Raw genomic sequence first — 55653 nt, 5'->3', positions numbered from 1 at the left:
GACCGCGACCAGGGCATGGACTCCATCGTCGCCGCCGGTTTCGACGCCGAGCTGGTCGCCCGGACGCTGCGGATGGTGGACACGGCGGAGTACAAGCGCCGCCAGTACCCGCCGGGCACCAAGATCTCCGCGAAGGGCTTCGGCAAGGACCGTCGGCTGCCGATCACCAACGGCTGGCGGGAGCGGACGTAGGGCCGGGTGCGACAGGGGGCCGGGGCCGCGTCGTGAAGCGGCCCCGGCCCCCTGTCGTGCGTCGGGGTCCTGTCGTGCGTCGGGCGTCCTGCGCGTCAGTCCTTGACGGTCATCCGTGCCGCGACCGGGAGGTGGTCGCTGCCGGTGCGCGACAGGGTCCAGGAGGCGTCGGGGATGATGCCGCGCACCATGATCTGGTCGATGCGTGCCATCGGGAACTGCGCGGGCCAGCTGAAGCCGAAGCCGTCGCCGGCCGCGCCCTGGGTGGAGCGCATCTGGGACGTGACCTCGGACAGGGCCCGGTCGTTCATGGTGCCGTTGAGGTCGCCGAGCAGGACGACCTTCTTCAGCGGTTCGGAGGCCAGGGCGGCGCCGAGCGCGTCGGCGCTGTTGTCCCGCTGGTTGGCCGTGAATCCGGCGTTGAGCTTGACCCGGACCGAGGGGAGGTGGGCGACGAAGACCGCGACCTGGCCGTGGGCGGTGTCCACGGTGGTGCGCATGGCCCGGGTCCAGCCCATCTTGATGTCGACGGGGGCGCTGGAGGACAGCGGGTACTTGCTCCACACGCCGACCGTGCCCTCGACGGCGTGGTACTTGTACACGCCGGCCAGGGCCTTCTCGTAGACGGGGACGACGCCGGCCTTGAGTTCCGTCAGCGCCAGCACGTCGGCGCCGGAGCCGGCGACCGATTCGGCGGTGCCGCGCGGGTCGGCGTTGTCGGCGTCCACGTTGTGGGTGACGACCATCAGGTTGCCGCCGCCGCCGGACTTGTCGGTGACCAGGCCGCCGAACAGGTTCGCCCAGACTGCGGCGGTCACCAGTATCGAGAGCAGGGCGGTCGCGGACTTGCGGATCACGGCGGTGACGAGCAGGACCGGCACGGCCAGGCCCAGCCAGGGCAGGAAGGTCTCGGTGAGGCTGCCGAGGTTGCCCACGTCGTTCGGCAGGTCGGCGTGGAAGATCATCACGAGCGAGAGCAGTGCGGCGAGGCCCGCGGTGACGCGCCCCCGGCGCCAGATTCCCCGGTCTCGGCGCAGGTCGGCCAGTCGGCGTCGGAGACCGGATCGGGAGGGCTCGGGCTCCGAGCCGCCGTTTCCCGTCTCCGTCATGTACGCCTGTGCCATTCCACTGCCCTCGCTGCCGTGCTCGCGCTCCGTCCCCGCCCCTTGACCCTAGGCGATGTTCGAAGCAGATCCGTGCCGTCGTTGCCGGCCGTACCTCCGTGAGGACGAACGGCCGTGCGGTCAGGGTTCCGCTTGTCACGAAACGCGCACATTGGGCGTGGCGCGTCCCGGGAGGGGCCGTGAGTGTGACGGACCGGTCATCGCGCCACTTCCGTGGAGGGGCCGACGAGTGCCACCATGGTGGGTGAGTCCGGGGACGCCGTGAGGGCGCCTCGAGATGACACAAGGAGCAGTAGCCATGACGCATGTCGTTTCGCCTGCCCGCGAGACCTCCGGCCCCACCCTGTACGGGGGCACGGGAACGCGCCGCATCACCATCCGCGACCTGGCCCTGGCCAAGGAGCGCGGCGAGAAGTGGCCGATGCTCACCGCCTACGACGCGATGACCGCGTCCGTGTTCGACGAGGCCGGGATTCCGGTCATGCTCGTCGGCGACTCGATGGGCAACTGTCACCTCGGCTACGAGACCACCGTCCCCGTGACGATGGACGAGATGACCCTGCTGTCGGCGGCCGTCGTGCGCGGCACGAGCCGCGCGCTGATCGTCGGCGACCTGCCGTTCGGTTCCTACCAGGAAGGCGCCGTGCAGGCGCTGCGCAGTGCGACGCGGCTGGTCAAGGAGGCCGGTGTCGGTGCGGTGAAGTTGGAGGGCGGCGAGCGTTCGCTGGCCCAGACCGAGCTGATCGTGCAGTCCGGCATCCCGGTCATGTCCCACCTGGGTCTGACCCCGCAGTCCGTGAACGCCATGGGCTACCGGGTGCAGGGCCGCACGGACGAGGCCGCGCACCAGCTGCTGCGGGACGCGAAGGCGGCGCAGGACGCGGGCGCCTTCGCGGTGGTGCTGGAGCTGGTGCCGGCCGAGCTGGCCGCCGAGGTCACCCGGTCGCTCCACATTCCGACAGTCGGCATCGGTGCCGGGTCGGAGTGCGACGCCCAGGTGCTGGTGTGGACGGACATGATGGGCCTGACGGGCGGGAAGATGCCGAAGTTCGTGAAGCAGTACGCGAACCTGCGGCAAACCATGGGCGACGCGGCGAAGGCGTTCGCGCAGGACGTGGTCGGCGGGACGTTCCCGCAGGCCGAGCACGCCTTCCACTAGGCCCGCCGCCCCCGGCCCGTCGACGTCCCCGTCGGCGGGCCGGGGGCCCTGTGTGGGTCGGCTGTCGGTCGGCTGTCGGTGCTTTGTCAGTGGCGGCTGGTCCCATGGTGTCCATGACGCGAAACGACAAGACTTCCCCGAGCGGCTCGCACGCCGTACAGGTTCGGGGGTTGGTCAAGCACTACGGCGAGACCAAGGCCCTCGACGGTGTGGACCTCGATGTCCGTGAGGGCACCGTGCTCGGGGTTCTCGGGCCCAACGGCGCGGGAAAGACCACCCTGGTCCGCGTCCTCTCCACCCTGATCACCCCGGACGCCGGGACGGCGACGGTGGCGGGCTTCGACGTGGTCCGCCAGCCCCGGCAGCTGCGCCGCACCATCGGTCTCACCGGTCAGTACGCCTCGGTCGACGAGAAGCTGTCCGGCTGGGAGAACCTCTACATGATCGGCCGGCTGCTGGACCTGCCCCGCAAGGAGGCCCGGTCCCGCGCCGACGAGCTGCTGGAGCGGTTCTCGCTGACGGAGGCCGCCAAGAAGGCGGTCATGCACTACTCCGGCGGCATGCGCCGCAGGCTGGACCTGGCCGCCTCCATGATCGGCCGGCCGGCCGTGCTGTACCTGGACGAGCCGACCACCGGTCTGGACCCCCGCACCCGCAACGAGGTGTGGGACGAGGTGCAGCGGATGGTCGCCGAGGGCGCCACCGTGCTGCTGACCACCCAGTACATGGAGGAGGCCGAGCAGCTCGCGAGCGAGCTGACGGTCATCGACAAGGGCAAGGTCATCGCCAACGGCAAGGTGGACGAGCTGAAGGCCCGGGTCGGCGGCCGCACCCTGAAGATCCGTCCCGTCTCCGCCTCCGATCTGCCGGGCATGGCCCGCGCGCTGGCGGAGGCCGGTCTCGACGGCGTGGCCGGTTCCCAGGCCATCCCGGACGAGGGCGTCCTGCTGGTCCCGATCCTGAGCGACGAGCAGTTGACCGCGGCGATCGGGCTGCTGGCCGGCCGCGGTTACGCGATCGCCGATCTCGGCACCCACCTGCCCAGCCTCGACGAGGTCTTCCTGTCCATCACCGGTCAGAAGCCCTCCGTCGAGGAGTCCGTTCCCGCCCAGCAGACCGAGGAGGTCGCGGCATGAGCACCGTCACCACGTCCAAGCCCGGCAGTACCGCGACCGTCCCGGACGCCGCGCCGCGCGACCTGCCCGACGAGGGCCGGATCGGCCTGCGGGGCAACCTGCGGCACATCAGCGCCCTGGTGCGCCGCAACGCCCTGCAGATCAAGCAGGACCCCGAGTCGATGTTCGACGTCCTGTTCATGCCGATCATCTTCACGCTGCTGTTCGTGTTCGTCTTCGGCGGCGCGATCTCCGGCAAGGGGAACCAGGGCGAGTACGTCAACTACCTGGTGCCCGGCCTGATGGCGATGATGGGCATGAACATCGCCATGGCGGTCGGCACCGGGGTCAACGACGACTTCAAGAAGGGCGTGATGGACCGGTTCCGGTCCATGCCGATCGCCCGCTCGTCGGTGCTCATCGCGAAGATCGTGGTGGAGCTCGGCCGGATGCTGGTCGCCATCACGATCCTGCTCGTCATGGGCTTCATCCTGGGCCTGTCGATCAAGACCTCGGTGCTGGACCTGTTCCTCGCCATCGGCCTGTCGGCCATCTTCGGCGCGTCGCTGATGTGGATCTTCATCCTGCTGGGTCTCACCATGAAGACGGCCCAGGCCGTGCAGGGCATGGCGATGCTGGTGCTGATGCCGCTGCAGTTCGGCAGCTCGATCTTCGCCTCCCCGACGACCATGCCGGGTTGGTTGCAGGCCTTCACGGACTACAACCCGTTGTCGAACCTGGCCGACGCGGCGCGCGGCCTGATGAACGGCGGCCCGGTCGGCCACTCGGTGACGATGACGCTGATCTGGTCGGTCGCCATCACCGCGATCACCATGCCGCTCGCGGTCCGCAAGTTCCGTCACAAGACCTGACGCGCGGAGTCCGTCGGGCGCATGCCGGAACGGTTCTCCCGATGTCGGGGCCCGGCGGAAGCGGTGGTTCAGACGAGGGCGGTGGCCTCCTCCAGGGTGAGGCCGCCGCCTTCGGCGTAGGCCGCCTCGTACGCGCGGTCCCCCAGCGCCGCCCTCGCCGACTTTTCGACGAGGGCGGCGTCCTCGCGTTCGGTGGTGACGGGGAAGTGTCCGGTCGGCACCAGGGCCCGGTAGGCGCCGAGGAGTCGGGCGGCGTCGCGCTCGCGGCGCGGACCGCCGAGTCCCAGGAGGGCCACGGCCGCGATCAGCAGGTGCACGGCCGGCAGTTGGGGGGCCACCATCAGCGCCATCGGGTCCCGGGCGGTGGTCGCGGCCTCCCGGACGAGGGCCAGCGCCTCCTCGTGCCGGCCTTCCTTGTTGTCGAGCCAGGCCAGCACGCCGAGCAGGAAGCCGTCGAAGATCGCGTACGCGCCGAAGGCGAACTCCTCGCGCAGGGAGGTGAGTTCGGCGCGGGCCTCGACGAGGCGGCCGGTGCGGCCGTAGAGCCCGGCGAGGAACATGCGGGCGGCCGGCAGGGCCTCGTTGCGGTACTGGCGGATGACGGCGAGGAGCCCGGTCAGGATCTCCTCCGCCTCCTCCAGCCGGCCCTCCTCGGCGAGGGTGCCGGCCATCCGCACCCGCAGGATCGTGACCTGGGCGGGGGCGCCGAGCCGTTGGGCGTGCTCGATCGCGGCCTGGAAGTCGGCGGCGGCCAGGGCGTACTCGCCGCGTTTCTCCAGGGCTTCGGCGCGGGCGGACAGTGCCTCGGCGCAGCCCCAGTCGTCGCCGAGCTCGCGGAAGAGCGCGAGGCTCTCCTCGGCGTCGCGGGCGGCGTCGCCGAACGACGCGGCACGGTTCGCCCGGATGTTGGCGCGCAGTTGGAGCGCGGAGCCCAGTTCCCAGCGGTAGCCGAGGGCGCGGGTGGTCTCGACGGTCTCGTCGATGATGCGCCGGAGCAGTTCCGGATCGCCGGCGATCATCACGGCGTAGATCCACAGGGCGGTGGGGAACCGGCAGGTCTGGGGCAGGCCGGGCCGGTAGGCCGCGATCATGCCCTCGACCTGGAGGCGGACGTCCGGGGAGTTCCAGCTGCCGCTGTTCTGGTCGCGGGCGGTGAGTTGGATCATCCGGGCGCCGCGCCAGGCCTCGGCGAGCAGTTCGCCGGTGTAGGGCGGGGGCGAGTCGACGAGCCGCTCGTAGACCGGTTCGGCGGGGGCGATCGGCGGGGCGAAGGGGTCCGGACCGAGGGCGACGGCTGCGTCGGCCCAGTGGCGGGACTCGGCGCGCAGGTCGTGCATGTGCCAGTACCAGACGAGGGAGTGCACCAGGCAGAGCACCTCGCCGATGTCCTTGGCGGCGACGGCGCGGCGCAGCGCGGTACGGAGGTTCTCGTATTCGGTGGCGAGCCGCTCGGCGGCCGTGCGCTGGCCGTGTCCGCGCAGCAGGGGCTCGGTGGTGCGGGCGAGTTCGCGGTAGTGGGTGAGGTGGCGTCGTTCGGTGTCGGCGCGGTCCTCGGCTGCCTCGTCCAGGCGCTCGGAGGCGTACTCGGCGACGGTCTCCAGCAGCCGGTAGCGCATGTCGCCGTCGGGTCCGGGGGCGGCGACGACGAGGGACTTGTCCACGAGGGAGCCGAGCGCGTCGACGACCGCGTCCGCGTCGGGGCCGGCGCAGACGGCCTCGGCGGCGGCGAGGTCGCAGCCGCCGGCGAAGACGGAGAGCCGTCGCAGGACGGCCCGTTCGGGTGCGTCGAGCAGGTCCCAGGACCAGTCGACGACGGCCCGCAGGGTCTGTTGGCGGGGCAGGACGGTGCGGGAGCCGCTGGTGAGGAGGCGGAACCGGTCGTCGAGCCGGTCGGCGATCTGGCGGGGGGTGAGCAGGCGCAGCCGGGCGGCGGCCAGTTCGATGGCCAGGGGCATGCCGTCGAGGCGGCGGCAGATCTCCGCGGCGGCGGCCGGGTCGTCCTCGACGCGGAAGCCGGGCCGGGCGGCGGCGCCGCGGTCGGCGAGCAGCCGCAGTGCGACGGGGTCGGGCAGCGGTTCCACGGGGCGCAGCGCCTCCCCCGGCACGCCGAGGGGTTCCCGGCTGGTGGCGAGGATCTGGACGCCGGGGCAGTGCGTGAGGAGCCGTTCGGCGAGGACGGCGGCGGCGTCGATGACGTGCTCGCAGTTGTCGAGGAGCAGCAGGAGGTCGCGCCGGCCGCAGTGTTCGACGAGTCGGGCGAGCGGGTCGTCCCCGCCCCGCTCGGTGAGCGCGCGCAGTTCCTCGGCGGCGGCGCCGCGCAGCTTGGTCTGGCGGGCCCCGAGGGCGGCCAGGGCCGCTTCGGCGACGTCCTCGGGGTCGTCCACGGGGGCCAGTTCGACGAGCCACACCCCGTCGGGCCACATCCCGTCGGGGTGGCCGGCGGCGGCGTGGGCCTCGGCGGCCTCCTGGGACAGGCGGGTCTTGCCGGCGCCGCCGGGCCCGAGCAGGGTGACGAGGCGGGATCGGGTTAGGTCGGCGCCGATGACGCGGATGTCGTCCTCGCGGCCGACGAAGGTGGTGAGGCGGGCCCGCAGGTTGCCGCCGGCGGCGGGGTCGGCGCCCGGGGCGGGCGCGGTGTCGGGCCGTGCCGCGGGGGTCGGGGCGGCGGCCGCCGGGTGCGGGGGCCGTGCCGCGTGGGGTTCCGGCGGGGCGAGCAGGGCGGCGTGGAGGGCGCGCAGTTCCGGGCCGGGGTCGGCGCCCAGGCGGTCGGCGAGGTCCCGGCGGACGTCCTCGTAGGCGGCCAGTGCCTCCGCCGGACGGCCCGCGGCGTCGAGGGCGCGGATCCGCAGGGCCCGCAGCGGCTCGTCCAGCGGGTGTTCCGCGCACAGCGCGGTCAGCTCGGGCAGGATCCGCTCCGCCTCGCCGAGGGCGAGGGCCGCGGCGAGCCGGCCCCGGCGCGCGTCGGCCCGTACGGCCTCCCAGCGGGCGGACTCCCCGGCCGGATCCGGCAGTGAGGCCAGCGCGGGGCCGCGCCACAGGGCGAGGGCCTCGTCGTACAGCGCCGCGGCGGCGGCCGGGTCCCGCTCGGCGGCGGCGGCCCGCGCCAGCCGTTCGAAGCGGTACAGGTCCACGTCCTCGCGGCCGGCGGCGAGACGGTAGCCGCCCTCCCCGGAGCGCACGGCGGCGTGCCCGATCGCCCGGCGCAGGCGCGCCACCAGGGCCTGGAGCGCGGCCGGGGCGTCGGCGGGCCGGTCCCCGTCCCACACCTCGGCGACCAGCAGCTCGGCCGGCACGGTGCGGCCCGGGCGCAGGGCGAGGGCGGTCAGGAGGGCGCGCAGCCGCGCCCCGCCGACGGCGACGGGGTCGCCGTCGTCGGAGAGGGCCTGGGCGGTGCCGAGAATCACGTAACGCACCGGCCCATTGTCGCCGTACCCGGGGGACACCCGTCGCCGTGCCCGGGATAGGTTTCGCCGCATGGGTCACCAGGGCAGCCGCGGCGAGCGGCAGATCAGTTCCGTCTTCCTCGGGATCGTCGCCGTCATGGCGGTGACCGGGTGGGCCGTGTGGACGGGGTACTCGACGAGCACCGGCCTCGCGGTGTTCCTGTTCGTCACGGCGGCGTGGGTGGTCTCGCTGTGCCTGCACGAGTACGCGCACGCCCGGACCGCCCTGCACGGCGGTGACATCACGGTCGGCGCCAAGGGCTACCTGACGCTGAACCCGCTGAAGTACACGCACGCGATGCTCAGCATCGTCCTGCCGGTGATCTTCGTGATCCTGGGTGGTCTCGGTCTGCCCGGTGGCGCCGTGTACATCGAACGCGACCGGATCAGCGGCCGCTGGAAGCACAGTCTGATCTCGGCCGCCGGGCCGCTGACGAACGTGGCCTTCGCGATCGTGTGCACCGCGCCGTTCTGGCTGAACGCCCTCGACGGGGTGCCGATGCCGTTCCGCTTCGCGCTGGCGTTCCTGGCGCTGCTCCAGGTGTCGGCGGCGATCCTGAACTTCCTGCCGGTGCCGGGCCTGGACGGGTACGGGGTCATCGAGCCGTGGCTGTCGCACGGGGTGCGCCGCCAGGTGGCGCCGCTGGCGCCGTTCGCCCTGCTCGGCGTGTTCGCGCTGCTGTGGATCCCGGAGGTCAACGCGTTCTTCTTCGGCGCGGTCAGCGGCATCCTCGACGCGCTCGGCGTGTCCGAGTTCGAGACGTACTGCGGCCGCGACCTCTACCGCTTCTGGCAGGACGCGGACGGCTACTGCGCCGCGGCCTGAGCCGTGGCCCGAGCCGTGGCTCGGGGTACGCCCCCGGATCCGGCCGTCGTCAGCTGTTCGCGCGGGCGGCCTTGTCGGCCTTGGCCTTGCGTACGTAGTACCAGGCCATGTTGGACGTCAGCCCGGCCAGCAGCACCCAGATGATCCCGAGGAAGCTGCCCTCGACGAAGGCGACCACGGCCGCGGCCACGGACAGGGCACAGACGACTACGGCGAACACGGCAAGGCGGGGCATGCGGCACGGCTCCTCGGCGACACGGAACGGGGGTCGGGTTCCTCCAGTGTCCCCCATCGCGCCCCGCCGCCGACCGCCGCCACCCCCTCGGGACATCCCGCCCATTTCCCCCTTCGCCTGAGCGCCGGTCCGCCGGCTGGATACGGTGCGCGAAGCTCCGTCCGAGCGGACGAAGCCGGACGACCGGGGGGAAGCCATGCGGGAGATGACAAAGGGTGCGAACGTCAGTCTGACCGCTCTCGGCGAGGACCCCGGGGCCGTGGTCGTGAGTCTGGGCTGGACCAGCGCGTCGGGCGCCGGCGACGCCGACGTGTCCGTGTTGCTGCTCGACGCGCACGGCAAGGTCCGCTCGGACGACGACTTCTACTTCTACAACCATCCCGCGGCCGAGGACGGCAGCGTCCAGTTGCTCGGGAAGACGCCGACCGACAGGAAGTCGCTGGCCGAGAACGACTCCTGGCAGCCGGCTCGGCTCTTCCCGGTTCCCTCCCTCAAGAGCGACCGGGAGCGGGAGGTGCGCGCGACCTCGGTGCTGCTCGCCGTCATGACGCAGGTGCCCGAGCTGGGCCGCCGGCTCACGGCCGCCTTCGGCGCCCCCGCCGGACGGACGCAGACCTTCACGGAGGTGTCGTTGCCCCACGGCGACGCCCCACGGCGGCCGGACGGTGTCATCCGGATCGAGCGCGCCGGCAAGCTCTGGACGGCGCTCGTGGAGACGAAGACCAACGGGAACCCGCTGCGGGCCGAGCAGGTCCAGGCGTACATGGACATCGCCACGCGGCGTGGCTACGAGGCCGTCATCACGCTCTCCAACGACGTGGCCCTCGACGGCGCCCCCGTGGTCGACGTCAAGATCGACGGGCGCCGCAAGCACAAGGTCGACCTCTGACACCTGTCGTGGGCGGAGGTGGCCCACCAGGCCCAGCTCCTGATCCGCCACGAGGGCGTGGGCAACCCCGCGCACGCCTGGCTGCTCCAGGAACTGCTGGAGTACCTCCAGCACGAGAACTCCGGCTGCCACGGGTTCCAGAACATGGGACCGTCCTGGGTGCCCGTCCGCAAGGGCATCGAGGACGAGACCCTCAACCCGGGCGACGAGCGGGCCGTCGACGTGGTGGAGAGCTGGGAACGGCTGATCCGCCAGGTCTGTCTGCGCCTGGGCGGGGAGCTGGGCCAAAAGGCCCTCCCGGTGCAGCGGGCCCGGCGGGGCAGCGATCCCCGGGAGCGCCGGCTCGCCGCGGCCGAGACCCTGTGCGCGGACGGCCGGCTCTCGGCGGAGCTGCGGGTCGACGGCACGAGCGGGGTCATCGCGGTGACCGCCGATCTGCGGACGGGAGAGGTGCGGACCTCGATGGAGGTTCCCGCCCCGGAGGGCTCCTCCGCGCTGATCTCGGTGAAGAGGCTGGTCCGGATGCTGGCCGAGGCGCCGGCGGACCTCCATGTGGAGAGCCTGGTCGAGGGCGGGATCGGGGCGCGCGGGACCCTGGAGCGGTTGCGGCCGGAGCCGGGGAACCTGCTGCCCCGGGACGGGGCGCCGCCGGCCGGGTTCCGGCTGACGCTCATCAAGGGGATGGGCAATACCCGGGGCAACACGGAATCGGGGTTCATCCGCAGTGTCGACGACGCCGTGGCGCGGTTCCACCAGGGCGTCGTGGGGCGGCTGGGCCCGCTCGATGTGCGGGCCGGCCGGCGCGGCTGACCCTGCGAGCGGTGCCGCTCGGGGTCGGCCGTGCGGGCCGGCGCCGGCCCGCGCCCGGACGGGGCGCGGTCGTCTCAGACGTCCGTGACGCGCAGGCCCGCGTGGGCCTTGTAGCGGCGGTTGGTGGAGATGAGGTTCGCGACCAGGGCTTCGACCTGGTGGGCGTTGCGCAGGCGGCCGGAGAAGACGCCGCGCATGCCCGGGATGCGGGCGGCGAGGGCCTGGACGAGGTCGGTGTCGGCGCGGGACTCGCCGAGGACCATCACGTCGGTGTCGATCTCCTCGACCGTCTCGTCCTGGAGCAGTACCGCCGAGAGGTGGTGGAAGGCGGCGGTGACCCGGGAGTCGGGGAGCAGGGCCGCGGCCTGCTGGGCCGCGCTGCCCTCCTCGACGGGGAGGGCGTAGGCGCCCTGCTTGTCGAAGCCGAGCGGGTTGACGCAGTCGACCACGAGCTTGCCGGCGAGGTCCTCGCGCAGTGCTTCGAGGGTCTTGGCATGGCCCTCCCACGGCACCGCGATGATCACGATGTCGCTGCGTCGGGCGCAGTCGGCGTTGTCGGCGCCCTCGACGCCCAGGCCGAGCTCCTCGGCCGCCGCCTGTGCGCGGTCCGCGGCGCGGGAGCCGATGATCACCTTCTGGCCGGCCCGGGCGAACCGGTAGGCGAGGCCGCGGCCCTGGTCGCCGGTGCCGCCGAGGACGCCGACCACGAGGCCGGAGACGTCGGGCAGGTCCCGGGGGTCCTTGGCCGGCGGCTTCTGCGTGCTGTCTGAGGAAGTCATGGGGGCGAGAGTACTGCCGAGTACGCGTCAGTCGAATGGACGGGAGCCGCCGGTATCGCACCCGCGCGCCCTTTCGCTGGTGCAGGATGCCCGCCATGGATGCGGTGAGGGTGGCGTTGCTGCGCGAGGTTCTCGCCGGGACGCGGTGGCCGGGTGCCGCCCGGGGTTTCGCCGGCGCGTTGCGGCGCGCGGTGGTTCCGTCCGGCGGGGGCCTGCTGCTGGTGGGGACGGAGCGGTACGAGCCGTGGCACATGGCCGCGCACCTGGTGGACGAGGCGGCGTGGTCGGGGCTGCCGGAGCTGGCGCCGACGCTCGTGCGGCACCGTGTGCTGCCGGGCGAGCCGCCGCACCTGTCGGTGGGGCTGAGCCGGCTGGGGGCGGCCCGGCGCGGGCACACGCTGCTGGTGGTGGCCCCGCAGGAGCCGGACGCGGGGCTGCTGGAGCGGGTGCACGACGCGCGGCGGGCGGGGGCGACCGTGCTGTCCCTGGACGGCGGGGATCCCGCGCTGGGGACGTTGGCGCACGAGGCGCTGTCGGTGCCGGGTGCCACGGCCGAGCTGGACCTGGACACGGTGCAGCACCTGGTCAGCGCGGCGGCCGGGGAGAACGGTCCGCCGGGCCGGCGCGGCTCGCGGCGGTTCCGGGACCGGCTGGCGCGGCTGGCCGATCAGCTGACCGCGCCGCCGCCCGGCCGCTGGTGAGGGGCGCCGCCCGGGAGGGGTGCCATCCCACCGCCCCCGCCGGCCCGCCTCACCCTCTGTTTCAGGGGGTTTCCTCGCCCACCTCGGGGGTCTTGTCGTTCCATTTCGGGTCGTTCTGCCATTCGAGGTTGCGTTCCTGCGCCGTCTCCATGGCGTGGGTCGCCTCCTCGGGCGTGGCGTAGGGGCCGAAACGGTCCTTCGCCGGGCAGTCGGGGCCCTCTTCGACCTTCTTGTGGACCAGGCAGTAGTACCACTCGCCGGGCTTGCCGACCTGGCGCTTCTTGAACAGGGCCATCGTCCTCGGGCTCCTCTCGTGCCGCTCTCTGTCGCCAGCTTGCCCCATCACCGCTGGATACACTCGCCTGCATGTCTGGCCAGTCGCTGCTCGTACCAGGCGAGCTCTCTCCCGTCCGTTCCGTTCCCGGCAACATCCGCCGGCCCGAGTACGTGGGCAAGCCCGCGCCCACTCCGTACACCGGACCGGAGGTGCAGACCGCCGAGACCATCGAGGCCATGCGCATCGCCGGCCGGATCGCCGCCCAGGCGATGGAGGAGGCCGCCAAGCACATCGCGCCGGGGGTGACCACCGACGCGCTCGACAAGGTCGCCCACGAGTACATGTGCGACCACGGGGCCTATCCCTCGACGCTCGGCTACCGGGGCTTCCCCAAGTCCCTGTGCTCCTCCGTCAACGAGGTCATCTGTCACGGCATCCCCGACTCGACCGTCCTGCGCGACGGCGACATCGTGAACCTCGACGTGACCGCGTACATCGGCGGGGTCCACGGCGACAACAACGCCACCTACCTGTGCGGGGAGGTGGACGAGGAGTCGCGCCTGCTGGTGGAGCGCACCCGCGAGTCCTTGAACCGTGCCATCAAGTCGGTCAAGCCCGGCCGGCAGATCAACATCATCGGTCGGGTCATCGAGTCGTACGCGAAGCGCTTCGGCTACGGGGTGGTCCGGGACTTCACCGGGCACGGCATCAGCACGTCCTTCCACTCCGGCCTGATCGTCCCGCACTACGACAGCCCGCACGCCACCACGATCATCGAGCCCGGCATGACCTTCACGATCGAGCCGATGCTCACGCTCGGCACCCACGAGTACGACATGTGGGACGACGGCTGGACGGTCGTCACGAAGGACCGCAAGCGGACGGCGCAGTTCGAGCACACACTGGTCGTGACCGACACGGGAGCGGAGATCCTCACGCTGCCCTAGGCCCTGTCGGAGGGCCTCCGGGCCGGGCGAATTTTTACCGACAGGACGTCGGGAACACATTGACTTAGGCAAGCCTAAGTACGAGGATCGAGGTGGGGCGGCGATGCCGCCACGCCATTCTCATCCCCCGATTTCTCGGAGGTCCGCCTTGGACGCCTTCTCCACGGTCATCCGTGTCGCCTCGCACGAGCAGCACACAGAGGCCGAGACCTCGACGTTCATGAGCGATCTGCTCGGCGGCCGACTGGGCGTCGACGCCTACACCCGCTACACCGAGCAGCTGTGGTTCGTGTACCGGGCCCTGGAGGACGCGGCCGAGCCCCTCAAGGACGACGCGGTCGCCGGGCCGTTCATCCGGCCCGAGCTGATGCGCCTGGCGGAGATCGAGCGGGACCTCGCGCACCTGCGCGGCCCCGAGTGGCGCGAGTCGCTGGTGGCGCTGCCGGCGACCGAGGCGTACGCGGCCCGGGTGGCCGAGTGCGCGGCCGGCTGGCCGGGCGGTTACGTGGCCCACCACTACACCCGCTACCTGGGCGACCTGTCCGGCGGCCAGATCATCCGGGACAAGGCCGAGCGCACCTGGGGCTTCGAGCGCAAGGGCGACGGCGTGCGCTTCTACGTGTTCGCGGACATCTCCAACCCGGCCGCCTTCAAGCGCACCTACCGCGAGCTGCTGGACGCCATCTCCGCGGACGACCTGGAGAAGCAGCGGATCATCGACGAGTGCAAGCGCGCCTTCGACTTCAACGGCGCCGTCTTCCGCGAACTGGGCCGGGAGTTCCCGCTCAGCGCGTGAGCGACGTCCGGGACCGACCGGTGCACGAGAGGCAAGGGGCGGCCCCGCCGGGGGCCGCCCCTTGCCCGTGTCCGGCGCCGCGGCACTCGACCGGGTCGGTCGGGGTGCTCAGTTCCCGGGGGCGAAGCGCACGCGTCCGCCGATCTCGACCGTGCCGTCCGGGCCGGGCGCGGTGAGGAGTTGGGAGCCGGCGCCCTGGGTGATGTTCAGGGCGCGGTTCAGCTCGGCCGTGAGCAGGATCGCGGCCGAGCCGGTGGCCTCGTCCTCGACGACGGCGCCGTCGGGGCGGCGCGGAAACCCGCGGGCCCGGATCCGGCCCGCGGTCTCGTCCTCCCACGCCCAGGCGTACAACCAGCCCTCGCCCGGCGGCGGGGCGGGCAGCTCCTCGACCTCGGCGGCGGACGCGTACTGCTCGGTGCGCTTGCCCTCGACCCATTCGGGGCGGGCGGTGATCCAGGTGAACTCGCCGTCGTCGCGGGCCCAGACGGAGCCGACCGGCGGCTGGAGTTCCTCGATGTCGAGCAGCCAGGCGAGGCCGACCAGCGGGTGCCCGGCGAAGGCGAGCCGTGTGCCGGGGGTACGGATGTCGACGACCCCGCGTTCGGGGTCGTCGACGAACACCGTCTCGCTGTAGCCGAGTTCGGCGGCCAGCGCCTGCCGGGACGCGTCGTCGGGGCAGATGCGGCCGTCGCGGACGACTCCGAGCAGGTTGCCGTACCGGCCGTCGCCCGCGCAGAAGACCCTGAGCACGTCGAGATCGTTCACGCGGGCATTCAAGCACGGCTCAGCCCTGGGTCATGCGCCGCCTGCGGGCGATGAGGACCGCGCCGGCGCCGGCCGCGATGACCGCGCCGGAGGCTCCGAGCAGGGCTCCGGCCGGGATCTCGGCGCCGGTGGAGGCGAGGTTGCCGCCCGCGCTCCCGCCGACGGTGCCGCCGCCGCCCGTGCCCGTACCGCCGGTGGTGCCGGTACCGCCCGAGGTCGAACCGCCGGTGGCGTCGGGGGCGGTGACGTCCTTGTCCACGGACACGGTGAGGTTGACGTCGTCGATCCGGTCACCGGGCGCGTAGCCGTCCTGGTGGACGGGGGTGGAACCCCTCACCCCGTCACCGACGCCCGCCCTCCCGGTGACCGTGCCCTCGGCGGACGGCACCTCGGTGACCATCACCTCGGCGGACCGCGTGGTCCCGCTCACCGGCAGCCTCAACGAGATCGTCCACACCCTGGGGCTCGGCGACCGGGTCGTCGCCCGGGACATCACCGCCACCTTCGAACAGGCCGCCAAGCTGCCGGTGGTGACACGAGCACACGACGTGTCCGCCGAGGGCGTGTTGTCGCTGCGCCCCACGCTGGTGATCGCCGAGACCACCACCGGCCCCGCCGAGGCGATCGGGCAGATCCGCGACGCGGGCATCCCGCTGCTGGTCGTCGCCCCCGCCAAGACGCTGGACGACGTACGGAAGCGGATCGACACCATCGCCGGCGCGCTGGGCGTCAAGGACGCCGGTACCCGACTCGGCCGGCGCGCCGCCGACCGGATCGCCGCGTGGTCTCCGTCGACGACGGGGTGCTCCTCAACTACGGCCCCCGCACCGACCAGGTCCTCGCCTCCCTGACCTCCCAGCTCTACGGCAAGGCCTGATGTGACCGTCTCCCACGAGCCCCCGCGCGCCGGCGGCTCCACGGCGCCGCCCGCGACGCCCCCGACCCCCGCAGTGCCCTCGGCGCCCACCGCGCCCGCCGCGCCCTTGAAGGGTCCTGCCCGCACCCGGCCCAGCGCCCTGATCCTGACCCTCGCCCTGGTCGTGACGCTGGTCGTGCTGGCGCTGGTCTCCGCGGGCGTGGGCGCCTACCGGATTCCCGTCGGGGACGTACTCGCCTCCGTGCAGCACCGCGTGGGCCTCGGCGGGGCCGCCCTCGACCGGGTCGGCGAGAGCGTGCTGTGGAACGTACGGCTGCCCCGCGTCGTGCTCGCCCTGCTGGTCGGATCCAGCCTCGGCTGCGCCGGCGCCCTGATGCAGGGCGTGTTCGGCAACCCGCTCGCCGAACCGGGCGTCATCGGCATCTCGGCGGGCGCCGCCGTCGGCGCGGTCGCCGCGATCGGACTGGGTCTGACCTTCCTCGGGAACTGGACCGTCACCGCCTGCGCCTTCGTGGCGGGTCTGATCACGGTCGCCGCCGTCTACCTGCTGTCCCGCAACGGCGGCAGGACCGAGGTCGTCACGCTGATCCTGACCGGCATCGCCGTCAACGCCTTCGCGGGCGCCCTGATCGGCCTGTTCGTCTTCTTCGCGGACAGCGGCCAGGTCAACCAGATCACCTTCTGGCAGCTCGGCTCCCTCGCCCAGGCCACCTGGCCCGAGGTGCTCGCCGTCCTGCCCTGCGCGCTCGCCGGCCTGCTCGTCGCCCCGTTCCACGCCCGCAAGCTCGACCTGCCGGCCCTGGGCGAGCGACCGGCCCGGCACCTCGGCGTGGACGTGGAACGGCTGCGTCTGGCCCTGATCCTGGTCGTCGCGCTGCTGACGGCGGCGGCCGTCGTGGTGGCGGGCATCATCACCTTCGTCGGCCTGCTCGTCCCGCACCTGCTGCGGATGGCGAACGGCCCCGGTCACCGCTTCCTCGTCCCGGGCAGCGCCCTCGCCGGCGCCGTGGTCCTGGTCGCAGGCGACCTGGCCGCGCGGACGCTCGCGCAGCCCGCCGAACTCCCGTTGGGCGTGCTGACCGCGCTCATCGGCAGCCCGTTCTTCTTCTGGCTGTTGCGCCGGACCCGCCGCAAGCAGGGAGGCTGGGCGTGATCACCCTCTTCCGCCGGACCCGACGGAGCATCCCCGTCCGGCCCGCACCCGGCACGCCGTGCGCCGAGGCCGTGGACCTGCACGCGCGCCTCGGGCAGCGCGAGGTGCTCGCCGGCATCGACCTGAGCGCCCGGGCCGGCGAGGTGCTGGCCCTGGTCGGACCGAACGGCGCGGGCAAGTCCACACTGCTGGCCGCGCTCTGCGCCGACCTGCCGGCCGCCTCGGGGACCGTACGGATCGACGGGCGCCCGGTGGGCGACTGGTCGGCGCCCGATCTGGCGCTGCGCCGCTCGGTGCTCCCCCAGTCGGCCGCGCTGTCCTTCCCCTTCCCGGTGGAGGACGTCGTACGGATGGGCCGCGCGCCCTGGGCCGGCACCCCGCTGGAGGAGGACGACGAGGAGGCGGTGGCCCGGGCCATGGCCGCGACCGAGGTGTTCGAGGGCGGCCTGCTGAGCCGGGTCTACCGGCAGCCGGTGGAGGTGCTCCCGCACCCGCGCGGCGGGGCGCCGCTCGTGGTCCCGATCCGCGGCTGAGCCGCCCGCCCCGGCCGGCCGGCGATGATCACGGGCCGTGCGGGCGGCCGGGCCGACGCGTTCCGTCGGGCGGAACGAGGAGCCGGGTTTGACCTCGGCTTGACCCGACCATGGGGTCGTCATGGAAAGGCCGTGACGGCCTCGTGTCCGGCAGGGAAAGGTGAGATCTGTATCACTGGACTGTCGGGTATGAGTGAGGTAAGCCTCGGTTAAGTTAGGTCCGCCTCACCAGCCCTTACCTCGCCAGGAGCCTCCATGCGACCCGCTCGCCTCACCGTTCTCGCCGCGGCCGCCGTCGTGGCCGCGCTCACCGCCGTCACGGGTTGCGCGGAGAAGGGCGACACCGGCGGCGACGGCGCGATCAAGGTCGCCGCCTCGGACAGCGCCTGCGAGGTCTCCAAGAAGGAGTTCCCCGCCGGCAAGATCACCGTCGACGTCGAGAACAAGGGCTCCAAGGTCACCGAGGTCTACGTCCTCTTCCCCGACGACCGGATCGTCGCCGAGCGCGAGAACATCGGCCCCGGCACCAAGGCCTCCATCACCGCCGAGATCAAGGCGGGCGACTACGAGATCGCCTGCAAGCCCGGCATGAAGGGCGACGGCATCCGCCAGGCGGTCAAGGCCACCGGCGGCGGCGCCGCCGCCAAGCGCAGCCCGGAGATGGACGCCGCGGTCGCCGGGTACCGCAAGTACGTGCAGGCGCAGGCCGACGAGACCCTCCCCAAGGCGCAGGCCTTCGCGGACGCGGTCAAGGCCGGCGACGTCGAGGCCGCGAAGAAGGCGTACGCCGTCTCGCGCATCGGCTGGGAGCGCACCGAGCCCGTCGCCGAGTCCTTCGGCGACCTGGACCCGAAGGTTGACCTCCGCGAGGCCGACCTGGAGGCCAACCAGGAGTGGACCGGCTGGCACACGCTGGAGAAGGCCGTGTTCAAGGACGGCAAGCTCGGCGAGCCGGAGAAGAAGCTCGCGGACACCCTGATGGCCGACCTCACCGTGTGGCAGAAGAAGGTCGGCACGGCCGAGATCACCCCGACCTCGATGGCGAACGGCGCCAAGGAGCTCCTGGACGAGGTCGCCACCGGCAAGGTGACGGGCGAGGAGGAGTTCTTCAGCCACACCGACCTGGTCGACTTCAAGGCGAACGTCGAGGGCGCGGAGAAGGCCTACCAGCTGCTGAAGCCGGTCGCCTCGAAGAACGACCCGGAGCTCGCGAAGACCCTGGACACCCGGTTCGCCGCGCTGAACACGCTGCTGGACAAGTACCGCGCCGACAAGACGGGCTACGACTTCGTCTCGTACGACAAGGTCGGCGAGGCGGAGCGCAAGGAGCTCTCGGACGCGGTCAACGCGCTGGCCGAGCCGCTCTCGAAGCTGGCCGCCGCGGTCGCGAAGTAACCCGGGAGAAGAACGGAGAGGACGGGAGTACGAGGATGACGAAGTCGACGTCGCAGCCGGCGGGAACGCCGGAGCCGCAGCCCATCGACGGCCCGAGCGCCGACGGCCCGGAGGTCGGCGCGCCGGCCGGGGGCCGGCGGGCCGCGCCGTCGCGGCGCGCCGTGCTCGGCTGGGGCGGCGCCGGGCTGGCGCTCGGCGCCGCGGCGACCGGCGGTGCGGTCGCGGTGTTCGGCGGTGACCCGGACGTGGTGCCGGCCGGCTCGACGGGGGCGGCCGTGCCGTTCCACGGCGAGCACCAGGCCGGGATCGCGACCGCGGTCCAGGACCGTCTGCACTTCGCCGCCTTCGACGTGACGACGAAGGACCGGGCCGAACTCGTCGCGCTCCTCAAGGAGTGGACGCTGGCGGCCCGGTTGATGACGGCCGGACTCCCGGTCGGCGAGGGCGGTTTCGGCGGTCTGCCGGAGGCTCCGCCGGACGACACGGGCGAGGCGCTGGGTCTGAAGGCCTCGCGGCTCACCCTGACCGTCGGCTTCGGGCCGGGGCTCTTCGCGAAGGACCGGTTCGGGCTGGAGGGCAGGCGTCCGGCCGCCCTGGTGGACCTGGAGCTGTTCCCGGGCGACAACCTGGACGCGGCCCGCTCCGGCGGCGACCTGTGCGTGCAGGCCTGCGCCGACGATCCGCAGGTCGCGGTGCACGCCATTCGCCAGCTCGCCCGGATCGGCTTCGGCAGGATCGCGATGCGCTGGTCGCAGCTCGGCTTCGGCAAGACCTCCTCGACGACCCCGGACGCGCAGACCCCGCGCAACATGATGGGCTTCAAGGACGGCACCCGGAACGTCTCGGGCACGGACCGGGAGGCGTTGGAGAAGTTCGTCTGGGCGAGCGCCTCCGACGGTTCCGACTGGATGGCCGGCGGTTCGTACCTGGTCGCCCGGCGCATCCGGATGCACATCGAGACCTGGGACCGCACCTCCCTGCGGGAGCAGGAGGACATCATCGGCCGTGACAAGGGCGAGGGCGCGCCCGTCGGCAAGTCCAAGGAGCGCGACGAGCCGTTCCTGAAGGCGATGAAGCCGGACGCGCACGTCCGCCTCGCGCACCCGGACACCAACGGCGGCGCGACGATCCTGCGCCGCGGCTACTCCTTCACCGACGGCACGGACGGGCTGGGCCGGCTCGACGCCGGACTGTTCTTCCTGGCGTACCAGCGGGACGTCCGCAAGGGGTTCGTGCCGATCCAGCGGGAGCTGGCCCGGAAAGACTCGCTCAACGAATACATCCAGCACGTGGGTTCGGCCGTCTTCGCCGTCCCGCCGGGCGTCCGTGACAAGGACGACTGGTGGGGTCGGACGCTGTTCGCGTAGTTCCCGTAGGCGCGTAGGAGGATCCACGTGTTCAGCAATTATCTGATCGGTCTGCGCGAGGGGCTGGAAGCCAGCCTGGTCGTCTGCATTCTCATCGCCTACCTGGTGAAGACCGGGAACAGGGACAGGCTCGGGCCGCTGTGGCTCGGTGTGGGGCTGGCCGCCGGGCTGAGCCTGGCCTTCGGCGCGGGCCTGGAGTTCGGCACCCGCCAGTTGACGTTCGAGGCGCAGGAGGCGATCGGCGGCTCCCTGTCGATCGTCGCCGTGGGCCTGGTGACGTGGATGGTCTTCTGGATGAAGCGCACCGCGCGGCACCTGAAGGCCGAACTGCACGGGAAGTTGGACGCCGCCCTCGCGATGGGCACGGGCGCGCTGGTGGCCACCGCGTTCCTGGCCGTCGGCCGGGAGGGGTTGGAGACCTCGCTGTTCGTGTGGCGTTCGGTGAAGGCCGCCGGTGACGGCGCGGGCCCGCTGACCGGGGTGCTGCTCGGCATCGCGACGTCGATCGTGCTCGGCTGGCTGTTCTACCGGGGCGCGCTGCGCATCGATCTCGCCAAGTTCTTCAAGTGGACCGGTGGTCTGCTGGTCGTGGTCGCGGCGGGCGTGCTCGCGTACGGGGTCCACGACCTCCAGGAGGCGGACTTCCTGCCCGGACTGTCGAACAAGGCCTTCGACATCAGCGAGACGATCCCGCCGGACAGCTGGTACGGCACCCTGTTGAAGGGGACGTTCAACTTCCAGCCGGACCCGACGGTGCTCCAGCTCGTCGTGTGGGCGCTGTACCTGCTGGTCGTCCTGACCCTGTTCCTGGTCCCGGTGCGCTCCGGTCGGCCGTCGGCGCCGGCCACGGCCGCGGCGGGCGCGGCGACCTCGTCGAAGGGTCAGGGCGGCGACGACGCGGGCCGGGCCCGGGACTGACGCCGGGCCGGCTCACCAGAGGCGGTCGATCGTCCCCGGGTACAGCGGGACCCGGATCCCGGTGAACGCCGTACGGGCCGGCTCCGGGTCGGGGCCGAGGAAGGCCGCCAGGACCGTCTTGTCGAAGCCGGGGGCGTCGGTGGCCAGGGGGTCGGCGGGGGTTCCGCCGACCAGGACCGTGCCCGGGAGCCGTTCGAAGCCGGCCGCCTCGTAGAACGGGCCGAGCGGTCGGTCGCAGCTGAACAGGACGAGGTCCAGCGTCGGGTCGGCGGCCAGTTCGGCCCGGGCGGCCGCGACCAGGCGCCCGCCGATGCCCCGCCCGCGCAGCTCCGGCCGGGTCACCACCCCGCTGAGCCCGGCGGCCCGCCAGGTCCGGCCGGGCAGGTGGATCTCCTTGCGCAGCAGGGCCAGTGAGGCGGCCACCGTGCCGGTCCCGTCGACCAGCAGCACCGTTCGGGGCGCGAGGGCCGGGTCGTGGTCCGCGCCGGCGCCCGGCCAGGCCCGCGCCTCCAGGGCCCGGACCTGCTCGGCGAGCGGGGCGGGCGCCGTCTCGTACGTCTCGACGCTCAGCACGGGGCCCTACGCGATCCGCACCCCGGTGCCGCCCACCCGCACCCGGGGGTCGCCGGGGCGCAGTTCGACGGTGAGGATCCCGGGGCGGCCCATGTCCTCGCCTTGGTGGAGGGTGAGGAGCGCCTGCTCCGGGACGAGGCCGGCCTCGCGGGCGTACGCGCCGAAGGCGGCCGCGGCGGCTCCCGTGGCGGGGTCCTCGACGACGCCGCCGACCGGGAAGGGGTCTCGTACGTGGAAGACGGTCGGGCTCTCCCGGTAGACGAGCTGGACCGTGGTGAGGTCCAGGCGCCGCATCAGGGCTTCCAGGCGGGCGAAGTCGTAGGAGAGGTCGGCGAGTCGGGCGCGGGTGCCGGCGCCGATCACCAGGTGGCGGGCGCCGGCGTAGGCGATCCTGGGCAGGAGTGCGGGGTCCAGGTCGGTCGCCGGCCAGTCCAGTGCGGCCAGCGCCTCGGCGAGGTCGGCGTCGGCGATCTCCTCGACGTGCGGTGCGACGCTGGTCAGGGTGGCGCGCAGGCCCTCGTCCGGCTCGGCGGTGACCGAGACGGGGACGGTGCCGGCCGGGGTGGCGAACAGCAGCTCGCCGGGTCCGATCCGCTCGGCCAGGGCGACGGCGGTGGCCACGGTGGCGTGCCCGCAGAACGGTACTTCCGCCTTGGGGCTGAAGTACCGCACGGTGAAGGCGCGGCCGGGTTCGCCGCCGAGGTCTTGGGGCGGGTCGGTGAGGAAGGCCGTCTCGCTGTAGCCGAGCCCGGCGGCGATCGCGAGCATCGCGGGCCCGTCCAGGCCGGTCGCGTCGAGGACGACCCCGGCGGGGTTGCCGCCCGCCGGGTCGCCGGAGAAAGCCGTGTAGCGCAGCACTTCGGTCGTCATGATCGGCTCAACTTCCGGGGGCGGGTGCGCATTCCCGGATGCGCCCCCGGCGTGGTCGTGGCGGTGGGTCAGCCGCGTCCGATGTAGGGCATGGCGGTCGCCATGACGGTCGCGAACTGCACGTTCGCCTCCAGGGGCAGTTCGGCCATGTGCAGGACCGTGCGGGCCACGTCGGCGGCGTCCATCACGGGTTCCACTTCGAGTCGCCCGTTGGCCTGGAGGATGCCGGTCCGCATCCGCTCGGTCATCTCGGTGGCCGCATTGCCGATGTCGATCTGGCCGCACGCGATGCGGTACGGCCGGCCGTCCAGCGACAGCGACTTCGTCAGGCCGGTCATCGCGTGCTTGGTCGCGGTGTAGGCGATCGAGTGCGGGCGCGGGACGTGCGCGGAGATGGAGCCGTTGTTGATGATCCGGCCGCCCTGCGGGTCCTGGGCCTTCATCACCCGGAAGGCGGCCTGGGCGCAGAGGAAGGATCCGGTGAGGTTGACGTCGACGACGGACCGCCAGGCCTCGGGGGTGATGTCCTCCAGCGCGACGCCTGCCGGGCCGAAGGTGCCGGCGTTGTTGAAGAGCAGGTCGAGCCGTCCGTGGCGCTCCCGTACCGTCGCGAAGAGGGCGCCGACCTCGTCCGGGTCACTGACGTCCGTCGGTACGCACAGCACGTCCGCGGCGGCGCCGGCCGCCTTCGCGGTGTCCTCCAGGGGCTCCGGGCGGCGGCCGGCCACGGCCACCGACCAGCCGGCGCCCGCCAGGGCGAGGGCGACGGAGCGGCCGATGCCGGAGCCCGCCCCGGTCACCACGGCGATCTTCTTTCCACGTGCGTTCATGGGGCCGCAGGGTACGTCACACGGGACACGGGTCCACGGGCGTTCCGACAGCTGAGAGCATGGATCGCTCAGGGGTGCGAAAAGAAGACAAAAAGACTGGAGTTCCGCATGTCGGAGAGAGGCCCCTCGACGGCCCCCTCGGAGGAGTCGCCGCACGGCTCGGTACCCGTCGCCGGCGCGGTCGTCCCGCCCGGCGACGCCGCACCGCTGAAGGCCGCGCGCCGCACCGGCCTGCTCGTCACCTTCATCCTGGGCGGGCTGACGGCCCTGCCCCCGCTGTCCATGGACATGTACCTGCCCGCGCTGCCGCAGGTCACCGACGCCCTGCACAGTCCGGCCGCCACCGTCCAGCTCACCCTGACCGCCTGCCTGGCCGGCATGGCGCTGGGCCAACTCGTCATCGGCCCGATGAGCGACAAGTGGGGCCGCCGCCGCCCGCTGCTCATCGGCATGATCGTCTACGTCCTCGCCACCGCGATCTGCGCCCTCGCCCCGACCACCGAGCTGCTGATCGGCTTCCGGCTCCTCCAGGGCCTGGCCGGCGCGGCCGCCATCGTCATCGCGCGCGCCGTCGTCCGCGACCTGTACGACGGCGTCGAGATGGCCCGGTTCTTCTCCACCCTGATGCTGATATCCGGGGTCGCCCCGATCATCGCCCCGCTCATCGGCGGGCAGATCCTGCGCGTCGCCGACTGGCGCGGCGTCTTCGTCGTCCTGACCGCCGTCGGCGCCGCGCTCACCCTCGTGGTCTGGCGGGGACTCGGCGAGACCCTGCCGCCCGAGCGCCGCCACACCGGCGGCGTCGGCGCGGCGCTGCACACCATGCGCGGGCTGCTCGGCGACCGGGTCTTCGCCGGGTACACCCTCGCCGGCGGGTTCTCCTTCGCGGTGCTCTTCTCCTACATCTCCGCCTCGCCCTTCGTGGTGCAGGAGATCTACGGCGCCTCGCCGCAGGCGTTCAGCCTGCTGTTCGGCCTCAACTCGGTCGGCCTGATCGTCGTCGGGCAGATCAACGGGAAGCTGCTGGTGGGCCGGGTCAGCCTCGACAAGGCCCTCGCCGTCGGCCTCGCGATCATCACCACCGCCTCGGTGGCCCTGCTGCTGATGGCCTCCGGGGTCTTCGGGAAGGTCGGGCTGCTCCCGATGGCCGTCGCGCTGTTCGTGCTGATGTCCGCGATGGGCCTGCTGCTGCCGAACACCAACGCGCAGGCCCTGATGCGCACCCCGCACGCCGCCGGGTCGGCCTCCGCGCTGCTGGGCACCTCCTCGTTCCTGGTCGGGGCGATCGCCTCCCCGCTGGTCGGGATCGCGGGCGAGGACACGGCGGTGCCGATGGCGGTGGTGCAGTTGTCCTGTTCCCTGCTCGCGGTGGCCTGCTTCCTGGGCCTGTGCCGGCCGTGGCGCGGCCGGGAGCCGATGGCGGGCGCCCGGACCCGCGCGTAGGTCCTGCCGTGACGGACGCGCCGCCCCGGGGCCCGGGGCGGCGCGTCCGTCGCGTCACCGGGTCCCGCGCGGCGCCGTAAACTTCGCGGGTGAACGCCTCCGCCCCCGCACCCACCACCGCCGAAACCCTCCGGTCCGCGTTGGGCGGCCTGCTCGACGGGCTCCCCCCGAAGCAGGCCGGAGCCGCCGTGGAGCGGCTCATCGCCAACTACCGGGGCACCACCCCGACCGACGCGCCCGTGCTGCGCGACCGCTCCGACGTGGCCGCGTACGCGGCGTACCGGATGCCGGCCACCTTCGAGGCGGTGCGGTCCGCGCTGGACGGGCTGGCCGAGGCGGCCCCGGAGTGGGTCCCGGCCTCGCACGTCGACGTGGGCGGCGGCACCGGGGCCGCGACCTGGGCCGTGGACGCCACCTGGGGCGGGCCGCGCGAGACCACCGTGCTGGACTGGGCGGAACCCGCGCTGGTCCTGGGCCGGGAACTCGCGGCGGCCTCCACCTCCCCGACGCTCCGCGCGGCCGAGTGGCGGCGGGCCGTGATCGGGGCCGGGATCGCCCTGCCCGACGCCGACCTGGTGACCGTGTCGTACGTCCTGGGCGAGTTGACGGCGCCGGCCCGTCTGGCCGTCGTCGCGGAGGCCGCGCGCGCCGGTCGGGCGGTGGTGCTGATCGAGCCGGGCACCCCGGACGGGTACCTGCGCCTGCGCGAGGCCCGCGAGCAGCTGATCGAGGCCGGTATGACGGTGGCCGCGCCCTGCCCGCACGACGGCACCTGCCCGATCGAGGTCGGCAAGGACTGGTGTCACTTCTCGACCCGGGTCAGCCGGTCCTCCCTGCACCGTCAGGTCAAGGGCGGCTCCCTGCCGTACGAGGACGAGAAGTTCGCGTACGTGGCCGCGACCCGCTTCCCGGTCGCGCCGGCCACCTCCCGGATCACGCGGAGGCCGCAGATCCGGAAGGGGCTCGTGTTGCTGGAGCTGTGCGGTCCGCAGGGGACGGGCGAGGGCGGGGGCCTGACCCGGGCCACCGTGACCAAGCGCCACGGTGACCTCTACAAGGCGGCGCGTGACGCCGACTGGGGACAGGAGTGGCCGCCGCCCGCCCGGTGACGTCCGCCTCCGCCGCGTCCCCGTCGTCGGCCACGTCGGCGGCCGCTACATCCGCAGCTCCTGGGTGCAGCACTTCACGCTGCCGCCGCCCTTGAGCAGCTCGCCCAGGTCCATCGGGACCGGCTCGAAGCCCCGGTCCCGCAGGGGCGCCGGCAGGCCCGTCGCGGCCTGCGGGAGCAGCACGTGCAGTCCGTCCGAGACGGAGTTCAGCCCGAAGGCCGCCGCGTCCTGGTCCTCCACGAGCAGGGCGTCCGGGAAGAGCCGCCGGAGCACGGCCCGGCTGCCCGGCGAGAAGGCCTGCGGGTAGTACATGACCTCGTCCCCGTCCAGGACGGACAGGGCCGTGTCGAGGTGGTAGTAGCGGGGGTCCACCAGGTCGAGGCCGATGACCGGGCGGCCGAAGAACTCCTGGGCCTCGTCGTGCGAGAGGGGGCTGGAGCGGAAGCCCCGGCCGGCCAGGATGTAGGTGGCGGTGACGGCGAAGTCGCCCTCGCCCTCGTTGACGTGGGACGGCTCGCGGATGTCCGTGAAGCCGTGGGCGCGGAACCAGTCGAGGTGGAGTTCGGCCTCGGCGGTGCGTTCCGGGTAGGCGAACCGGGCTCCGAGGACCCGGCCGTCGACGACCAGGGCGCCGTTCGCGGCGAACACCATGTCGGGCAGGTCGGGGTCGGGCACGAGGGTCTCGACGGTGTGGCCGAGGGCGCGGTAGCGGTCCCTCAGGTCCTCCCACTGGGCCAGTGCGAGGGGCAGGTCCACCGGTTTCGTGGGGTCCATCCACGGGTTGATGGAGTACGTGACCTTGAAGTGCGCGGGCGGGCACATCAGGTATCGCCGGGGTGTGGCGTCTCTGCGCAATGAAGGCTCCTCATGGTGATGAGGAGTGAATCGTCTCTCCTCCGGGGCGACCGCGCAGTGAACTGACCGGGTGGTTCAGCTCAATGACCGAAACACAAGACGAAACGTCTCGCATTGATACGTTGGCCGTATGAACGAGACCCCTGCCGCGGAGCCGCGGGACGCCAAGGCCCGCACCCCCAAGGCCCCGGACGCCGCCCGCCGCAGCGACCGGTCCCGGCGGGCCATCCTGGACGCCGCCCTCGACCTGGTCGGGGAGGTCGGCTACAACCGGCTCACCATCGAGGCCATCGCCGCCCGCGCGGGGGTCGGCAAGCAGACCATCTACCGCTGGTGGCCGTCCAAGGCGGCGGTGCTGCTGGACGCCTCGCTCGCGCTGGCCGGCGAGGCGGAGGAGGACGTCGAGTGGACCGGCTTCCCGGACACCGGGGACCTGGCCGCCGACCTGAAGTACGTCCTGCGGGCGACGGTGGACGAGTTCAACGACGAGAAGTACGGGGCGGCCGCGCGCGCCCTGACCGCCGCCGGCGCCACCGACGCGGAGCTGGGCGCACGGATGACCGAGCAGCTGCTGGAGCCCCAGCTCGCCCTGTACGAGGCGCGGTTGCGCACGGCCCGGGAGGTGGGGCAGCTCGCGCCGGACGCCGATCTGCGGCTGACCGTGGAACTGCTGGTGGGGCCGCTGACGCACCGCTGGCTGATGCGGACGGCGCCGCTCACGCACGCCTACGCGGACGCCCTCGTGGACGCGGTGCTGGGCGGCGTCGGCGGGGTGGGAAAAGTCACCGCCTGACAGTCGGCCGGCCGGGGCCGGACAGGGGGCCGAGAACATATGGCCGGTTTCTATGGTTATGTGGGCCACCCGAGTTCGGGGGTGCGGTCACCCGCGGCCCCGGATGGTGGGACCATGTGAGGGTCCGCCGGGGGCAACGGTGAGGTGAGGGGATTGATGGGGTCTGAGTCCGGCCGCGTCCAACGCGGCGAGCAGAGCAGGATTTCCCAGTGGCTGCGCCGCCGGCCGAAACCCACTCCGGAGGACCCCGGCGAGGAACGCGAAGCCCTGCTGTTGGCCGTGGCCGCCGCGGGCCTCCCGATCGCCCCGGCCGCCCATCCCGCCGGCTACCGGTGTTCGTGCGACCGGATCGGCTGTCCCACGCCCGCGCGGCACCCCGTCTCCTTCGCCTGGCAGACCCAGTCGACCACCGACCGCGCGCAGATCGAGCGGTGGGCCCGCAACGAGCCCCAGGCCAACTTCATCACCGCGACCGGCATGGTCCACGACGTCCTGGACGTCCCGCTGGAGGCCGGCCGCGACGCGCTGACCCGCCTGCTGGCCGCCGGCGTCGAGGTGGGCCCGGTCGCCGAGTCCGGCGGTACGGGCGAACAGGCGCGGATGCTGTTCTTCACCGCCACCCGGGGCACCCCGGAGGACGAGGACGAGTGGTGGCCGTGCGAACTGGACTGCCACCCCGAGACGATGGACGAGCACCCGGGCCTGCGCTGGCACTGCCGGGGCAGCTACGTCCTGGTCCCGCCGGCCGCCCTCCCCGGTGACCTCTCCGTCGGCTGGCTGCGCGGCATGGAGCACCCGCTCCCCGACCCGCTGACGCTGCTGGAGACCCTCACGGACGCCTGCGCCCTCTACGCGGGCTCCTCCGCCCGGACCCCGGAGGCCGTGGCCTGGCCCCTGGGCCGCTGAAGCCCTCGGCCCCGACCGCCCCGGAGCCCGGCCCCGGAGTCCTCGACGGATCGCGGGTCCCTCAGTGGATCTGCGTCACGACCACGTCGAGGGACCACGCCTTCGCCGGCTTCGCGGGAGCCTCGGCCTCCACCGCGTAGCCGAGGTCCCGCAGGGCCGTCACCAGCTCCGCCGGCGACGCCGGGGCCGCCCCGGAGAGCAGCAGGTCCCGGACCAGGCGCCCCTTCGTGGCCTTGTTGAAGTGGCTCACCACCGACCGCTTCTCCACGCCGTCCACCATCTGCGCGTGCAGCACCCGCACCGTGGCGGTCCGGCCCGCGACCTCGCCCTTGGGCTTCCACGCGGAGGCGTAGGCGGAGGACCGCAGGTCCAGCACCAGCCCCTCCCCGGCGGCCTCCGGCAGCACCGACGCCATCGGCTCCCGCCAGTACGCGCCCAGCGCCCCCAGCCCCGGCAGCTTGACGCCCATGGAGCACCGGTACGACGGGATGCGGTCGGTGACCCGGACCGCGCCCCACAGCCCGGAGAAGACCAGCAGCGACCGCTCGGCGGCCAGGGCGGCGGGCTCGGGCAGGGTGGCCAGGCCGAGCGCGTCGTACAGGACCCCGGTGTAGATCTCGCCGGCCGGTCGCGCGACGGCCGTCCGCAGCTCGGCGTTCTTCGCGACCTCGCCCCGCAGCCCCTCGCTGAGGCCCAGGACCTCGCGGGCCTTGAACTCGTCGCCGACGCACAGCTCGACCAGTTCCTCCAGGACCGCCGCCCGCGCCCCGGCCAGCCCCGGCAGCGACAACGTCTCCGGCTTCAGCGGTGCGCCGGAGCCGCCGGCGGCCTTTCCCTCGGAGGGCGGCAGCAGCACGAGCACGGTGGTTCTCCTTCGGTACGACACGGCGCAGGGGGTGCGGCCCCCGAGCCAGGGTAGACGGCTCGACGCGACGGCGAGGCCGCCCGGCCATAGGCTCGGTCCATGCCACGCCGTCACCTGCACATGACCGGCGCAGACGGGGCTGCCCTGCGGGCCGCACTGCGTGACCTGCGGACGAAGCTCGACGTGCCGGGCGAGTTCCCCGCCGAGGTCCTCGCCGAGGCGGAGCGGGTCGCGCGGGACCCGCGCCTGCCGGCGTACGACGCCACCGACCTCCCCCTCTTCACGCTGGACCCGCCGACCTCCCTCGACCTCGACCAGGCCATGCACCTGGCGAGGCGGCCCGGCGGGTACCGCGTGCACTACGCCATCGCGGACGTCGCGGCCTTCGTCACGCCCGGCGGCGCCCTCGACGCCGAGGCCCACCGCCGGGTCACCACCCTGTACTTCCCCGACGGGAACGTCCCCCTGCACCCGGCGGTGCTCTCGGAGGGTGCGGCCAGCCTGCTGCCCGACCGGGACGCCCCCGCGCTGCTGTGGCGGTTCGACCTGGACGCCGACGGCCGGGTCGAGACCACCGAGGTGCGCCGCGCCCTGGTCCGCAGCCGCGCCAAGCTCGACTACGCCGGCGTCCAGCGGGCGATCGACTCCGGTACGGCGGAGGAGACCGTGGCCCTGCTCAAGGACGTCGGCGTGCGCCGCGAGGTCCTGGAGATCGAACGCGGCGGAATCTCCCTCGCCGTGCCCGACCAGGAGATCGTCGAACACGACGGCGCGTACACCCCGGCCTACCGGATCCCGCTGCCGGCGGACGGCTGGAACGCCCAGATGTCGCTGATGACCGGCATGGCGGCGGCCGAACTGATGCTCGCCGCCGGCGCCGGCATCCTGCGCACCCTCCCGAACGCCCCCGACGGGGCGGTCGGCCGGTTGCACCGGGTGGCGAAGGCCCTGCGGATCGAATGGCCCCACCACGTCCCGTACGCCGAGCTCGTGCGCTCCCTCGACCCGCGGCTGCCGAACCACGCGGCGTTCCTCCAGGAGTGCACGACCCTGCTCCGCGGCGCCGGGTACACCGTCTTCACCGACGGGCGGACCCCGGACCCGCTGCTGCATGCGGCGGTGGCCGCCCCGTACACGCACTGCACCGCTCCCCTGCGCCGGCTCGTCGACCGGTACACCGGCGAACTGTGCGTCGCGGCGGCGGCCGGGGTCGCGCCGCCCGCGTGGGCGCTCGACGCGCTGGAGGGGCTCCCCCGCGAGATGGCGGAGGGCAACCGGCTGGCCAACACCGTGGAACGGGAGTCCGTGAACCTGGTCGAGGCCGCCCTGCTGGCTCTGTCTCACATTCGGTGGTAGCGGAGGGTGGTGCTATCCGAGGAGGATGCGGTGGCGGAGCAGGGTGAAGCCTGCTCGTCCGTGCATTTGGCGGGCCATCCGTTTGGTCTTGGTGTTGACGCCTTCGGTGGGTCCGTTGCTGTACGGAAGTGTGACCGCGGCGATCACAGCGTCGCGGTCTCGCTCGAGGCCCCGGGTGAAGGCGTGCAGGTGCGGCAAGTCCGCTTTGCGGACCTGGGTGATCCAGTCATCAAGAGCGTCGGCGTTCTCGGGCCGAGGCTTCAGCAGCGGGGCGAAAGTCCTGACAGCGGTGGCCAGGTGGGTCATCTCGAGGCAGGCGGCGGTCAGCCGGTCCAGGAGATCGCGGTGTCCGGTCTTGAGGTTGTCTGGCCTGGTCAGGAGCATCCGGGCCAGTCGGCGTGGGGAGATGTGGCTGCGGTCGGCGTCCGCGCGGCCTTGGTTGATGTACTTGTGCAGGAGGTTGAGGCAGCCGGTGAAGCCGAGGTCCTTGATCTCTTCGAAGAGGTGCTGGACGGGGACGGCGGGGTCTTCGGCCCGGCGTTTGCGCAGGTGTTCGCGGTGGGGGTCGACGAGGCTGGAGCGGTATTTGGGGACGCGGAGCATCCGCTCGGGTCGGTCGGCGCGGGCATAGCGTTTGACGGTGTTCAGGGCCAGTTGGAGGCGGCGGGCGCATTCGAGGAGACCCACGCCCTGGTCGAGCAAGCCGTGGACCTGGTGCCAGCGTTCCAGCGTGGTCTGGGCTCGGGGTCCGTCATAGATGGGGGCGTCGAGCACGGTGGCCCAGCAGGTGCTGTGTGCCTTCACCTCGTCCAGGGCGGCCTCGCACAGGTTGTGCCACAGATGCCAGCGGTCACTGACCTGCACCGCGTCCGGCAGGGCCCGGCGGATGGCCTCCGCATAGGTCGTCGATCCGTCACGACACACGACCTCGACGCCCGGATGGGCACGCAGCCACGCTTCCAGCGTGCAGGCCGTGCGGTCGGGCAGGACATCGATCCGCTCATGAGTCTCGGCGTCGATCACCACGGTGGCATAGCGATGCCGCCGTCGCAGAGCGAAATCGTCGACGCCGATCACTCGGGGAACCCGGCCGGCCGGCAACGGGATGCCCAGGAGGGCGCGGAGGGCCGTGTGACGAGACAGGCCCATGGCGAGTGCCGCCAGCAACCGTACTCCCGCCCGGCCCGCTAACTCCTTCACCACCGCCTTGACCTGCCTGGTCAGACGGGTAGTGCGCCGCTGATAGCGCTCCAGCACCCCGGGCACCTGCTCGCGGAAGGTCTGGCGGCACCCGCGCGTGGGACACACCAGGCGCCGCACCCGTACTTGGAGCACCACCCGCCGGCCGTCGACCGGCACATCGGCCACCGTCCGCCAGTGATAGCCGTGCACCTGCCCCGACGGCACCCCGCACACCGGGCAAAGAGCGGACTCTCTCGGAGTCCGCGCCCTCACCAAGACCCGCCCGCCCTCATCGACCACATCCTCGATGACCAGCGGCCATATCCCCGAGAACACCATCTGCACAAGCTCGTTGACATCCATCACACCAACAACAACGACCTCCGCCACTCAGCGTCACCACCGAATGTGAGACAGAGCCGCCCTGCTGACGGGGCACGTCGGCGACACCTTCGACGCGGTGGTCATCGACGTCAAGGAGCGGGAGCCGCTGGTGGGAACGGTCCTCCTGGAGGACCCCGCGGTGGTCGGCCGCGTCGAGTCCCCGGCCGACGCGTTGCCGCTCGGCGAACGCATCCGGGTCCGGCTCACGGAGGCCGACCCGGGGACCGCGCGGATCCTGTTCGCCCCGGCCTGACCCGCTCCGACCGGCGTCGGCCATGGCCACCGGCCCCGGCTCCTGTCATCATCGGCCCACGGCGCCGCAGGACCGGGGCCGTGCGACGCCTCGGGGGAGGGACAGCGGATGGGTGCCGTCGACCTTCCCGCGCGCCCGTCGGCGCTCCGCCCTCCCCCGCCCCGGCCCCTGACCCGACCGCCGGCTCCCGCGCTGCGCCCCCACATCGGCAACTACACGGGATTCCGTACCGAGTTCAAGCTCCCCCGGCGCCGGCTGGAGCTGCCCACCGGCCTGGTCACGCTCGTCTTCACCTTCACCGAGGGCCTGTGGGTGGCCCGCACCGGGGTGGGCGCCGACATCGAGGGAGCCGACGGCGGGGGCGGCGCCCGTTCTGGTCGCGGCGGCCTGCGGCTACCACGACCAGGCCCACCTGGGCCGCGAGGTGAAGGCGATGACCGGGCTGCCGCCGTCCCGTTTCGCGCTGCTGCGCGGGGGTCTGCCCCCGGGTTCGGCGCTGGACCGGACGCCGGGCCGGATCACGAGCGTGCTGCTGTGAATCGGCCGCGCGTGCCGTTTTTGACAAGACAGGGCCGCTCCGGTTTGCCACGCTCGGCGCAGGACCCCGCGCTGCGTCGGCTCGTCACGGGGGTGTGAGCCGGCGCAGTGCGGTGACCAGCGCGCGCGGGTCGTCGGCGTGGAAGCGGATGGTGCGGGCCCGCCCGGGCCCGCCGAGGGGGCGGACGAAGGACACCGGACGGTTCAGTTCCAGGGTCACGGAGGTCTGGCCGCCGACGATCAGGTCGAGGAGCCCCTCCTCCTCGTCCAGGGTGACCAGCCGGCCTTCGGGGTAGCGGCGGTCCACCCGGACCGAGGCCACCGCGTCCGGCGGGACGATGAGGTCGAACAGGGCCCCGTACCGGATCCGCAGGGACCCGTCGGCGCCGACCACGTGCGGGCGCACCACGCAGGCGGCGTGCATCGCGAGGACCAGCACCACCCCGTACACGTCGAGGACGAGCACCACCCGGTGCACGATCGGCCAGGGGATCAGCAAGGCCGGCGCGACGGTCTCGATCAGCGACACGAAGAGCAGCCCGTACATCATGGCCGTCTGCGGGCCGGTGTACCCGGCGGGCACGTCGCCCGTCCCGACCCCGTGCGGTGCCCGGCGTCCGAGCCACCGCCCGAGCGAGGCGGCGGCCCGCAGTTCGTGGAGCAGCAGCCGCCGGACGGGGGCCGGGACCACCGTGCGCACGGCTCCCCGCCAGGCCTCCTTGGGGGCGGCGCCCCGGGCGCGCCGCTCGACGTACAGCCCGCGCAGCACCCGGGCCTCCAGCAGCAGCACCCCGAGCACCAGTACCTCGGCCGCGACCGGTACCCAGCCGGGCAGCCGTACCCCAGCCACCAGGCAGACCACCAGCGCGAGTTCCCCCGGTATGACGGCGGCCGCCGCCGTCCGGGCCGCCCGGATCGCCGTCATCCCCTGCCCCTCTCGATGAACCCCTCCATGACCCGGCGCACGACTTCCGCCTGCGCCGGCGGGTACTCCGCGAGCAGCGCCTCCTTGAACCCGGACGGGACCGGCCCGTCCGACGGGATCGCGGCGAACACCTCGTCGGGCACGGCCGCGACCAGGGCCCGTGCCAGGGGGACGATCCGCGGGTCGTCGACGGGTGCGCCGGCCAGCTCGTCGAGCCGCTCGTACAGGCCGAGGACGGCCGGGTCGGCGGCCAGCGTCCCGAGCAGGGCGTAGACCTCCTCGCCGATCGCGCCCGTGCCGTCGAGCAGCGTGAGGTGTTCGCGGTCCAGCGCGGCGCTGGGCGAGTGCGTCGCCGGCGCCTTGGCGAGCAGGGCGGCGAGCGCCGGCGACAGCGGCTCGACCTCCCCGGGCGGGGCGGCGAGGAGCAGGGCGAGGCGCTGCCTGCGGGCGGCCAGTTCGGCTTGTTGCCGGGCCAGGTCGGCGTCCAGTTCCGCCAGCACCTCGGCGAGTTCGCGGCCCGCGTCGTCCGCGAGGACGTCGCGGACCTCGTGGAGGCTCAGCCCGAGTTCGGTGAGCCGGCGTACGCGGGCCAGCAGGACCGCGTCGCGCACGGTGTAGGCCCGGTATCCGTTGGGGCGCCGCTCCGGTTCCGGGAGCAGCCCGACATGGTGGTAGTGCCGGATCGCCCGGGTGGTGAGCCCGACGAGCGCGGCGATCTCTCCGATCCGCATGGGCCCAGTAGAAACCCTGCCGCAGCGTCAAGGTCAAGCGGCCGCGAGGGTGCCGGTAGCATGGTCGTCACGCAGAACGACACAAGCGGGCGGCCGCGTCGGGATCCTCGGATCCCGCCGAGGAACGTCCGGGCTCCACAGGGCAGGGTGGTGGCTAACGGCCACCCGGGGTGACCCGCGGGACAGTGCCACAGAAAACAGACCGCCGGGGACCTCGGTCCTCGGTAAGGGTGAAACGGTGGTGTAAGAGACCACCAGCGCCTGAGGTGACTCAGGCGGCTAGGTAAACCCCACCCGGAGCAAGGTCAAGAGGAGTCGTCTCCGGACGGCTCTGCGCGGACGATCGAGGGCTGCCCGCCCGAGTCCGCGGGTAGACCGCACGAGGCCGGCGGCAACGCCGGTCCTAGATGGATGGCCGTCTCCCCGGCGACCGCGAGGTCACCGGGCGACAGAACCCGGCGTACAGCTTGTGTCGTTCTGCGCCACCGCCCTGACCAGGGGTTTCCTCCGGTCAGGGCGGTTTTGTGCGTCCGGGCGGCCCCGTGTGTCCGGGGCGCGCGGCGGTGTCAGCGCAGGTGGCCGGTGTCGTTCAGCAGCCGCACCGAGGCGTTGCCGTCGGCGTAGTAGGCCACGGCCGAGAGGGAGGCCGCGGACAGCTCCATCTTGAACAGGGACTCGGGCGGGGCGCCCAGGGCGAGGCGCACCAGCGTCTTGACCGGGGTCACGTGCGTGACGACCAGCACCGTCCGGCCCGCGTGCGCGGACACCAGCCGGTCGCGCGCCGCCGAGACCCGGCGGGTGACGGTGGCGAAGCTCTCGCCGCCGCCCGTGGGGGCGGCCTTCGGGGAGTCCAGCCATGCCTGGAGGTCGTCGGGGAACCGTGCGCGCACCTCGGCGAAGGTCAGGCCCTCCCACGCGCCGAAGTCCGTCTCGCGCAGGCCCTCTTCGATCGCCACGGGCAGGCCGAGCCGGTCGGCGACCGCCTGGGCGGTCTCCCGGCAGCGTCGCAGCGGGGAGCTGACGACGGCCTGTACGGTGCCCCGCGCGGCCAGCGCCTCGGCGACCGCGGCAGCCTGGCGACGGCCGGCCGGGGAGAGTTCGGGGTCGGTGCCGCCGCTGCCGGAGAAGCGCTTCTGCGGGGTCAGGGCGGTCTCGCCGTGCCGCAGCAGCACGAGGGTCGCCGGGGCTCCGAGGTCGGGGCCCCAGCCGGTGCCCGTCGCGGGCGCGGCGGCGGGTGCCTCCTCGGCGGCGGGCTCCGCGGACCCGGCGGGCTCCGCGAACAGGGTGTCGGCGGCCGGGGCCGCGGAGGCGGCGAGCGCCGCCCGGACGGCGGCCGCGCCGGCCGCCGCGTCCCCGGGCGGCCCGGAGACCGGCGGGGTCGCCAGGGCGCGCGCGGCGCTCCGGTCGAAGACGGCCGTGGAGCCCGACGGCTCCCACTGCCCGCCGCGCTTGCCGGCGTCCATGGCCTCGTTGGCGAGCCGGTCCGCGTGCTTGTTCTTCTCGCGCGGGATCCACTCGTACGTCACCTGCGAGCGGGGCAGGATCTTCGCCGCCTCCGCCGCGAGCGGCTTCATGTCCGGGTGCTTGATCTTCCAGCGCCCCGACATCTGCTCGACGACGAGCTTGGAGTCCATGCGGACGAGGACCACCGCGTCCGGCGCCAGCTCGTGCGCGGCGCGCAGTGCGGCGATCAGGCCCTTGTACTCCGCCACGTTGTTCGTCGCGACGCCGATGTACTCGGCGCGCTCGGCGAGGGTCTCCCCCGTCGCCGGGTCGAGGACGACCGCGCCGTAGCCGGCGGGCCCCGGGTTGCCCCGGGAGCCGCCGTCCGCTTCCACGACAAACCGCGGCATCAGATGCCCGAGTCGGCCGTACGGACGAGGATGCGGCCGCAGTTGTCGTGGCGCACGACCTGGTCGCGGGCCGACGCCTTGATCTCGTTGATCTCGGCCATGTCGAGCTCCAGGCGGCAGCCCTCGCAGCGGCGCTGGTAGAGGCGTGCGGCGCCGACGCCGCCCTGCTTGACGCGGATCTTCTCGTACAGCGCCATCAGGGCTTCGGGCATGGAGCCGACGATGACCTCGCGGTCCTTGGCGATGCCGGCGACCTCGGCGTCGATGCTGCCGGTGGCCGCGTCGCGGCGCTCGGTGGCGTCCGCGAGCTTGACCTCCAGCGAGGCGACCCGCTCGGTCAGCTCGGTGACGCGCTCCTGGGCGGCCTCCAGACGCTCCATGACCTCCAGGACCACGTCCTCCAGGTCGCCCTGGCGCTTGGCGAGCAGGACGACCTCGCGCTGGAGGTTCTCCAGGTCGCGGGCCGAGACGCCGACGCCCGAGTCGAGCCGCTGCTGGTCGCGGGCCGCGCGCTGACGGACCTGGTCGACGTCCTGCTCCGCCTTGGTCTGCTCGCGGGCGGCGTCCTTCGCCTGGGTCTGGACGGCGACGAGCAGGTCGCGCTGCTGGGTGAGGTCCTTGGTCAGGGAGTCGACCTCGGCGTGCTCGGGCAGCGACTTGCGCTTGTGGGCGAGCTGAGACAGCCGGACGTCCAGGGCCTGGACGTCGAGAAGTCGGATCTGGTCGGCGGGCTCGGCGTTCAGTTGGGGGCTCCAGGGTTAGAAGGGGAGGTCACGGACGGCGCGTGCGCCGTCCACGGGTCGGTGACCGTGCGCGAGACGTGGGTCCGCAGACCCCAGCCGTGGCGCTCGGAGATCGCGTCGAGCTGCGCGGCGGCCTGCTCGCACCAAGGCCACTCGGTGGCCCAGTGGGCGGCGTCGACGAGGGCGAGGGGGCTCTGCCCGCGGGCCTCGGACACCGGGTGGTGGCGCAGGTCGGAGGTGAGGAAGACGTCCACGCCGGCAGCGCGGACGTGCTCGAAGAGGCTGTCGCCGGAGCCTCCGCTGACGGCGACGGTGCGGATCGGCGCGTCCGGGTCGCCGGCGACGCGGATGCCCTGCGCGGTCTGGGGCAGCCAGGCGGCGGCGCGGGCGGCGAACTCGCGGAGGGTCTCGGGGTGGTCCAGTTCGCAGATCCGGCCGAGGCCGCGACGGCCCTCGGGGTCGGTGGGGTCGGGGACCAGGGGGCCGGTGATGCGCAGGTCGAGGGCGCCGGCCAGGGCGTCGGAGACCCCGGGGTCGGCGGTGTCGGCGTTGGTGTGCGCGACGTGCAGGGCGATGTCGTTCTTGATCAGCGTGTGCACGACGCGGCCCTTGAAGGTGCCCGCCTCGACGGTGGTGGTGCCCCGCAGGTAGAGGGGGTGGTGGGTGACGACCAGGTCGGCGCCCAGTTTCACGGCCTCGTCGATGATCTCCTGGACGGGGTCCACGGCGAACAGGACGCGGGAGATCTCGGCGTCGGGATCGCCGCAGACGGTTCCGACCGCGTCCCACTGCTCGGCCCGCGAGGGGGGCCAGAGAGCGTCCAGCGCGGCGATGACTTCAGAGAGACGGGGCACAGGCCAAGGCTACCGTCCGCCCGGACCGGCCCCGTGCTCGACGTCGGGCCGTCCTCGGGGGTGGTCGCGGGGTGTCGCGGGGCCTCTTCGGGAACACCCGGGGGGCGAGCCGGGACCCGCCCTCCTCACCCCAAACCCCCCGAAATGACACAGCACACCGGCGGCCCCGGTCAGGGGGGAACGCGCATCGGGCCACCCGTACGTGTGAAGCGCGGTTGCTGGTGTTGTTCGGCGAGAGGCGCGAAAACTAGCTTCCTCACCGGAGGTGACGGCCCGGATGACTGTCTGTGCCATCGAAATGACGACGACGGCCCCGTTCACGATCGCCGCGGACGGGTCGTACGCGGCCCGCCTGGCCGGGGACGGCGAGGCCCGCTACCCGGAGCGTTGGACCCTCTCCGGACCGGAGCCGTACGCGGTCCCGCTGCCGCTCTCGCAGCCGGAGGAGGCGGACACCGAGGTGTCGCCGCTCGCCGACGGGCGGGTGCTGATCCACCGTCGGGTCGCGGACCGGCACGCCTTCGCGCTGCTGTACCCGACGGGGCCCGTCGGGTCGGCTGGCGGCGCCGCCGGGGGGCCCCGGACCGGGGAGCGCCCGTTGGGCGCCGTGCAGCCCGTGTCCGAGGACGTACGGGTGAGCCTGCTGCCGCCGTGCCCGGACGGCGGCGTCGCCTTCGCCCTGGAGGTGGGGCCGGAGGGGACGGTCGTCTGGCAGGTGGCCGGGAGCGCGTTCGGCCCGGAGCGCGTGGCCCGGGTGCCCGGCCGCTGTTCGGGCGGCGTGTGGCTGGACCGGACGGGCCGCCTGCTGGCGCTGGACCGTGAACTGGACGGCCGTACCAAGACCGTGGCCGTCGACCTGGGCCGCGGCGGGAAGGTCACCCCGCTCCTCCAGATCGCGGAGGACAGCGACGACCGGTTGGTGTCGGCGGCCCCGGACAGCGGCCTGCTGCTGATCCGTTCGGACGCGCCGGGCGAACCCCGGCTCGGCTGGGGGGTCCTGGGCAGCTCCCGCCCGGTCCGCTTCCCGGAGTGCCTGCGGCCGGCGGACGCGGTGCCGTTCGCGGTGCAGCCGGGTCTGGCGCTGATGCCGGAGACCTGCGGGGTGGCGCTGCGCGTGCCCGAGGGCATCGTGTTGTGGCGGCCCGCCGACCGGCACGTCTTCCGCCTGGCGGCCCCGGTGGGCTGGCTCGGTGGCGGCCTGTGGAGCGCGGAGGGCCGGTTGCGCCTTCCGTACGCCACGCCGGAGGTCCCGTGCGGGGTGGCCACCCTGCGCCGGCCGATCGCCCCGCCGCCCCCGGTGCGGGTGGCCCCGGCGGACGTGGCCCCGGTGGACATGGCCCCGGTGGAGGTGGCCCCCGTGGACGCGGTGCCGGTGGACGTGGCCGCCGCGCACGTGGACCCGGCCCCGCCGGCGGCGCCCCGCCCGGTCCCGCTCCAGCAGGCACCGCTGAGCTGAGGCCCGTACGTCGGTCGCCGGCGCCCCTCTGCTAGACAGGGGGGATGGCGAACCCAGAGGCTCACGACGCGGTGCTGTGCGATGTCGACCAGGTGATCCGGTTCTACGACACGACCCGTGTGACGGAGCTGGAGCGGGCGGCGGGGCTGGCCGAGGGCACGACCGGCAAGGTGGCGTTCGCCCCCGAGCGGGAGGAGCCGCTGATGGTGGACCGGCTCACCCGCGACCAGTGGGCGGAGTCCGTCACGGCCGAGCTCGCCGGGACGTTCGGCCTGCCGGTCGACCGGGCCCGCGCGTTGGCCGACGCCTTCACCGGGGCGCCGTTCTCCGCCGACCCGGCGGTCGTGGACCTGCTGCGCCGGGTGCGGGCGGCGGGGGTGCCCCTGGTCCTGGTGACCAACGCGACCCTGGACCTGGAGGACGACCTGGAGTCCCTGGGCCTGGCCGACCTCGCGGACCACGTGGTGAGCAGCGCCCGCGTGGGCGTCGCGAAGCCGGACCGGGGGATCTACGAGATCGCCGCCGCCCGGGCGGGCGTGGATCCGGCCCGCTGCCTGTTCGTCGACGACCGCGAGGAGAACGTGCGGGCGGCGGTCGCGCTCGGCATGACGGGCGTCCGCTACCGGGAGCCCGCCGATCTGCACGCCTCGCTGGGCCTGGCGCCCGGGGCCTGACCCGGCGGGGACCGGGGCCCGTCGCCCCGGTCCCGCTCGTGTCAGTCGTGCTTGAGGCCGAGCACCTCCGTGGCCGCGAAGGTCTCGTTCGCGGGGCGGGCGTCGTAGTGCGGGGTGAGGAGCTCGTCGAGTTCCTCGTAGGAGAAGGCCTCCTTGGTGGTGTCGAACTTCGCGGCCGGCTTGGGGCGTTCCATCACGACGACGATCCCGCCGTGCACGACGAACAGTTGCCCGTTGGCCTTGGCCGAGGCGGGCGAGGCGAGGTAGCCGACCAGCGGGGAGACGTGCTCGGGGGCGAGGGCGTCGAGCTTGCCGTCCTCCGGGACCTGGAAGCCGGCGAAGACGTCCTCGGTCATGCGGGTGCGGGCGCGCGGGCAGATCGCGTTGGCCGTGACCCCGTACTTGGCGAGGGCGAGGGCCGTCGAGGTGGTGAGGCCCACGATGCCGCCCTTGGCCGCAGCGTAGTTCGGCTGGCCCGCCGAGCCGCCGAGGAAGGCCTCGGAGGAGGTGTTGACGATCCGGCCGTAGACCGGGCCGCCGGCCGCCTTGGAGCGTTCCCGCCAGTGCACGGAGGCGAAGTGCGTGGTGTTGAAGTGCCCCTTGAGGTGGACCCGGATCACCGAGTCCCACTCGGCCTCCGACATCGAGAAGACCATCCGGTCGCGCAGGATGCCCGCGTTGTTGACGAGGACGTCGAGCTTGCCGAAGCTGCTGACGGCCAGTGCGACCAGTTCCCGGGCCTGCTCGAAGTCGGCGACGTCGCCGAGGTGGGCGACGGCCGCTCCGCCCGCCGCGCGGATCTCCGCGGCCACCTCCTCCGCCGGGGCGGCGGAGGCCTCCCCCGAGCCGTCGCGGCCGGGTTGGCCGAAGTCGTTGACGACCACGCTCGCGCCGAGCCGGGCGAGTTCGATCGCCTCCGCCCGGCCCAGGCCCCGGCCCGCCCCCGTGACGATCGCGGAGAGTCCCTCAAGTGGCAGTGACATCCGTACGGTTCCTCTCTCAGAGTTCGATGCAGGTGCGCAGGGCGACGCCGGTGCGCATCTGGTCGAGGGCGTCGTTGATCTCGCCGAGCTGCACCCGGTGGGTGATCAGGCCCGCGAGGTCCACCCGGCCGGCCCGCCACAGGGCGATGGTGCGCTCGTAGGAACGCAGGACGTCGCCGCCGCCGTACATCGACGGCAGGATCTTCTTCTCGTCGAAGAACAGCGAGAACATGTTGATCGAGTAGGTGTCGTCGAGGGCACCCGCGCCGACCACGACGACGGAGCCGCCGCGCCGGGTCATCTCGTAGGCGGTCTGCGTGGTCGCGGACTTGCCGACCACCTCGAAGACGTAGTCGAAGCCCTCGCCCCCGGTGATCCGGTTCTTGGAGTCCCCGAAGGCCTCCGGGGAGACGGCCTCGGTCGCCCCGAAGCGCAGCGCCGCCTCGCGCCGTGAGGCGACCGGGTCGACGGCGACGATCTGGGCGGCGCCCTGCACCTTGGCGCCCTGGATGACGGAGATGCCGACGCCGCCGCAGCCGATGACGGCGACCGAGGAGCCGGCTTCGACCTTGGCCGTGTTGATGGCGGCGCCGAGTCCGGTGGTGACGCCGCAGCCGATCAGGGCGGCGATGTCGAAGGGGACGTCGTCGGGGATCGGTACGGCGCACCCGGCGGGGACGATCATCTCCTCGGCGAAGGTGCCGGTGCCGGCGAAGCCGAAGATGTCGTTGCTCCCGCGCCGGAAGTTGGGGGTGGCGACGTTCCCGAACGCCTCCAGGCACAGGTGGCCCTGGCCCCGCTTGCAGGAGGGACAGTGCCCGCAGGGCGGCAGCCAGCAGACCAGGACCCGGTCGCCGATCTTGTGGTCGGTGACCCCGTCGCCGACGTCCGTGATCACGCCCGAGCCCTCGTGGCCGGGGATGAAGGGGGCCGGCTGCGGCAGCACGCCGCTCATCGCGGAGAGGTCGGAGTGGCACAGGCCGGTGGCCTTGATCCGGATCCTGACCTTGCCGGGGCCGAAGCCCACGGCCTCCATGTCGTCGACGACTTCGAGCTTGTCCTGGCCGATCTCGCTCTGGAGTGCTGCGCGCACGGTGCGGCTCCTTGGGTCGTGTGGTTTGCGCGTGCTCGACGCTTACGCGTGTTCGACGACGGTGTCGGCGAGGACCGGCGCGTCGTCCCGTTCGACGGCGGTCACCGACACCCGCACCCGGCCGGGCTCTTCCCACATCCGGATGCGCAGGGTCTCGCCGGGGAAGACGATCCCGGCGAAGCGGGTGCGGTAGGCGCGGACCCGGGTGACGTCGCCGCCCAGCGCGGTGTCGACGACGGCCTTGAGGGTCATCCCGTACGAGCACAGGCCGTGCAGGATCGGCCGCTCGAAGCCGGCCGGTTTGGCGAACTCCGGGTCGGCGTGCAGCGGGTTCCAGTCGCCCGACAGCCGGTAGAGCAGTGCCTGCTCCTCGCGGATGTGTCGTTCGACGGTCCGGTCGGGCTCCCGGTCGGGCGCCTCCTCCTTGACGGAGGGTCCGCGCTCCCCGCCGAAGCCGCCTTCGCCGCGGACGAAGATCTGGGCGTCGCTGGTCCACAACGGGCCGTCGGCGTCGGCGACCTCGGAGCGCAGGACGATCACGGCCGCCTTGCCCTTGTCGTGGATGGCGGCGACGTGGGAACTGGAGGTGGCCCGCCCCTTGACGGGGATCGGCCGGTGCAGCTCGATGGAGTGTCCGCCGTGCAGGACGGCGGCGAGGTTCACGTCGATCCCGGGGGCGGCGAGGCCGCCGAGCATCGCCATGCCGGCGCCGGCGACGGTCGCGAAGCTGGGGAGGACGTGGAGTTTGGACTCCAGGGTGTAGCGCAGTTCGTCGGGGTCGGTGGCCGGGCGGCCGGCGCCGAGGCCGAGGTGGTAGAGCTGGATGTCCTTGTGGTCCCAGGCGATGTCCCCGCGGCGGGGGGCGGCTGCGAGGGCCTTCGCGGCATCGATCGGCATTGAGGACGCTGCTCCTTGTGTGTCGTTCGTGCTTCCACCGAGTGGAAGACCTCGGTGCGGCCGTCCGCACCGTCGGTCGCACCGAGGCCGTATGCGGGACCGACTCCGCGACTCGTTCTAGAACGCGTTCTAGGGTCGGTGAAGGAATGTATAACGCACGCCCCAGCACTTGGGAAGACTCCTGACTTCACGTCAGATCCTCTTTCGGCAGGACGGAAGTCCTGCCCGGGCGGGACGGGGGGCCTACTCTGGCAGGGTGGACGAAATGCCCGTTGCCTCCCGACCCGCCCGATCCCTGCGGGTGCTGCTGGACCCGCCGAACCCGGCCCTGGCGCTGCGGCTCGGCCTGGAACCGGACATCGACGTGGTGGCCTCGACCATGAGCCGCCCCGCGGTGGCCCTGGTCGAGGAACTGGACGCGGTGCCGGCCCTGCTGGCCGACGACCCGGAGTGCGCCGTCCTGCTGATGACGGGTTCGGCGCATCCGGGGCTGCGGGACGCCGCCCTGGCCGCGGGGGCGGCGGGGCTGATCCTGCGGGACGGCCCGATCGACGACCTGGCGGAGTCCGTCCGCCGCGCGTCCCGCGGGGAGACGGTCGTCGACCCGGCCCTGGCGGGCCCGTAGCGCCTCACCGCCCGCCACCCGCGCTCCGGAACGCGGACCGCCCCGACCGCGCCCCGCGGTGGGGGCGCGGCCGGGGCGGCCGGGGGCGGGCGGGCCCGTCAGGCGATGAGGTTGCCCGGGTCGTTCACGTACGGCAGGGACGCGAGCTGCCTGTCCCGCAGGGGCGCGTTCACGTTGCCCGTGCCCCCGTAGAGGTACTGCGCCGCCGCGCCGGAGGCGAGGAGGTCGGGGCGGCCGTCGCGGTCGCCGTCACCGATGCCGACGAGCGAGCCGTACTCGTTCCAGCCGGCGCCGAGCTTCGTGCGGGGCGCGAAGGTCCCGTCGCCCTTGCCGGCGTACAGCCACAGGACACCGGCCTTGTCCCGGGCGAGGAGGTCGCCCGCCGGGGTGTCCGCGAGGTCACCGACGGCCGTCAGCTCGTTGTAGATCCCCCAGCCTTCGCCGAGCTTGGTGCGCGCGGCGAACGGGGCGCCGGCGGAGCCGGTGCCCTTGTAGAGCCAGAGCGCCCCGGCGGTGTCGGTGGCGAGCAGGTCGGCGCGTCCGTCTCCGTTCAGGTCGCTGCCGCCGGCGATCTTGTCGTAGATCTGCCAGCCGCCGCCGACCTTGGCACGGGTGCCGAAGCCGCCCCGGCCCGTGCCGGGGTACAGCCACAGCACGCCGGCCTTGTCCCGGGCCACGAGGTCGCCGAACTCCGAGCCGCCGAGGTCCCCCGTCGCCTCGATCCGGTCGAAGACGTCCCAGCCGGCGCCGAGCGATTGGCGCGGCTGGGCCGTGAGTTGGCCGAACTCCTTGGAGAAGGTGGTGTCGCTGCGCCACAGCCGGCCGGAACCGTCGCGGGAGAGCACGTCCGTGCTGCCGTTGTCGTCGAAGTCGTGCGGCGCGGTCTTGCGGGTGACGGTGAACGTGCCGGAGGCGGAGGTGGCCGGACCGATGCCGTTGAGTGGCCGGACGGCCAACTCCCAGGTGTACTCGCCGTTGTAGGCGCTGGTGTGGTCCGGTCCGATCCGTCCGTCCCAGGGGAACGTCGCGTCCGGGGTGTTCGGGTGCCTGATCGAGAGTGCGCGGGTCAGGCCGGTCCGGACGTGGCGCAGGGTGAGTTCGGCCTCGACGGTGCTCCGGGACAGCCCCCAACCGAGGTGGATCTCCCCGCCGTTCTGGTCGAGGTCGACGACGGCGGGGACCCTGTTCTCGGTGATGACGACCTGGGTGGGCTCGCCGGTGGTCGCCACCAGGGTGACGGACGGCGTCCCGTCCGCACCGGGCACGATCTTGTAGAGGCCCTCGCCCCGGTCGACGGTGCCGCCGCGGACGTACAGGCCATCGGGGGCGGCCGCGGACGAGGTGAGGTGGTCGAGCAGCTTCACCTTCGTCCCGGTGGCCGGGTCGTACGCGGTGGGGGCGTACAGCGGGTTCGTGTCGCCGCTGGAGAGGCCGCCCGCCTCGCCGTACACCACCCAGCCGCCGACCAGGCCGACCTGGAGGTCGCTGCTCCAGGCGTCCTCGACCGGGATTTCGCGGACGGTGCCGGTGGCCCGCTCCCTGAGGAACACCGCCGGCTTGTCGGTGGAGTCGCCCTCGGTCCAGACGACGTGTGTCCGCGAGACGGCGACGTCGCCGCCGGCGGAGCCCGGCGTCCGGTCGGTGATCTCGTCGACGACGCCCGTGGCGAGGTCGAGCAGGCCCCACTTCGCGGCCGTGCCGACGGTGAAGGTGACCAGGGCGTCCTCCGGGGTGCCCGGGGTGACCGCGATGGCGCTCGCGCCGGCCGGGAGACCGGTCACGGTCACGGTGCCGTTGCCCTCGGTGGGGTGCGTGTGCTTGCGCAGCACCGTGCCGTTCGAGGACGTCGTGAAGACGGCGTTGGCCGCCGACCCGGCGTACGCGGCGCCGCCGGCGGCCGATCCGACGGGTACGTCGAGCACGGACATCGTGCTCAGGTTCCGGAGCGTGACCTGGTAGTGCATGGGAAAGACCAGGTAGTCCGCGGTCGCGGAGGATCGCAAGACGGTGGTGGCCCCGTAGCCCTGCGAGGCGCCGTTCGAGTACCGCGTCCAGCGCTTGTCGAAGGTTCCCTCCTGCCTCGACACGAAGCCGGTCAGTCCGGCGTCGGTCAGCTGGGAGTTCTTCGGAAAGCCGATGGCGTCGGCGGCGGTCTTCGCCGCGGGCGCCTTCGCCGTCTTCGCCGTGCCTTCCGCGGTGGCGGCGTTCGCCGGGGCGGACAGCATGCCCGCGCCGAGCGTGACGGCGAGAACGGTGGTGGTGGCGGCGAGGATTCGCCGCCGGTTCGAGCGGGCGTGAGCCACGTTCACTTCTCCCTCAAAAGCACCAGGCGCACTGTGCGCCACACCTGTGTGACCCCTGAGGGGGCGAAAAGTTGTACGAACACCCGGCTCTCCCCCGCCCGGACACCGCTCTGACCGGGGCTCCTTCGCCGGCTCAGCGGCGCAGCAGGGTCACCACCGCCGCGCCGCCCAGCCCGATGTTGTGGGCGAGGCCGACGCGGGCTCCGGCGACCTGCCGGGGGCCGGCCTCGCCGCGCAGTTGCCAGACGAGTTCCGCCGCCTGGGCGAGGCCCGTCGCCCCGAGCGGGTGCCCCTTGGAGATCAGGCCGCCCGAGGGGTTGACCACCCATCGGCCCCCGTAGGTGGTGGCTCCGCTCTCCACGAGCTTGCCCGAGGCGCCTTCCGCGCACATGCCGAGCGCCTCGTAGGTCAGCAGTTCGTTGATGGAGAAGCAGTCGTGCAGTTCGATGACGTCCACGTCCTCGATGCCGAGCCCGGACGTCTCGAAGGCGGCCCGGCCGGCCGCCGCCGACATCGGCTTGCCGACGACGTCGATGCAGGATCCCGACGCGAAGGACTCGGTGGTGTCCGTCGTCATCGACTGGCCGACGATCTCGACCGCCTTGTCGTGGAGGCCGTGGGCGACGACGAACCGTTCCGACACCACCAGGGCGGCCGCGGCCCCGTCGGAGGTCGGCGAGCACTGGAGTTTCGTCAGCGGTTCGTGGATGGTCTTGGCCGCGAGGATCTCCTCGATCGCGTACACGTCCTGGAACTGGGCGTGGGGGTTGTTCGCCGAGTGCCGGTGGTTCTTCTCGCCGACCGCGGCGAGTTGCGCGGCCGTGGTGCCGTACCGCTCCATGTGCTCGCGCGCCGCGTTGCCGAAGATCTGCGCGGTGGGCGGGGACATCTCGAAGCCGTGTCCGGCGGCCATGATCCCGTAGTGCCGGGCGACGGGCGAGGTCTTGAAGTCGCCGCCGTCGGCTCCGCCGCCCAGCGCGCCCCGCTTCATCTTCTCGAAGCCGAGGGCGAGCACGCAGTCGTTGATGCCGCCCTCGACGAACTGGCGGGCCATCATCAGCGCGGTGGCGCCGGTCGCGCAGTTGTTGTTGACGTTGTAGACGGGGACGCCGCTCAGCCCCAGTTCGTACGCGGCGCGCTGGCCGGCGGTGGAGGCCTGGAAGCAGTGGCCCACCGGTACCTGTTCCACCAGGTCGTATCCGATGCCGGCGTCGGTCAGCGCCGCGGTTCCGGCCTCGCGCACCATGTCCCAGTACTGCCAGTCCCTCGACTCCGGCTTCTCGAACTTCGTCATGCCGACGCCCACGATGTACGACTTCATGTGCCCTACCGCCCCTTCAGTCCCTGGGAAGGCCGAGAATCCGCTCGGCGACGACGTTGAGCTGGACCTGTGTGGTGCCTCCGGCGATGGTCAGGCAGCGGGACATGAGCATTCCGTGCACGGCCCGCTCCCCGGCCCCCTCCCGGACCGCGCCCGCCGGGCCCATGAGTTCCAGGGCGAGTTCGGCGGTCTTCTGCTGGTGGGGGGTCTGGACGAGTTTGCGTACGGACGCGCCCGCGCCGGGTTCCGCTCCCGAGACCTGCCGGAGGGTGGTCCGCAGGCCGATGCAGGCGAGCGCGTGGGCCTCGGCGGCGAGGGCGCCGATCCGGGCGCGGTACGAGCCGTCGAGTGCGGCGGAGTGCGCGATCAGCGCCTCCAGGCCGGTGTCGAAGGTCATCTGGTCGGCCATGTGGACGCGTTCGTTGCCGAGGGTGTCGCGGGCCACCTTCCACCCTCCGTCGACCGCCCCGACCAGGGCGTCGGCGGGCAGCAGCACGTCGTCGAGGAAGACCTCGTTGAAGAGGGAGTCGCCGGTGATCTCCTTGAGCGGCCGGACGTCGATGCCGGGGGTGGTCATGTCGATGACGAAGTAGCCGAGGCCCTTGTGTTTGGGTGCGGTCGGGTCGGTGCGGGCGAGCAGGATCCCGAGGTCGGCGGTGTGCGCGGAACTCGTCCACACCTTCTGTCCGTTGACCCTCCACGAGCCGTCGGCGGTCCGTTCCGCCCTGGTGCGCAGCGAGGCCAGGTCGGAGCCGGCGCCCGGTTCGGAGAAGAGCTGGCACCAGGTGAGGTCCCCGCGCAGGGTCGCCGGCAGCCAGGCGTCCTGTTGGGCGGGCGTTCCGTGGGCGAGCAGCGAGGGCACGACCCAGGTGGCGATGCCGAGGTCGGCGACCTTGACGCCGGCCGCCGCCATCTCCTGTTGGACGACGAGTTGTTCGACGGGTCCGGCGCCGAGTCCGTACGGCGGCGGGAGGTGGGGGGCCGCGTATCCGGTGGGCGCCAGGATCCGGCGGGCGGCGGCCGGGTCGAGGCCGCGCGCGTCCTCGATGGCGGCTCGGGCCTTCGCGCGGTGTTCCTCGGCCCGGGCGGGGAGTTCGAGGCGCAGTTCGCGCCGTGCCCCGCCGGCGGCGAGGCGCACGGCCCGTGTGCGGTGCCCGTCGCCGGCGCCGAGCAGTTGCCGGGCGACGAGGGAGCGGCGCAGGTGGATGTGCGCGTCGTGTTCCCAGGTGAAGCCGATGCCGCCGAGGATCTGGATGCAGTCCTTGGCGCAGGAGTAGGCGGCGTCGAGGGCGGTGCCGGCGGCCAGCGCGGCCAGCAGGGAGCGCACGTCGGCCGGTTCGTCCGTGGCCCGGGCGGCGTCCCAGACCAGGGCGCGGGCCTGTTCGAGGCGTACCAGCATGTCGGCGCACAGGTGTTTGACGCCCTGGAACCGTCCGATGGGCCGGCCGAACTGCTCGCGCGTCTTCGCGTACTCGGCGGCGGTGTGGACCGCCCAGGCGGCGGTGCCGCAGGCGTCGGCGGCGAACAGGACGCAGGCCAGGTCCCGGACCAGGGCGGCGTCGAGGGCGAGGAGGCGGCCGGGGGCGACGGTGATCGCGCGGGCGCGCACCTCGGCCGTGGGCCGGGTCGGGTCGGCGCTCTCGTGGGTGCGGATGTCCAGGGCGGCGGCGTCCACGGCGAACCAGTACGTGCCGTGGGCCGTCTCGGCGGCGAGCAGGACGAGGTCGGCCTCCCCGGCACCGAGCACGGGCGGTGCGAGGCCGTCGAGGAGGTGGCCGCCGCCCTCGACGGCGACGGCGGTCATGCTGCCGGGGCCCAGCGCGACGGCCCCGACGCGGGTGCCGTCGGCGAGGGCGGCGGCCGGTTCGTCCGCTCCCGCCCGGTCCAGCAGGACGGAGGCCAGGGCGCCGGCGAGGTAGGGGCCGGGCAGGGCGGCCCGGGCGGCCTCCTCCACGGCGACGGCGAGGTCGAGCAGGCTCCCGCCCTCCAGGTGGGGTGCGAGCAGTCCGGAGGCGGCGAGCGCGTCCCAGTAGGCGGGCCGCACCCCGGTCCGGGGCGGGCCGTCGAGCAGTTTGCGCACCTCCTCGGGTGGCACGGTCCGCGCCGCCCAGCCGCGCACGGCCTCGGCCAACTCCTTGTGTTCCCGCGTGATTCCGATGCCCATACGGATTCCTGCCGCCTCTCCGACGCTCCCGGCCGGCGCCGGTCGTCCCCTGAACGCGGGCCAGAGTAGAACACGTTCCATTCTGACGGAAGGTCAGATGGCGGAGTCGCCGTTGGATCAGGATGAACCTCACAGGGGGCCCACCCCGGCTTGTCGGTGGGATGTCGGGCATCCGGCGGGTTCGTCGGTGGTGCACACGCGAGGTGTCGGTGGCCGGCGCGACGGTGGAGGTCGGGTTGCCCGAGGGGCAGCCGCAGCCGTCCCCCACCAAGGGAGCCCGTCACCGTGTCGTCCGCATCCTCCACCCCGCCCTGGAACGTCCGACGGCTGCCCGGCGCCGCCGGCCGCGTCGTCCTGGTGACCGGCGGCAACGCCGGCATCGGGTACTTCGTCGCGGAGCAGTTGTCGGCGACCGGAGCCGACGTCCTGCTCGGCAGCCGCAATCCCACCCGGGCCGAGGCCGCCGCGGCCTCGATCCGTGCGCGGATCCCGGGCGCGCGAGTCCGGGCCGTACGTCTGGACCTCGCCGACCTCCCGTCACTGGAAGCGGCGGTGGAGTCCCTGGAGGTGGAGCGTCTCGACGCGGTGGTCCACAACGCCGGCGTCGCCCTGGACGACCCGCCGCGCGAGCAGACCGGGGACGGTCACGAGCTGATGTTCGGCACGAACCACCTCGGGCACTTCGCCCTGACCGGGCGGCTGATGCCGCTGCTGTCGGCCGCGCCGGCGGCCCGCGTCGTCAGCACGGGCAGTTTCGCGGCGAAGTCCGAGCGGCTCGACCTGGACGACCTCCAGTCCCGGAGGGACTACCGCCCCAAGCGGACCTACGGCCGGTCCAAGCTGGCGCAGATGTACTTCGGCCTCGAACTCGACCGCCGGCTGCGCGCCGCCGGCAGCACGGTCGCGAGCGTGGTCGTCCATCCCGGGGGCGCGCTGGACTCCCTCACCCCGTCACGGCCGCCGGTCCACGTGCGCACCACGGCGGCACGGCTGGGCGCGGCGCCCTCGGCCCTGCTCCTCCAGGGCAAGCACGCCGGCGCGTGGCCGGCGGTCCGGGCGGTGCTCGACCCGGCCGTGCGCGGAGGGCAGCTGTGGGGACCGCGCCACTTCGGCCTGCGCGGCGAGCCCCGACGCGAACCGCTGTGGGACCACCTCGCCGACACCGCCGTCGCGGCGCGGTTGTCGGACGCGAGCCGCGACCTCACGGACGTCGACCCCGGCCCCCTCCCCGGCTAGCGGGAGGCCGCGGCTCAGACGCCGCGCACGAACCGCGCGAAGGCCTCGGGGGCGACGGTGAAGACGGGGCCGTCGGGGTTCTTGGAGTCCCGGACGGCGATCAGGTGGGGGCGGGCGGCGATCTCGACACAGTTGCCGCCGGTGTCGCCGCTGTGGCTGGACTTGCGCCAGTCGCCACCGAGCGGGGCGCATTCGACGCAGTCGCCGCCGGTGTCGGAACTGTACGAGGACTTACGCCACCGCGCGCCCGTCAGGTCCTGGATGGTGTCCATACCGCTCCTCCATTACACGGGCGATCCGTACCGCCGAGTCCTCCACGGAGAGGGCGGCGGCCTGCAAGTGATCGTAACGGAGCGAACCCTCCCTGAGGGCTTGTGGATTGGCCGTCATATGGCCCTGGACGAGGTCCTCGGTGTAGACGAGATCCGGGTCCCCGTCGAACCGCAACAGGTTGAACGTGCCCGGCAACCCCGCATGGGCGCCCGCCTCGAACGGCAGGATCTGCACCCGCACCCACTCACGCCCCCGGAGTCCCAACAGGTGCGCCAGTTGATTTCGCATGACCTCCCGGCCGCCGATCTCCTGGTACAACGCGGCCTCGCTCAGCACGACCCACATCAATGGCGGGTTCTCGCGGTCGAGTATCCGCTGCCGTTCCATGCGGGCGGCCACCTTCGCGTCGAGGCCCTCGTCCGTGCGCACCCCCAGCACCGCCCGCGCGTACTCCGGGGTCTGCAACAGCCCGTAGACCAACTGCGCCTGGAAAGTGGAGATGTACTCCGCCTTGGCCTCCATCTCGGCGTACGGCTGGAACCACGTGGGGAGTTGGCTGCGCAGCACCAGCCCCACCAGTCGTGCGAACACCCCGCCCGTGTCGAGCGCCGCGTCCACCCTCTCAGAGAAACCCCTGGTCGGGACCTTCCGGGCCGTCTCGATCTGCCCGATCAGCGAGCCCGCGCAGTAGAGGATGCCCCCAGCTGCCCCTGCTTCAGTCCCGCCTCCTCCCGCAGGCGGCGCAGTTCGGAACCGTAGTAGTCCAGGGCCGAGGCGCTGGGATCGAGATCACGGATGTTGACCATGGAGCGGTCACCTCCAAGTACACGCCGTGCGGCGTTCGGTTCGGTCCGTAGCCGAGCGTAACCAGATCACCCCACGCTGGTCTCATGAACCGCACAACTGAGTATTCAGCTGGCGAAGTTGACGAGAGCTACCGCATGGGGTTCACCGTCGGTGAGCATTCCGCGCGTCACATGCGGCGCATCCTGCGCATGTACCTCGCCAGTTGGGGTCTGGCCTCGCTGACGCACGCCGCCGAGCTGGCGCTGACCGAGCTGATCGCCAACGTGGTGCGTCACGCGCCGGGGCAGGGGTGTTCCGTGCTCATCCTGTGCCGGCCGGGAGGTGTGCGGGTCGAGGTGTCGGACGGCAGCCCCGCGCTCCCCCGGGTGCCGGGGCCGCCCGGCCCCGAACTCTGCGAGGGCGGGCGCGGGCTGCTGCTGATCGAGGCGGTCACCGACCGCTGGGGCGCGGACCCGAATCCCACCGGCAAGACGGTGTGGTTCGAGTGCGACGGGTGAGGCTCCTACGCCGCCCCCGCGCAGTCCGCCGATCCGGCGTGCTCTTGGAGGCGACCGCAGGTCACGGCCCCCCGGCCGTGGCGTCCTACCGGGCGGTAGGGCAGCATGGGCGGCCACTCACCCGCAGCTCAGGAGGAACGACATGGCCAGCCCCAAGCCGGAGACCCTCGCCGCTTTCGAGGCGGCCAAGGGCTTCATGCCCGTGGGCGAGGGCCTCGCCCTGTACGCGGCGGCGACCCGGGCGGCGGCGCTCGGGCTGCCGCTCCTGGAGGTCGGCACGTACTGCGGGCGTTCCACGATCCTGCTCGCCGACGCCGCCCGTGAGGCGGGGGTGTCCGCGATCACCGTCGATCACCACCGGGGCAGCGAGGAGCAGCAGCCGGGCTGGGAGTACCACGACCCGACGGTGGTGGACCCGGAGATCGGGCTGATGGACACGCTGCCCACCTTCCGCCGCACCCTGCACCGGGCCGGGCTGGAGGAGCACGTGATCGCGATCGTGGGGCGCTCCCCGCAGGTCGCCGCGGCCTGGGGCGGCCCGCTGGGCCTGGTCTTCATCGATGGCGGGCACACCGACGAGCACGCGAGCGGCGACTACGAGGGGTGGGCCCCGCACCTCGCGGTGGGCGGCACGCTGGTGATCCACGACGTGTTCCCGGACCCGGCCGACGGCGGCCAGGCCCCGTACCGGATCTACCTGCGCGCGTTGGCCTCCGGGGCCTTCGAGGAGATCTCGGTCACGGACTCGCTGCGGGTCCTGCGGCGCACCGACCAGGGCATATAACCGGGACACCGCCAGGCATACAAACACACCACGCCCCCGGATGGAGCACGTTCCGTCCGGGCGGCGGGCGGCCGGCCTAGCATCGCCGGGTGCGCTACGACGACAGCCCCCCGCCCCCCGAGTCCGGCTCCTCGGTCAGCCCGGACCGGCACTGGTTCACGCGCCGCTCCACCCTCGCGGTCGCGGCCGCCGCCCTCGCCCCGACCTGTCTGGCGGGCTGGGTCCTGACCCAGGTCCTGACCGGGAACGGGCAGGACGACCACCGACCGCAGGCGACGCCGCTGCCCGCGTCCCACACGTCCGCCGCGGACGCGAAGCCGAACAGAGCCGCCGAGCCCACGCCCGCGAGCCCCACCCCCCACGGCGCCGCGTCCGGCTCCCCCGCCGCCGGCAAGGCCCCGCTCGCCGGCCGGACGGTGGTCATCGACCCCGGCCACAACACGGGGAACTTCAAGCACACCAAGGAGATCGACCGCCAGGTGGACATCGGCACCAACCGCAAGGAGTGCGACACCACCGGCACCACCACGAACTCCGGCTACATGGAGGCCGAGTTCACGATGGACGTGTCCCGCCGGGTGCGCGCCGTCCTGGAGTCCAAGGGCCTGAAGGTGCTCCTCACCCACGAGGCCGGAACCGAGCGCCCCTGGGGTCCCTGCATCGACGAGCGGGCCCGGATCGGCAACGAGGCGGCGGCCGACGCCGTCGTGTCGGTCCACGCCGACGGGGTCTCCGAGGGCAGCCGCGGCTACCACATCATCCTTCCCGCCAAGGTCAAGGGCGGTGGCGCGGACACCGCGAAGATCATCGAGCCCTCGCGCCTGCTGGGCGAGCGCATCGCGAACAACTTCGCCCGCACCACCGGTTCCGGCCCCGCCAACTACCTCGGTTCCGGCACGGGTTTGGTGGTCCGCGACGATCTGGGCGGACTGAACCTCTCAACTCGCCCCAAGGTGTTCATCGAATGCGGCAACATGCGTGACGCCAAGGACGCGGCGCAACTGACGAGTCCGCAGTGGCGCCAGAAGGCCGCGCAGGGCATCGCGGACGGCATCGTCGGGTTCCTCGGCGGGTAGTCCCACCAGGACCGCCCGACGCCCCGGTCCGTTCGGTCACGGAAAACCTCCGTACCATGGTGCCGCCCGCCCCGCTCCAGTCCTGATCTGCGACCGCGGCACCACGAGACGACCGAGACCGAGAAGGACACCTAAGACGTGAACATCCGCTCCCTCACTCGAGGCGACGGCGTGGTGATCGGAGCAGCGGTGCTGCTGTTCATCGCCTCGTTCCTCGATTTCTACTCCGCGACCGGCATCGACACGCCGAGTGCCTGGGACACCGACGTGTACCGCCTGGTGCTCCCGACGGTCTTCCTGCTCGGGTTCATCGCGGCCGGTCTGCTCCTCGCGGCCCGTTTCCTGCCGCAGGGCCGCCAGCTCGCGGGGCTGCCCATGCAGGCGTGGGGCACCGTACTGACCGTGGCGGCGGCCTGGGCCGCCCTGTGGTCGCTGATCACCTGCCCGAGCGGCGCCGACCTGGGCGCCGGCAGCATCATCGCCTTCCTCGCCACCCTGGCGCTGGCCGGCGTGGCCCTGTTCGGCGCGAAGGTCCCGGCGCTGGCCGGCAAGCTCGTGCCCGAGTCCCGGCCCGCCGCCGTCCCGCCGTACGGCGGCCAGCCGCAGGCCCAGCAGCAGCAGCCGGGTGCCGGTTACGGCTACCCGGGCGGCCAGCAGCCCCAGCCGTACGGGCAGACCCCGCAGCCCGCACCGCCCTACGGCGGCACCCCGCAGCCGAACCCCACGCCCGCCCCGACCCCGCGGGACGCGACGCCCGCCCCGGCGGCGGACTTCACCCCGTTCTGGTTCGCGGTGCCGGTGACCCGGTCCCTGTTCGCCGAGGACGGCTCGCACCCGATCGCGGAACTCGCGCCGGGCACCTGGTACCTGGCCGTCGACCAGCGCGGCCCGGCCACGCTGATCGCCCAGACCCAGGACGGTCGACGCGGCGTGCTGAACGAGACGTCGGACATCCAGCGCGGCTGAGGCCCCTCGCCCGCACGGCCGAACGGCCCCCGCCCTCCCGGGCGGGGGCCGTCGGTCTTCCCGGGACCGGGGTCGTGCCCTACAGTCACCTGACGCACCGTCAGAAGTGGCGGGAGCTGTCGACGGCTTCGCGGAGGGAATCTCAATGATCGTGTCAAGCCGCCTGCGTGACTGGCGGGGCGGAGGTGAACAGCCTCTTGTCACGCAGCATCGCCCAGAGCACGTCGACCCGGCGGCGGGCAAGCGAGAGCAGGGCCTGGGTG

The 55653-nt window shown here is 73.0% G+C and carries 50 protein-coding genes, 1 other RNA gene and 5 pseudogenes (1 of these 56 only partly in view); 30 read left to right on the top strand and 26 right to left on the bottom strand.

Going from position 1 to position 55653, the window contains the following annotated elements:
• Positions 1-192, top strand: the end of a protein-coding gene (locus OTB19_RS16275; protein WP_267798953.1) for an NAD+ synthase. 1563 nt of this gene lie to the left of the window's left edge; the window shows 192 of its 1755 coding nt (coding positions 1564-1755); the start codon falls outside the window, past its left edge; it ends in the stop codon at positions 190-192.
• Between the two features lie 95 nt (positions 193-287).
• Here OTB19_RS16275 and OTB19_RS16270 read toward each other — a convergent pair whose 3' ends face one another.
• A complete protein-coding gene (locus tag OTB19_RS16270) occupies positions 288-1316 on the bottom strand; it encodes an endonuclease/exonuclease/phosphatase family protein (protein WP_267798952.1) in 1029 nt (342 codons plus the stop codon).
• 298 nt (positions 1317-1614) lie between these two features.
• Here OTB19_RS16270 and panB point away from each other — a divergent pair, with 298 nt between their 5' ends.
• From panB to OTB19_RS16255, 3 genes are all read left to right on the top strand, one after another.
• Positions 1615-2475 carry a 3-methyl-2-oxobutanoate hydroxymethyltransferase gene (gene panB / locus OTB19_RS16265; RefSeq protein WP_267798951.1) on the top strand — a complete coding sequence of 287 codons (861 nt, stop codon included), beginning with the start codon at positions 1615-1617 and terminating at the stop codon, positions 2473-2475.
• Positions 2476-2579: 104 nt separating this feature from the next.
• Entirely contained in the window at positions 2580-3611 is a 1032-nt protein-coding gene (locus OTB19_RS16260) for an ATP-binding cassette domain-containing protein (protein WP_385647094.1), read from the top strand.
• Entirely contained in the window at positions 3608-4462 is an 855-nt protein-coding gene (locus OTB19_RS16255) for an ABC transporter permease (protein WP_267798949.1), read from the top strand. Before OTB19_RS16260 ends, OTB19_RS16255 begins: the two co-directional genes overlap by 4 nt.
• A gap of 68 nt (positions 4463-4530) precedes the next feature.
• On the opposite strand, the gene OTB19_RS16250 is transcribed toward OTB19_RS16255, so the two are convergent.
• Positions 4531-7875, bottom strand: a complete 3345-nt coding sequence (locus tag OTB19_RS16250; protein ID WP_267798948.1) for an AfsR/SARP family transcriptional regulator — start codon at positions 7873-7875, stop codon at positions 4531-4533.
• A gap of 61 nt (positions 7876-7936) precedes the next feature.
• Here OTB19_RS16250 and OTB19_RS16245 point away from each other — a divergent pair, with 61 nt between their 5' ends.
• Positions 7937-8731 (top strand): site-2 protease family protein, encoded by a 795-nt coding sequence (locus OTB19_RS16245; RefSeq protein WP_267798947.1) that lies wholly within the window; start codon positions 7937-7939, stop codon positions 8729-8731.
• A gap of 49 nt (positions 8732-8780) precedes the next feature.
• Here OTB19_RS16245 and OTB19_RS16240 read toward each other — a convergent pair whose 3' ends face one another.
• On the bottom strand, positions 8781-8966 hold the full coding sequence (locus OTB19_RS16240) for a hypothetical protein (protein ID WP_267798946.1): 186 nt from the start codon (positions 8964-8966) through the stop codon (positions 8781-8783).
• Positions 8967-9162: 196 nt separating this feature from the next.
• Here OTB19_RS16240 and OTB19_RS16235 point away from each other — a divergent pair.
• A pseudogene (locus OTB19_RS16235) lies at positions 9163-10665 on the top strand (TerD family protein).
• Positions 10666-10739: 74 nt separating this feature from the next.
• Here OTB19_RS16235 and npdG read toward each other — a convergent pair.
• On the bottom strand, positions 10740-11444 hold the full coding sequence (gene npdG / locus OTB19_RS16230; protein WP_267798944.1) for an NADPH-dependent F420 reductase: 705 nt from the start codon (positions 11442-11444) through the stop codon (positions 10740-10742).
• Positions 11445-11539: 95 nt separating this feature from the next.
• Between npdG and OTB19_RS16225 the strand changes: the two genes are divergently transcribed.
• On the top strand, positions 11540-12145 hold the full coding sequence (locus OTB19_RS16225) for a hypothetical protein (protein WP_267798943.1): 606 nt from the start codon (positions 11540-11542) through the stop codon (positions 12143-12145).
• A 61-nt stretch (positions 12146-12206) separates the two neighbouring features.
• On the opposite strand, the gene OTB19_RS16220 is transcribed toward OTB19_RS16225, so the two are convergent.
• A complete protein-coding gene (locus OTB19_RS16220; RefSeq protein WP_267798942.1) occupies positions 12207-12440 on the bottom strand; it encodes a hypothetical protein in 234 nt (77 codons plus the stop codon).
• A 71-nt stretch (positions 12441-12511) separates the two neighbouring features.
• On the opposite strand from OTB19_RS16220, the gene map reads away from it, so the two are divergent.
• The gene (map, locus tag OTB19_RS16215; protein WP_267798941.1) at positions 12512-13369 is read left to right on the top strand and encodes a type I methionyl aminopeptidase; all 858 of its coding nucleotides are present in this window, start codon (positions 12512-12514) and stop codon (positions 13367-13369) included.
• A gap of 103 nt (positions 13370-13472) precedes the next feature.
• Positions 13473-14165: a heme oxygenase (biliverdin-producing) gene (locus OTB19_RS16210; RefSeq protein ID WP_267798940.1), complete on the top strand. Its 693-nt coding sequence runs from the start codon at positions 13473-13475 to the stop codon at positions 14163-14165.
• A gap of 108 nt (positions 14166-14273) precedes the next feature.
• On the opposite strand, the gene OTB19_RS16205 is transcribed toward OTB19_RS16210, so the two are convergent.
• Both OTB19_RS16205 and OTB19_RS16200 read right to left on the bottom strand, forming a co-directional pair.
• The gene (locus tag OTB19_RS16205) at positions 14274-14930 is read right to left on the bottom strand and encodes a PhzF family phenazine biosynthesis protein (protein ID WP_267798939.1); all 657 of its coding nucleotides are present in this window, start codon (positions 14928-14930) and stop codon (positions 14274-14276) included.
• Positions 14931-14949: 19 nt separating this feature from the next.
• Entirely contained in the window at positions 14950-15360 is a 411-nt protein-coding gene (locus tag OTB19_RS16200; RefSeq protein WP_267798986.1) for a hypothetical protein, read from the bottom strand.
• Here OTB19_RS16200 and OTB19_RS16195 point away from each other — a divergent pair.
• The 6 genes and pseudogenes from OTB19_RS16195 to efeU form a co-directional block, all read left to right on the top strand.
• Positions 15254-15712: pseudogene (locus tag OTB19_RS16195) on the top strand (ABC transporter substrate-binding protein); the annotation flags it as partial. The gene OTB19_RS16200 and the pseudogene OTB19_RS16195 overlap by 107 nt on opposite strands.
• Positions 15713-15913: 201 nt before the next feature.
• Positions 15914-16960, top strand: coding sequence for a FecCD family ABC transporter permease (locus tag OTB19_RS16190; RefSeq protein ID WP_267798983.1), 1047 nt, complete (start codon positions 15914-15916; stop codon positions 16958-16960).
• Positions 16951-17493, top strand: coding sequence for an ATP-binding cassette domain-containing protein (locus tag OTB19_RS16185; RefSeq protein WP_267798982.1), 543 nt, complete (start codon positions 16951-16953; stop codon positions 17491-17493). The genes OTB19_RS16190 and OTB19_RS16185 overlap by 10 nt, the downstream gene beginning before the upstream one ends.
• A 255-nt stretch (positions 17494-17748) precedes the next feature.
• Positions 17749-18888, top strand: coding sequence for an iron uptake system protein EfeO (efeO, locus tag OTB19_RS16180; RefSeq protein ID WP_267798938.1), 1140 nt, complete (start codon positions 17749-17751; stop codon positions 18886-18888).
• A 35-nt stretch (positions 18889-18923) separates the two neighbouring features.
• Positions 18924-20255 carry an iron uptake transporter deferrochelatase/peroxidase subunit gene (efeB, locus tag OTB19_RS16175; protein ID WP_267798937.1) on the top strand — a complete coding sequence of 444 codons (1332 nt, stop codon included), beginning with the start codon at positions 18924-18926 and terminating at the stop codon, positions 20253-20255.
• Between the two features lie 27 nt (positions 20256-20282).
• Complete coding sequence (efeU, locus tag OTB19_RS16170; RefSeq protein ID WP_267798936.1) at positions 20283-21173, top strand: iron uptake transporter permease EfeU; 891 nt, start codon at positions 20283-20285, stop codon at positions 21171-21173.
• Between the two features lie 12 nt (positions 21174-21185).
• On the opposite strand, the gene OTB19_RS16165 is transcribed toward efeU, so the two are convergent.
• From OTB19_RS16165 to OTB19_RS16155, 3 genes are all read right to left on the bottom strand, one after another.
• A complete protein-coding gene (locus tag OTB19_RS16165; RefSeq protein WP_267798934.1) occupies positions 21186-21746 on the bottom strand; it encodes a GNAT family N-acetyltransferase in 561 nt (186 codons plus the stop codon).
• A gap of 6 nt (positions 21747-21752) precedes the next feature.
• The gene (locus OTB19_RS16160; RefSeq protein WP_267798932.1) at positions 21753-22616 is read right to left on the bottom strand and encodes a PhzF family phenazine biosynthesis isomerase; all 864 of its coding nucleotides are present in this window, start codon (positions 22614-22616) and stop codon (positions 21753-21755) included.
• Between the two features lie 68 nt (positions 22617-22684).
• Complete coding sequence (locus tag OTB19_RS16155; protein WP_267798931.1) at positions 22685-23446, bottom strand: SDR family oxidoreductase; 762 nt, start codon at positions 23444-23446, stop codon at positions 22685-22687.
• A 108-nt stretch (positions 23447-23554) separates the two neighbouring features.
• Here OTB19_RS16155 and OTB19_RS16150 point away from each other — a divergent pair, with 108 nt between their 5' ends.
• Both OTB19_RS16150 and OTB19_RS16145 read left to right on the top strand, forming a co-directional pair.
• Positions 23555-24889, top strand: a complete 1335-nt coding sequence (locus tag OTB19_RS16150; RefSeq protein WP_267798930.1) for a Bcr/CflA family multidrug efflux MFS transporter — start codon at positions 23555-23557, stop codon at positions 24887-24889.
• Positions 24890-24978: 89 nt separating this feature from the next.
• A complete protein-coding gene (locus tag OTB19_RS16145; protein ID WP_267798928.1) occupies positions 24979-25998 on the top strand; it encodes a small ribosomal subunit Rsm22 family protein in 1020 nt (339 codons plus the stop codon).
• A gap of 45 nt (positions 25999-26043) precedes the next feature.
• On the opposite strand, the pseudogene ddaH reads toward OTB19_RS16145, so the two are convergent.
• Positions 26044-26880, bottom strand: a pseudogene (gene ddaH / locus OTB19_RS16140) (dimethylargininase); the annotation flags it as partial.
• Positions 26881-26983: 103 nt separating this feature from the next.
• On the opposite strand from ddaH, the gene OTB19_RS16135 reads away from it, so the two are divergent.
• Together OTB19_RS16135 and OTB19_RS16130 are read left to right on the top strand one after the other, a co-directional pair.
• Entirely contained in the window at positions 26984-27646 is a 663-nt protein-coding gene (locus OTB19_RS16135) for a TetR/AcrR family transcriptional regulator (protein ID WP_267798924.1), read from the top strand.
• A gap of 156 nt (positions 27647-27802) precedes the next feature.
• A complete protein-coding gene (locus OTB19_RS16130; RefSeq protein ID WP_267798922.1) occupies positions 27803-28552 on the top strand; it encodes a bifunctional DNA primase/polymerase in 750 nt (249 codons plus the stop codon).
• Between the two features lie 61 nt (positions 28553-28613).
• On the opposite strand, the gene yaaA is transcribed toward OTB19_RS16130, so the two are convergent.
• Positions 28614-29414, bottom strand: coding sequence for a peroxide stress protein YaaA (yaaA, locus tag OTB19_RS16125; protein ID WP_267798920.1), 801 nt, complete (start codon positions 29412-29414; stop codon positions 28614-28616).
• 102 nt (positions 29415-29516) lie between these two features.
• Here yaaA and OTB19_RS16120 point away from each other — a divergent pair, with 102 nt between their 5' ends.
• The gene (locus OTB19_RS16120) at positions 29517-30773 is read left to right on the top strand and encodes a ribonuclease catalytic domain-containing protein (RefSeq protein ID WP_267798918.1); all 1257 of its coding nucleotides are present in this window, start codon (positions 29517-29519) and stop codon (positions 30771-30773) included.
• Between the two features lie 12 nt (positions 30774-30785).
• Here OTB19_RS16120 and OTB19_RS16115 read toward each other — a convergent pair whose 3' ends face one another.
• Positions 30786-32318 (bottom strand): ISL3 family transposase, encoded by a 1533-nt coding sequence (locus OTB19_RS16115; RefSeq protein WP_267798981.1) that lies wholly within the window; start codon positions 32316-32318, stop codon positions 30786-30788.
• A 55-nt stretch (positions 32319-32373) separates the two neighbouring features.
• Between OTB19_RS16115 and OTB19_RS16110 the strand changes: the two are divergent.
• Positions 32374-32592, top strand: a pseudogene (locus tag OTB19_RS16110) (RNB domain-containing ribonuclease); the annotation flags it as partial.
• A gap of 622 nt (positions 32593-33214) precedes the next feature.
• On the opposite strand, the gene OTB19_RS16105 reads toward OTB19_RS16110, so the two are convergent.
• Both OTB19_RS16105 and OTB19_RS16100 read right to left on the bottom strand, forming a co-directional pair.
• A complete protein-coding gene (locus tag OTB19_RS16105) occupies positions 33215-34054 on the bottom strand; it encodes a hypothetical protein (RefSeq protein ID WP_267798917.1) in 840 nt (279 codons plus the stop codon).
• The gene (locus OTB19_RS16100) at positions 34051-34785 is read right to left on the bottom strand and encodes a MerR family transcriptional regulator (RefSeq protein ID WP_267798916.1); all 735 of its coding nucleotides are present in this window, start codon (positions 34783-34785) and stop codon (positions 34051-34053) included. Before OTB19_RS16100 ends, OTB19_RS16105 begins: the two co-directional genes overlap by 4 nt.
• 77 nt (positions 34786-34862) lie before the next feature.
• On the opposite strand from OTB19_RS16100, the gene rnpB reads away from it, so the two are divergent.
• Positions 34863-35264: RNase P RNA component class A (gene rnpB / locus OTB19_RS16095), an RNA gene on the top strand.
• 87 nt (positions 35265-35351) lie between these two features.
• Here the strand turns inward: rnpB and OTB19_RS16090 are convergent.
• From OTB19_RS16090 to OTB19_RS16080, 3 genes are read right to left on the bottom strand one after another with little or no spacing between them, the layout of a single operon-like run.
• Positions 35352-36638 (bottom strand): bifunctional RNase H/acid phosphatase, encoded by a 1287-nt coding sequence (locus tag OTB19_RS16090; protein WP_267798915.1) that lies wholly within the window; start codon positions 36636-36638, stop codon positions 35352-35354.
• Positions 36638-37333 carry a zinc ribbon domain-containing protein gene (locus OTB19_RS43640; protein WP_420716846.1) on the bottom strand — a complete coding sequence of 232 codons (696 nt, stop codon included), beginning with the start codon at positions 37331-37333 and terminating at the stop codon, positions 36638-36640. Before OTB19_RS43640 ends, OTB19_RS16090 begins: the two co-directional genes overlap by 1 nt.
• 44 nt (positions 37334-37377) lie before the next feature.
• A complete protein-coding gene (locus OTB19_RS16080; RefSeq protein ID WP_267798911.1) occupies positions 37378-38235 on the bottom strand; it encodes a Nif3-like dinuclear metal center hexameric protein in 858 nt (285 codons plus the stop codon).
• A gap of 277 nt (positions 38236-38512) precedes the next feature.
• Here OTB19_RS16080 and OTB19_RS16075 point away from each other — a divergent pair, with 277 nt between their 5' ends.
• Positions 38513-39691 (top strand): hypothetical protein, encoded by a 1179-nt coding sequence (locus OTB19_RS16075; RefSeq protein WP_267798910.1) that lies wholly within the window; start codon positions 38513-38515, stop codon positions 39689-39691.
• A gap of 44 nt (positions 39692-39735) precedes the next feature.
• Positions 39736-40365, top strand: coding sequence for an HAD family hydrolase (locus OTB19_RS16070; protein WP_267798909.1), 630 nt, complete (start codon positions 39736-39738; stop codon positions 40363-40365).
• Between the two features lie 41 nt (positions 40366-40406).
• Here OTB19_RS16070 and OTB19_RS16065 read toward each other — a convergent pair whose 3' ends face one another.
• The 3 genes from OTB19_RS16065 to OTB19_RS16055 are packed head-to-tail and all read right to left on the bottom strand — an operon-like array spanning position 40407 to position 43338.
• Entirely contained in the window at positions 40407-41348 is a 942-nt protein-coding gene (locus tag OTB19_RS16065; protein ID WP_267798908.1) for a 3-oxoacyl-ACP reductase, read from the bottom strand.
• Between the two features lie 16 nt (positions 41349-41364).
• A complete protein-coding gene (locus OTB19_RS16060; protein ID WP_267798907.1) occupies positions 41365-42441 on the bottom strand; it encodes a Zn-dependent alcohol dehydrogenase in 1077 nt (358 codons plus the stop codon).
• A 42-nt stretch (positions 42442-42483) separates the two neighbouring features.
• On the bottom strand, positions 42484-43338 hold the full coding sequence (locus OTB19_RS16055) for a MaoC/PaaZ C-terminal domain-containing protein (protein WP_267798906.1): 855 nt from the start codon (positions 43336-43338) through the stop codon (positions 42484-42486).
• Positions 43339-43603: 265 nt separating this feature from the next.
• Here OTB19_RS16055 and OTB19_RS16050 point away from each other — a divergent pair, with 265 nt between their 5' ends.
• A complete protein-coding gene (locus tag OTB19_RS16050; protein ID WP_267798980.1) occupies positions 43604-43963 on the top strand; it encodes a DNA-binding response regulator in 360 nt (119 codons plus the stop codon).
• Positions 43964-44061: 98 nt separating this feature from the next.
• On the opposite strand, the gene OTB19_RS16045 is transcribed toward OTB19_RS16050, so the two are convergent.
• The 3 genes from OTB19_RS16045 to OTB19_RS16035 all read right to left on the bottom strand — a co-directional run bounded on the left by OTB19_RS16045 (position 44062) and on the right by OTB19_RS16035 (position 49751).
• Positions 44062-46266: an FG-GAP repeat domain-containing protein gene (locus tag OTB19_RS16045; protein WP_267798905.1), complete on the bottom strand. Its 2205-nt coding sequence runs from the start codon at positions 46264-46266 to the stop codon at positions 44062-44064.
• A 133-nt stretch (positions 46267-46399) separates the two neighbouring features.
• Complete coding sequence (locus tag OTB19_RS16040) at positions 46400-47587, bottom strand: lipid-transfer protein (RefSeq protein WP_267798903.1); 1188 nt, start codon at positions 47585-47587, stop codon at positions 46400-46402.
• A gap of 16 nt (positions 47588-47603) precedes the next feature.
• Complete coding sequence (locus OTB19_RS16035) at positions 47604-49751, bottom strand: acyl-CoA dehydrogenase (RefSeq protein ID WP_267798901.1); 2148 nt, start codon at positions 49749-49751, stop codon at positions 47604-47606.
• 285 nt (positions 49752-50036) lie between these two features.
• Here OTB19_RS16035 and OTB19_RS16030 point away from each other — a divergent pair, with 285 nt between their 5' ends.
• Complete coding sequence (locus tag OTB19_RS16030; RefSeq protein ID WP_267798898.1) at positions 50037-50987, top strand: SDR family NAD(P)-dependent oxidoreductase; 951 nt, start codon at positions 50037-50039, stop codon at positions 50985-50987.
• 14 nt (positions 50988-51001) lie between these two features.
• Here OTB19_RS16030 and OTB19_RS16025 read toward each other — a convergent pair whose 3' ends face one another.
• Positions 51002-51259, bottom strand: coding sequence for a DUF397 domain-containing protein (locus tag OTB19_RS16025; RefSeq protein WP_267798897.1), 258 nt, complete (start codon positions 51257-51259; stop codon positions 51002-51004).
• Positions 51219-52066: pseudogene (locus tag OTB19_RS16020) on the bottom strand (helix-turn-helix domain-containing protein). The gene OTB19_RS16025 and the pseudogene OTB19_RS16020 overlap by 41 nt, the downstream one beginning before the upstream one ends.
• Positions 52067-52150: 84 nt before the next feature.
• On the opposite strand from OTB19_RS16020, the gene OTB19_RS16015 reads away from it, so the two are divergent.
• The 4 genes from OTB19_RS16015 to OTB19_RS16000 all read left to right on the top strand — a co-directional run bounded on the left by OTB19_RS16015 (position 52151) and on the right by OTB19_RS16000 (position 55390).
• Positions 52151-52564, top strand: a complete 414-nt coding sequence (locus OTB19_RS16015) for an ATP-binding protein (protein ID WP_267798896.1) — start codon at positions 52151-52153, stop codon at positions 52562-52564.
• Positions 52565-52706: 142 nt separating this feature from the next.
• Complete coding sequence (locus OTB19_RS16010; protein WP_267798895.1) at positions 52707-53348, top strand: class I SAM-dependent methyltransferase; 642 nt, start codon at positions 52707-52709, stop codon at positions 53346-53348.
• A gap of 89 nt (positions 53349-53437) precedes the next feature.
• A complete protein-coding gene (locus OTB19_RS16005; RefSeq protein WP_267798894.1) occupies positions 53438-54424 on the top strand; it encodes an N-acetylmuramoyl-L-alanine amidase in 987 nt (328 codons plus the stop codon).
• A 138-nt stretch (positions 54425-54562) separates the two neighbouring features.
• Positions 54563-55390: a DUF5336 domain-containing protein gene (locus tag OTB19_RS16000; protein WP_267798892.1), complete on the top strand. Its 828-nt coding sequence runs from the start codon at positions 54563-54565 to the stop codon at positions 55388-55390.
• Positions 55391-55653 lie beyond the last annotated feature (263 nt).

The sequence above is a fragment of the Streptomyces sp. H27-H5 genome (genome assembly GCF_026627505.1).
Classification (GTDB): Bacteria; Actinomycetota; Actinomycetes; order Streptomycetales; family Streptomycetaceae; genus Streptomyces.
This window is presented reverse-complemented; position numbering and strand designations above follow the sequence as displayed.

What these genes read in the sequence shown, in the direction of transcription:
- OTB19_RS16270 (WP_267798952.1), bottom strand. Translation starts at nt 1,316, where the DNA reads ATGGCACAGGCGTACATGACGGAGACGGGAAACGGCGGCTCGGAGCCC.
- panB (WP_267798951.1), top strand. Translation starts at nt 1,615, where the DNA reads ATGACGCATGTCGTTTCGCCTGCCCGCGAGACCTCCGGCCCCACCCTG.
- OTB19_RS16260 (WP_385647094.1), top strand. Translation starts at nt 2,580, where the DNA reads ATGGTGTCCATGACGCGAAACGACAAGACTTCCCCGAGCGGCTCGCAC.
- OTB19_RS16255 (WP_267798949.1), top strand. Translation starts at nt 3,608, where the DNA reads ATGAGCACCGTCACCACGTCCAAGCCCGGCAGTACCGCGACCGTCCCG.
- OTB19_RS16245 (WP_267798947.1), top strand. Translation starts at nt 7,937, where the DNA reads ATGGGTCACCAGGGCAGCCGCGGCGAGCGGCAGATCAGTTCCGTCTTC.
- OTB19_RS16240 (WP_267798946.1), bottom strand. Translation starts at nt 8,966, where the DNA reads ATGCCCCGCCTTGCCGTGTTCGCCGTAGTCGTCTGTGCCCTGTCCGTG.
- npdG (WP_267798944.1), bottom strand. Translation starts at nt 11,444, where the DNA reads ATGACTTCCTCAGACAGCACGCAGAAGCCGCCGGCCAAGGACCCCCGG.
- OTB19_RS16225 (WP_267798943.1), top strand. Translation starts at nt 11,540, where the DNA reads ATGGATGCGGTGAGGGTGGCGTTGCTGCGCGAGGTTCTCGCCGGGACG.
- OTB19_RS16220 (WP_267798942.1), bottom strand. Translation starts at nt 12,440, where the DNA reads ATGGCCCTGTTCAAGAAGCGCCAGGTCGGCAAGCCCGGCGAGTGGTAC.
- map (WP_267798941.1), top strand. Translation starts at nt 12,512, where the DNA reads ATGTCTGGCCAGTCGCTGCTCGTACCAGGCGAGCTCTCTCCCGTCCGT.
- OTB19_RS16210 (WP_267798940.1), top strand. Translation starts at nt 13,473, where the DNA reads ATGCCGCCACGCCATTCTCATCCCCCGATTTCTCGGAGGTCCGCCTTG.
- efeO (WP_267798938.1), top strand. Translation starts at nt 17,749, where the DNA reads ATGCGACCCGCTCGCCTCACCGTTCTCGCCGCGGCCGCCGTCGTGGCC.
- efeB (WP_267798937.1), top strand. Translation starts at nt 18,924, where the DNA reads ATGACGAAGTCGACGTCGCAGCCGGCGGGAACGCCGGAGCCGCAGCCC.
- OTB19_RS16160 (WP_267798932.1), bottom strand. Translation starts at nt 22,616, where the DNA reads ATGACGACCGAAGTGCTGCGCTACACGGCTTTCTCCGGCGACCCGGCG.
- OTB19_RS16155 (WP_267798931.1), bottom strand. Translation starts at nt 23,446, where the DNA reads ATGAACGCACGTGGAAAGAAGATCGCCGTGGTGACCGGGGCGGGCTCC.
- OTB19_RS16150 (WP_267798930.1), top strand. Translation starts at nt 23,555, where the DNA reads ATGTCGGAGAGAGGCCCCTCGACGGCCCCCTCGGAGGAGTCGCCGCAC.
- OTB19_RS16135 (WP_267798924.1), top strand. Translation starts at nt 26,984, where the DNA reads ATGAACGAGACCCCTGCCGCGGAGCCGCGGGACGCCAAGGCCCGCACC.
- OTB19_RS16130 (WP_267798922.1), top strand. Translation starts at nt 27,803, where the DNA reads ATGGGGTCTGAGTCCGGCCGCGTCCAACGCGGCGAGCAGAGCAGGATT.
- OTB19_RS16120 (WP_267798918.1), top strand. Translation starts at nt 29,517, where the DNA reads ATGCCACGCCGTCACCTGCACATGACCGGCGCAGACGGGGCTGCCCTG.
- OTB19_RS16115 (WP_267798981.1), bottom strand. Translation starts at nt 32,318, where the DNA reads ATGGATGTCAACGAGCTTGTGCAGATGGTGTTCTCGGGGATATGGCCG.
- OTB19_RS16105 (WP_267798917.1), bottom strand. Translation starts at nt 34,054, where the DNA reads ATGACGGCGATCCGGGCGGCCCGGACGGCGGCGGCCGCCGTCATACCG.
- OTB19_RS16100 (WP_267798916.1), bottom strand. Translation starts at nt 34,785, where the DNA reads ATGCGGATCGGAGAGATCGCCGCGCTCGTCGGGCTCACCACCCGGGCG.
- OTB19_RS16090 (WP_267798915.1), bottom strand. Translation starts at nt 36,638, where the DNA reads ATGCCGCGGTTTGTCGTGGAAGCGGACGGCGGCTCCCGGGGCAACCCG.
- OTB19_RS16075 (WP_267798910.1), top strand. Translation starts at nt 38,513, where the DNA reads ATGACTGTCTGTGCCATCGAAATGACGACGACGGCCCCGTTCACGATC.
- OTB19_RS16070 (WP_267798909.1), top strand. Translation starts at nt 39,736, where the DNA reads ATGGCGAACCCAGAGGCTCACGACGCGGTGCTGTGCGATGTCGACCAG.
- OTB19_RS16065 (WP_267798908.1), bottom strand. Translation starts at nt 41,348, where the DNA reads ATGTCACTGCCACTTGAGGGACTCTCCGCGATCGTCACGGGGGCGGGC.
- OTB19_RS16055 (WP_267798906.1), bottom strand. Translation starts at nt 43,338, where the DNA reads ATGCCGATCGATGCCGCGAAGGCCCTCGCAGCCGCCCCCCGCCGCGGG.
- OTB19_RS16050 (WP_267798980.1), top strand. Translation starts at nt 43,604, where the DNA reads ATGCCCGTTGCCTCCCGACCCGCCCGATCCCTGCGGGTGCTGCTGGAC.
- OTB19_RS16040 (WP_267798903.1), bottom strand. Translation starts at nt 47,587, where the DNA reads ATGAAGTCGTACATCGTGGGCGTCGGCATGACGAAGTTCGAGAAGCCG.
- OTB19_RS16035 (WP_267798901.1), bottom strand. Translation starts at nt 49,751, where the DNA reads ATGGGCATCGGAATCACGCGGGAACACAAGGAGTTGGCCGAGGCCGTG.
- OTB19_RS16025 (WP_267798897.1), bottom strand. Translation starts at nt 51,259, where the DNA reads ATGGACACCATCCAGGACCTGACGGGCGCGCGGTGGCGTAAGTCCTCG.
- OTB19_RS16015 (WP_267798896.1), top strand. Translation starts at nt 52,151, where the DNA reads ATGAACCGCACAACTGAGTATTCAGCTGGCGAAGTTGACGAGAGCTAC.
- OTB19_RS16010 (WP_267798895.1), top strand. Translation starts at nt 52,707, where the DNA reads ATGGCCAGCCCCAAGCCGGAGACCCTCGCCGCTTTCGAGGCGGCCAAG.